Source organism: Paenibacillus tundrae (assembly GCF_030812775.1).
Lineage (GTDB): Bacteria > Bacillota > Bacilli > Paenibacillales > Paenibacillaceae > Paenibacillus > Paenibacillus tundrae_A.
Genome location: NZ_JAUSTI010000003.1, coordinates 402,493 through 460,163 on the forward strand (window position 1 = coordinate 402,493; position 57,671 = coordinate 460,163).

Genomic DNA, 57,671 nt, shown 5'->3' on the forward strand with positions numbered 1-57,671 from the left:
ATGTGATCAAGCATTTCCATGACTAACAGTGACGACAACCAAATAAGATAATGAGTTGGAAGAAGGCGGTGAAGTACTCATTAACAGTCTATTGAATCCAATTAGAGCAGTGAAACCAGCAACAACTAGGCAAAAAGTCGTTTCTATTCTGTACACAATCCTGTTGGCTGTCATTATGGGTATAGCAGCCAAGCTTGTTGATGCACCAGGAATCAATCCGATATTTGATAATATCGGTGGACGTCTTAGCATATGGGTATTCGTAGCAACGCTGTTATCGGTGTTCAGCTATTCCCCTCGCGTGGCAGCCCTTAAAGCATTTGCATTCTTCGGCTCTATGCTTACGGTGTATTATGTTTATACCGTATGGATCCTACACTTCTTTCCAGCAAGGGAAATGCTATTCTGGGGAATTTGTATGTTGATTGCTCCGCTATGTGCCTATCTGATGTGGTATGGGCGTGGTCATGGTTTATTTTCAACCATTATTGCTTCTCTTCCGATCACAGTTATATTGTCTGAGGGATATCAATTGCGTTACGCATATCTCCCTATTCACACACACTACTATTTAATTCCATTTCTAATGGGAATCTATCTGATCATGGTTGCTGTATTACTATTACTCGTTCCAAAGAGTAGTAAGAATAGAGTTTTAATCCTAACTTTGGCTATCATCCTATCCTGTATCCTTATTTATTTAAATGTGTTAGGTCGGATATTTGGTGGAATGAACGGATATTTATGAAGAGTGATGACTTTGTAGACTGCAAATATGTGTGTGTCTTATGGATGGAGAATGGACTGTACTGGACTGAAAGTTGGGTGACCGGGATATGAGAAAAATCTTCATTATTGGCATTGTAGCTAGTGGCAAAACAACTCTGGCGAAACGTTTATCGACTCAACTCGGTATCCCATGGCATGAATTAGACAGCATTGTTCATCATCACACGTTAGATGGCAGAAACAAACGCACGCCGGAGGAACAAGTTGAGGTTATTAACGATATAGACCATAGCGGAGATTGGATTTTTGAAGGAGTACACCGGGAGTCATATAACTGTTTATTGGATATGGCAGACACGATTATATTTCTCGATCCTCCCCTATGGAAGCGGAAAATTCGAATTTTGACTCGGTATATCAAACAAAGCCTAGGTCTGGAGCATTGCGATTATAAATCGGATATAGCCATGCTAAAAATGATGTATACATGGACAAGTGACTTTGAACATAATAGGCCTGCTTTTGAAGCCAAGTTGAGTCTCTACAGTCATAAAGTTACGAGAGTCACGAATAGTGAGGCATTAGATAAGATACTTCGGAGCGAAAGAGTCGTAGAAGACAGTAAAGGAGTTACACATGGATGATCTAAAAGTAAAGGCATATAAGAGTATTTTATTTCAAGCATTGCTGGACATCAGGCAGCTTTCTGGAGCCATTGTATGGGACGGGCAACCAGAACCGGAAGAGGGGGTAGAACAATTATTAACGACAAATGTAGGTCAACAGGCTCAGGAAATTTTCCATATCAGCAATGCTTATCACAACTTAGCCGATGCATTAATTGATGATTTAGCCCATTTTAATGAAGAGAATTTTTGGAATCAGATTGATCATTTAAGCAGCACCTTTGCCAGCTTCAAGCATTATAAGTTGTTGTATGAACAATATATGATGAAGCAAAAATGATAGATTAGGAGGTTCCGGTATGCGTAACTTACCCACGGTAACACTTGAGCGGCTGTTATTACGTCCGTTCCAACTGCATGATGCAGATTCCGTTCAACAGTTAGCAGGAGATCCTTACATCGCGGAAATGACACTTTATATCCCTCATCCGTATGAGAATGGTATGGCAGAGGAATGGATTCACACACATCATGATCAATATATTGAAGGAAAATCAGTTACATTAGCTATTGTACACAAAGAGGAATCATATCTAATGGGTGCAATAACTATAGCGCTCCATACTAAGTTTAATCACGGTGAACTGGCGTATTGGATTGGTGTTCCATTTATGAATAATGGTTATTGTACAGAAGCGGCCAGAGGCATGATGGCGTATGCGTTTGACGAATTAAAGTTAAAGCGTGTGTACGCTCGTCACCTAGGTAAGAATCCAGCTTCAGGTAAAGTGATGGAGAAATTGGGCATGAAGTTTGAAGGATGCTTAAGGCAACATGTTAGAAAGGGAGATGCGTATGAGGATCTCGCATATTATGGTTTACTTCAAGAGGAGTATTTGAACGAAAGGAGATGAATATGAAGCTTTATCATTTTAGCGAAGAATCGGATATTACATTATTTGAACCAAGAACGATGTATAATCAGACGAATGCGAAAGTGTGGACGATTGATGCGTATCATGCTGCACATTATTTTTTCCCAAGAGAGTGCCCCAGAGTATGTGTATGGTCTAAGGAAGATGCAGAAAAACTCATTTTAGCTCGGGAATTTGGCTTAACTTCTACCCAACGTATGATTGCGATTGAATCGGATTGGTATGATCGGGTGCGCGAAGGACACATCTATAGATATACTTTCGAGGATGAGCGTTTTGAGTTAGAAAACGAAAATGCAGGGTATTACACTTCGAAATGTACAGTTCGACCAATCGCTGTGGAACGCATGGATGATTTAATCGATGCAATTTTAAAAGAGGACATCGAGTTCAGAGTTATGCCTTCACTGATGCCTTTGAAACAAAAAGTGCTGAAGTCGAATGTACAATTTTCGATGATTCGAATGAGAAATGCGAAGGAGTGATTACGAATTATTCACTTTCCAATGATCGAAACGGATCGATTAGTTCTTAGAGAGCTGACAATGTCGGACGCTCAACCGGTGTTCCGACATTTCTCGGATGAAAGGGTCACTCAATTCATGGATATCGAGCCTTGTGTGAGCCTTACTGAAGCAGAAGAGATCATCCAATTTCATATCGCAGATTCAGGTTGTAGATATGGTCTGTTTCTTAAGCTTAACCATGAACTTGTAGGCACATGTGGGTTCCATTGTTGGGATCAGGGGCAGCCTTCCAAAGCGGAAATTGGCTTCGATTTGACTGCATCCTATTGGGGTCAAGGTCTAATGCATGAAGCGCTGACTGAAATCGTCAAAATTGGGTTTGACCACATGAAAGTTGATTACATTGAGGCTACGGTGGAGCAAGAAAATGCTCGATCCATTAAACTCCTGCAAAAGATGCATTTTCATAAACATGATGAGCTTGTTGACAATCTACTCTATTATACGTTGACCAAGAAAGAAGCAGCAGGTACTTCGTAGCACACAAATCTAATAAAAGAGGAACAGGTGAATGTTATGGGCTCGCCCAGTATCACATTACAACGTATTACGCGAGAAAATGAATTAGCTTGTATAGCCCTCAAACCGCGAGAAGATCAATTATCACTCGTTGCTACTAACGCTGATTCACTTGTACATGCGGTAAAAGAGGTTACTTCGATACCTCACGGAATCTATGCAGATGATCTTATGGTCGGGTTTGTCCTATTCGACAACGAAGTGTATTCAGATGGATACTACTGGATTTTGCGGCTGATGATTGACGAAAAATATCAGGGTCGGGGTTATGGGAGAAGTGCGATCAAGCAACTTATTAATCAATTGAAAGATAGAACGGATTGTAGACAAATTAGAGTGTCACATGTGCCTCACAATTCAGTAGCTAATCGCTTATACAAGCGGTGCGGATTTCAAGAAACGAGTGAGTTTGAAGACAATGGAGACATCATTTTGAGCTATTCATTTGAGGTGAATGGACATGGTGATTAGAACAGTCTCGCTATGTCTAATTCGTAAAGGGGATTTCATTTTAGTTCAGGAAATCGTTGATCCAGCTGTTAAGCAAACCTTCTACAGGCCCATTGGCGGAACCGTAGAGTATGGTGAGAACAGCAAAGATACAATTACCCGAGAAGTAAAGGAAGAAATAGATGCGGAGATCGAAGAGCCAAAGTTGCTGTGTGTCATTGAGAATATTTTTGCATACTTAGATGATGTAGGTCATGAAATTGATTTCATATATGAAGCTGAATTGGTCGATCGAAGTTTGTACAACACCAACGAAATTCAAGGCGTAGAAGGGGTTACTTCGTTCAAAGCGGTATGGAAATCGATCCATGAACTCTCATCACTTACGTCACATGTACAAGCGAAACTTGTCCCCGATGGGTTGTTAGATTTACTGTTATCGGGTACCTCAGAGCCAAGGAATCCAGTTGAACATTATAGAAGTCGCTCAATAAGGAATTAACCAGATCATATACAAATACGTGTTAACTGCAATTTCGACAAAGGCTAACGGTGTATCCATATGATATTTAACCAACACAAGTGAATGGGTTTCATATATAATGAAACTGTATTCCAACATACATATACTATCAATCGTGAGGTGCACCACACACATGCCAACCATCTATGATTTTACTGTGACCAAAACGAGTGGGGAACGATTCCCGCTCTATCAATATGAGGGTAAGCCTGTGTTGATCGTAAATACAGCAAGCAAATGTAAGTATACCCATCAGTTTGATGATATGCAGAAGCTGTTTGATCAGTATAAAGATCAGGGCTTACAAATTATCGGTTTTCCTTGCAATCAGTTTGCAGAACAAGAGCCGGGAAGTAGTGCAGAAGCAGAATCCTTCTGTCAGATTAATTATGGTGTGAAGTTCCCGATGTTCTCCAAAATGGACGTGAATGGTGAAGCGGCTCATCCATTGTATGACTTTCTCAAAAAGTCGGGGCCATTTGCAGGTTTTGATGAGACAGATGTGCAGGCGAAGTTGCTGAAGCTAATGGTTTCGGATAAGGCTCCAGAGTGGCTACATGGAGATGCGATTAAATGGAATTTCACTAAATTCCTGATTGATAGCGAGGGACGTGTTGTTAAACGTTTTGAGCCGATTGATTCCATAGCTGATATCCAGACTAGCATTGAGCAACTTCTGTAACTGGACAAGGGGCAGAGTGCGTTATCATTAGTTTGTAATACATGCTGTTCCATAGAGGCCATGACACGTAACGTATTCATTATATGTGTTCATGGCTTCTGTTCGCTGTAAGGAACCAAAACCTCTCCAACAGGAGGTATTATTGATGCCACGAATGATGCAATTTACGAATCCGCTTGAATATAGTTATCGCTCCACCAGTTTATTTAACGTGGGGAAGTCGGATGGATTCCATGCGCACGCTCAGTATGAGATCTATTATTTTCATGCTGGGGAGTGCACGTACATCATTGGAGATCGTGTCTATGTGCTAGCGCCGGGAGACTTAGTTCTAATGCATGGCATGACGCTCCACAGACCCCATCCCATTGCGGGTAAACGCTATGAACGAACGACGCTGCACTTCGATCCCTCGGCAGTTCGCAGCCATTTACATCCAGATCGAATAGATGAAGCGCTTCAGCCGTTTGAGGAATTAGGGAATTGCCGTATTAATCTAAAAGGAGAAGTTCGAGCAGAGTTTGAACAATTGTTATTGCAGCTTCATCAACTTTCATTGCATTCAAGCTCCTTCGTACAGGAACGGTTGAACCTTCGATTATGCGAACTCTTATATGTTATTGCTGGCATCTGTCAGGGTAATCTGGAGGAGCATCGCCCTTCTTCGGATAAAGAACGACATGTTCAACACATCATTCGATATGTAGACATGCATTATATGCATGATATTAGTCTAGATGATCTGGCGAATGAGCTTCATTTATCGAAGCCATATATGGCGGGTTTGTTCAAGGAAACGACAGGCAGTACGATATTTAAGTATCTGTATGACCGGCGGATCAACCAGGCGAAGGTGTTATTTCAGTTTCAACCCGGCATTAGTGTAACCGAAGCTGCGCGTCTGTCAGGGTTCAAGCGCTTGTCTCATTTCAGTCGCATTTTTAAACAAAGTGTTGGCTGTGGTCCGGATCTGTACCGCACTCGTCTACATCAGTGATTGTAAAGAAGATACAAGTCATTTTTCAAAATTGAATCATTACATTGGATTAAGGTCGGTCAGCATATGTTGGTCGGCCTTTTTGTGATATCGGATAGTTCATACTTAGCAACAATACGCCATTCCTTTTGTTTAGAAGACAAGCAGAAAAGGTAAAGAAAGGATAAAGAGAAGATCCGCATCTCGATTCGAAGGAGGCGTTTGGAATGGAAAACAACAAAGTGGGCGATACTACATCATCGAAACAGAAATACACGAGAGACCATCCAGAGCAGTATGCTACCGAGAAGGAAAGTTTGTTCGATAAATATGAAGAGGAACAGACGGTAGATCCGATTCCGATGGAGGATCTGAATATGGAAAAGCAGGAAGAGAAACGTAAAGATCAGACGAAGAGCAATTCGTCCACAGAGGAAAAATACCGCGCAGATTATCGGAAATCGTAAGGTTTTGATGGAAGTTATAGCTTCGAGAATATGCATTGTATTGTAATGAGGGATCACAGAGTTTGTATATTTAGTGAAAATAAAATAGTTTATTGACTAATGTTTGTTACTATATTATAGTTACTAATGTTAGCATGATGAATGAAAAATTTAGGAGGCGAACATGTAATGTCTACAACTTTCTTTGACGCGTTGAAAAACAGAAGATCTTATTATGGAATCAGTAAAGAATCCACTATCTCGGATGCTAAAATCCAAGAGATCGTAGAAGAAGCGGTGAAATACACGCCAACTTCATTCAACTCACAAACATCCCGCGCAGTGGTATTGCTGGGCGAGCAACATGATAAATTGTGGAATCACACAGAAGAAATTTTGCGTGAGGTTGTAGGTAACGAAGAAGCATTCAAATCTACAGCTGAGAAAATGGCAGGATTCCGTAGTGGTTATGGTACGGTTCTGTTCTTCGAAGACAACAACGTAATCGCACAACTTCAACAGAACTTCGCAGCTTATGCGGATAACTTCCCAATCTGGGCGAACCAATCCAACGGTATGTTGCAGCTGGTAATCTGGACAGCATTGGAACAAGAAGGATTGGGCGCTTCTCTGCAACACTACAATCCACTGATTGATGAGAAAGTTAAGCAAGAATGGAACATTCCAGAGAACTGGAGATTGATCGCTCAGATGCCATTTGGTAAACCAACAGCTACACCAGGCGAGAAAGAATTCCAACCGATTGAAGAGCGTGTAAAAGTACACAAATAAGCTACATTACTTTTAGCTGCTTTCAATCCAATTCCCAACATTTAACCACATACGGCCTCGCTTCAATTTGGTACGATGATCTATGATCGTACTCCAATGAAGCGAGGCTTTTTAATGTGATAAATGGAATAAAGAAATTGACCTATAAACGAATATTAAAGCTGGTATTGAGTGGCGTGGTTCTGCTTGGCTCGGTGACGAGTTACAACATTAACGCGGTTCAAGTTGCGGGTGCTACGCAGCAATTTCAAGACATCAGCAATAGTTATGCTCGTGTTGCTATTATGAATCTAGTAAATAAGGGAATTGCCGCGGGTACCACCGACCGTACATTTGAGCCTAAGAAAGCAGTGACCCGAGCTGAATTTGCCACTTTTGCAGTTAGAGTACTGGGACTCCAGCCAGTAAAAAACAATCTGAATCCCTATCAGGATACGAGTTCAAATGCTTGGTATTATGGCAATATCTCTGCGATGACAAACCTTAATATTATGGAAGGAAAGGGTCAAGGAATATTTCAACCTAATGCCAACATTACGAGAGAGGAAGCAGCAACACTACTCGTAAGAATGCTGAAGCAACAGGCAGGCTCTACAGGACTACTTCCTTATACTTATGCAGATTCATCCCTTATATCAACGTGGGCTAAACCTTATGTGCAGGTAGTCTATCAATTAGGTTTAATGCGAGGCAGTGATGGATACTTCCGACCACACGATCAGGTGACTAGAGAAGAGGCAGCGGTTATGCTTAATGCGATTCTGCAGAATAAAGCATGGTCTGAGCAGCTGCAAACAGCAGATCAATTGGGGATTCAACTTGGCTGGCAATATGATTCAACTACAGCAGAATTTAAGCAACAGGTGCAACAATCGGAAGTGAACACACTCGTGCCTCGATGGTTCTTCCTGAATAGCAGTATGCAGGTGACAGACCATACCGATTCAACATTGTTAACGTGGGCAAGGTCTACGGGGCGGGAGGTGTGGCCTCTTCTGGGGAATCGTTCGAATCCGACACTGACCCATCAGATGTTATCTAGTACTACAAATCGAGCTAATGTGATATCCCAGGTGGTTGCATATGTGAAAAAATATGATTTACATGGCATTAATGTAGATTTTGAAAATGTACAGCCTGCTGATCGAGAGGGGTTGACTTCATTTGTCACATCCCTGGCGGCATCTCTACATGCCATAGGTGCTGTTATATCTGTGGATGTGTCTCCTAATCTCGGAACCGATTGGACAGCGGCATTTGATTACGCTAGGTTAGGGGCAGTATCTGATTACATGGTACTGATGGGATATGAAGAGCATTGGAATGGTGACCCCATTGCTGGTTCGGTTGCATCGCTGCCATGGGTAGAAAAAGGATTAGAGACCATGCTTACTGACGTGGTACGCTCCAAAGTAATATTGGCACTTCCGCTCTACACACGAGATTGGTCATCACGGAACCCAGCTACAAGTTCATGGGATATTACGCTTGGGGAGCAAGGCATACGAGCCAAGGCTCAAGGCTCTGTGAGACAATGGAATGCTAATTTGGCACAGTATGTAATTGGTTATTCAAGTAGCGGTATTCCACGATATATCTGGGCAGAAGATAGCCGTTCTTTAACTGCGAAAGTGAGGATGAGCACAGCAAGGAATATTGCTGGTTTAGCGTACTGGTATATGGGTGGAGAAACCTCAGATGTGTGGAACGCCATCTCAAATGCTAATCGTTTTGAGTCATATGTATTTTAAATATCAAAATTCAACCCAAATGAACCGAGTTGCTCGGGGACGGTTTGGGTTGTTTGCTTTGGAACAAACTATAGGTAGGCGTTTGAGTTAATGTAGTTGGTTTAATGAATATAAGGGTTTTATGAAACTACACATAGAAGAATTGAAGTTGATAGCATTGGAGGAGAGAGAGCATGCAGAATTATGATTGCATTATTGTAGGCGGAGGAATTGCAGGGCTTCAGGCAGCTATCCAGCTGGGACGCTATAGCACACATCGTGTGCTTGTCATTGATGCGGGTGAAGGACGATCCACCCTGTGCCGGACCTATCACAATATTCTTGGTTATCCTGACGGCATTTCTGGAGAAGAGTTACGAGCCAAAGGTAGAATGCAGGCAGAACGAACCGGAGTTGAATTTCAAAAGGGTCGTGTGATCGAAGCTAAGCGGAAAGGGGAACGTATTCAGCTTACCGGTGATAATGGGATGACATTCGAAACGAGCACCGTTCTACTAGCTACTGGACTTTCTGATCGAATACCGGACATTCAGGGGTTAAACCCAACACTTGGCAAGACGGTGTATGTGTGCCCAGATTGTGATGGCTATGAAATACAAGATCGTAAGACCGTCTTATTAGGTTCTGGAGAAGCTGGTGCGAATATGGCACTAGTATTAATTAAACGAACCAACGATCTGTTATATGTGAATCATGAACATAAGCAGATCTCGGCTGAGCTTCATCGTAGAATGAAGGAAGAGGGAATTCGTTATCTGGAAGCCACTGTGCAGGAAGTGCAGCAATCAGAAGATGGTTATATTACAGGAATTCTAACAGATGATGGTCAAATGTATGAATCTGAGCGCGGTTTTATCGCTTTTGGAGGCAACCGGGTACACTATGAATTAGCAGAGCAATTGGGTGCGGAGATTGCTGACAATAGACATGTGAAAGCTGACCCACGTACAATGATAGCAGCTCCGAATGTTTGGATTGCAGGGGATCTCGGTGTGCACGCCGAACAAGCGACAGTAGCGATGGGAGAAGGAGCCATTGCGGCGATCTGGATTCACAAGGAATTGCAGCGAATTGCTAAGGAATCAAAGGTAAGCCAGTTCTAATCGGTAAAAATGATCTGTAATTGATGTCACAAAATTCTGCAGTCGATATTGGAAATAATGAAGAAGAAAAAGTCCTTTTACCCTGGATAGGGTAGAAGGACTTTTTCGATTCTGTAGCCAGTTTTATGAATCTTTTTTATCAATTTGTTCATTTTTGGAATTCTTTTTGGGGTGAGCTATATTGTCTACAATGTCCCCTACAGCATTCTCAATCATGTCCGTTGGCCCCGGATTATCTTGGTCGGGGTGTAAGATGGTGTTTACACCAGGTTTGAGATTTTTATTCGTTTTATCTTTTTTTGACTCACTCATCATTTGTTCCTCCTTCTGATATGAAGTACAAGGTATACCTAACATCTGCAATTGTTGTAATCTATATGTAAACGATTAACCAATTCGTTTCATTTGAAACGTGGTAAACGGAGGGATTGAGTGTAAGTGGTCAAAAAAGGTGTGATACTCCTAATACTGGCGATGTTATGTATTTGGTCTTATTGGAGAACGAGTGGAAGTGATCAAGACCCTTATCTAATCACTGATTATAGTCGTCTGCATCCTGTAAAGGTGGAGCGCATTGTACCAGGACAAGAGGAAGAGCAGCTAATTAAGCTACTACAGGACGCCCAAAAGCATAATCTGACCGTATCGATTGCCGGGCAACGACATAGCCAAGGAGGCCATACTTACTACGAGGATGGAATTGTAATTGATATGACATCGTATAATCGGGTACTTGAGATTCTGCCTAATGCGAAGAAAATAACAGTACAAGCGGGAGCAACCTGGGCAGATGTACAACGGGCGATTAATTCCTATGGATTATCTGTGAAAAGTATGCAGTCCCAAAATATATTTACGGTGGGTGGCTCGATTAGTGTAAATGCCCATGGACGTGAACTCCGTAACGGAACATTAATGGAGAGTGTCGAATCCTTTCGGCTGCTAACCGCAGACGGTCAGATTCGTGAAGTCAGTCGTACGCAGAATGCCGAACTGTTTTCTTTGGCATTAGGTGGATATGGGTTGTTTGGTGTAATACTAGACGTCACGTTAACGTTAACCGATGATGAATTATATCATTTGACAACGGATCAGCTTCTCGTCGAAGATTATCCGGCGTATTTCCGTAAAGACATCTTAGGGGATTCGAGTATGCGGATGCATCTGGCACGCATTTCGTTGATACCGGGTGAAGGCTATTTTCAGAATATGTATGCCATCAATTACGCTTTAGATTCTGAAGGTGACTTGAATCATTACAATCAACTTGCCAAGCGAGAGCAGGGTGTATTACCGGCCAAGATCCTGTTTAATCTAAACCGAGAATTTCCGTGGGCAAAGGACGGATTCTGGCAATTACAGCAACGTTATCTCGAGTCTCAGGATGGTCAGCGGATCAGCCGCAATAATGCAATGGCGTCTCCCTCCGCATTTATGGAGTACCATCAGCCTGGAAGCAACGACCTGCTTCAAGAATATTTTATCCCGATTGATGAATTTCCAGCCTTTGTGCAAGAGATGGGGAAGATTGTATCCGAACAAGAGCTGGATTTGCTCAATATAACGGTACGTTACGTGAAACAGGATGAAGAGGCTATGCTCTCGTATGCGACACAGGATATGTTTGGGCTGGTCTGTCTTTTTCACGCTTCTTTATCAAAGGAAGAGCAGACGACGTTCAAAACTGGCCTTCAGCGAATCATTGATGTAGCTATTGCGCATGGCGGTACATATTATTTGCCTTACGAGGCTTATGCCACGTCAGAGCAATTCGAACAAGCATATCAGCATAAGCAGGCTTTTTTTGCGGCCAAAGAACGATATGATCCTGAGCACCGGTTTATGAATTATTTTATGGAGCAGTATGGGGGGGAACGTAAATGAATATTCAATGGCTTGTCCGCTCACAGAGCATCGTCACCCTGGCATCAGGTATGATCTACCCGTATTATTTGCTTTTTCTCAAAAATCTAGGCAATAGCTTCTCGAAATACGGTCTAGCCTTTGCCGTCTTTACGATCAGCTCCGCAGCAGCTTCCCAATGGCTCGCACCTCGTTTAGATCAACATGCGAAGCAATGGCTTATCGTTAGTTCACTAGGCATGGCGGTTGCCATGATCGCCTTTCCATGGGTCTTGTCGTATATATGGGTATTGATATTACAGATGGTCATGGGCTTGTGTAATGCAATGCAACGTATGAGTGAGCGTACACTACTAGCGGATCATACCTTGCCGGGTCAGCGTGGACAGGCGATGGGGAACTATCATTTTTGGACATCGGCGGCTTCAGGCTTTGCTGTCATATTGGGAGGAGTGCTGATTGATTGGCTCACGATAGATGTCTTATTTTATCTGAGCGCAGCGTTATACGTAGGTGGGGCATGGGCTGTCGGGAGATCTACATCTTCAGTGGAAATGAAGTGATGGTAAAAAGTAGCATGTAGCACTGGCTGATTAATCTTTGAGCAGAGGTTTATATTATAAGTAGATATATTAATTACGCTCAAGGAGGAATTCCGAATGACTGAAAACAACCATGTTATTCATAAAGATGGGCAGGTCGCTACAGAACAAGTAGAAGGTGCAATCAACAAAATTCCTTCTGAACAGAGGGATAACATTTTAGAAAACTTTGATGCCTTTAAGGAATATCTCGGAAAACGTATTGCCGTTGGAGAGTCCATCGGATTGGGTGAAGAACAAATGGCCAAAATCGCTGAGAAAGTAGCCGATTATCTGGCTGCGAAGGAAGAGCCGCGCAACCGGGAAGAGAAATTGCTGCAGGAGCTGTGGAATGTGGGTAAGGAAGAGGAGCGTCATATGCTTGCCCATATGCTCGTCCGCTTAGCGCAGCGTACACAATAGTCGTTAACAATAGAGGCCTTGGATGAGAACATCCAAGGTCTTTCATTTATTCTGACTTCATTACCGTTCTCAGTATTGTCCGTTCATTATCGTAATTAAGGAGAGAGTGGTAACGTTCATTGTAACTATTTTTCACCTGGCTGATACTTTTGCAATATCGACTTCACGTATGATATAGAAAGTTAGAATCAACTGATTAACTCATGTAGCGTTTGAGAGGGAAGGCTTACGGTTAAGGAATAGTAACGTTCATATAAGGAGAGATGCTGCCTATGAAGAACGCGGCGAAACAATGGAAACTACGAATGCTGGGTATTGCGGTTGCGGTGCTGGGCATGATTGTGATTGCTACATATGTATTAACACCTGCTAATGCAGAGGAGAATGCAACTGCTAATCCAGCTGCTGCCAAGCAAGTTCAGGCTAACAACTCTGAGATGTTTACAGCCTATGTAGACGATCTACAGCAGGAGAACGGCAAGCTTTATCTTGTTGTCGATAAAATTGGCTGGTATCAAGGTGAAGAAGCAGATAAAGTGTTTGAACAACGCAATCCGAACTCGGGTCTAGACGGTGCTCCTGATGGGTATTATATCGTCAATGATAATGAGGAGCAGGAGAAGTTTGAAGTGAGTGCAGATGCCGAGGTGTTGATGCAACTGTATGATCGGGATGGAACGATTCAGGGTGCAGATATTCAATGGAATGAGCCAATTGAACTGAGTACATTCGAAACAGTGTACGACAAAAAAGATATTTTGGATCTTGCTGTATTTCCATATCACCTGACGGTGCAAGACGGCAAAGTGGTCAAAATTGTTCAACAGTATATTCCTTAAAGGTAAAGGACAAGATTGAAGCATTCCTTCCGTTCGACAAGAGCGGTTAGGAATGCTTTTTTGTTGAAACCATTCCATAGTACTTTCAGCTATTTCCAAATCGTTACAAAATCAATGATAAAAGCGTTATGAAAAGGGCTCAGATATGACAAATAATCGAAGAAGATTGTAATTCATTGTAGGTACAGGTATCATTAGAAGAATGGTTTTTTTACATATCTTCAGGGGGATGGTCATGCTTAAAGACATGATTGCGTTAACAAAACCTGGATTGCTGCGGTTGAATGTTTTTGCGGTAGCCGTAGGCTTCTGGGTTGCTTCAAAGTGGGATATTTCTTGGTTATCCTTGTTCATGGTCGTGATTGGATCAACATTGGTCATTGCCTCAGCTTGTGTTATTAATAACTATTGGGATCGGGAACTGGATCAGAAGATGGAACGGACGAAGAAGCGGATTGAGTATATTAATCATCTCAAGCCTTCGTTTGTTCTCTGGTACGGAATTGTACTTGGTGTCGCAGGGTTCATCGTATTGTATGTTATGGTTAATCCGTTGTCGGCATGGCTCGGCTTGGGGGGATGGTTTGCTTACATTGCGATCTACACCATCTGGCTCAAACGTAGCTCGACCTGGAGTACATCCCTTGGGGGAATCGCAGGTGCAATGCCACCAGTTATTGGTTACTGCGCTGTGACGAATCAAATTGATGTCGGTGCATGGTTGCTGTTCGCTTTGTTGTTTCTCTGGCAGCCGCCTCATTTCTGGTCACTTGGCATTCGCCGGGTAGAGGAATATCGTGCGGCAGGTTTTCCATTGCTGCCTGTTGTCAAAGGTGTGAAGCGCACGAAGCTACAGATGATTCCTTATGTATTACTGCTGCTACCCTCGGTGTTCCTACTGTATTACTACAATTATGTAGGTTTGGTATTTCTGATCGTAGCTCTAGGCGGCGGACTTCTCTGGTTAGTTCATACGTTGACTGGAATCAATACGAAGGATACGGAGAAATGGGCCAAAATTAATTTTTTGATCTCGGTCAATTACCTGATGGTGGTATTTATCGTGATGGTGGCTAATACAACTTGGTCGTAGCGAGTAGTCTCTGTAAATAACCTCTAAAAGCATGCTGTGGAGAATATATGGACAACCTTTGTTGTCTGTAAATCCTCCTTGGGGTGCTTTTTTAGTGTATAATGATAAGATGTACATAAAAGGATGTTTATGGGAGAACGGAGCATAGAGATGAATGAATTACAGCAGTCTATTGCGTTAAGACAAGAGGGAAAAGCCGAAGAGGCGATTGTATTATTGAAAAAAATAACGAATCAGGAGCCCACTCATGCTCAGGCATGGTATCAGCTCGCATGGGCACATGACAATCTAGGCTTGGAGCGAGACGCTGTTCCATACTACGAAAAGGCGATACAGCTTGGACTAGACAAGGAAGACCAAGCTGGAGCTATTCTTGGTTTGGGGAGCACGTATCGAACATTAGGGGAGTACACACAAGCTGAGAAGTGGTTGGCTCAAGGGATCCAGTTATTCCCTGAACGTCGTGAATTTGAAGTGTTTTATGCCATGGTTTTATATAATCTCGGTAAACATACCGAAGCAATGCAACGTCTGCTGATCCAATTGGCAGATACGTCTAACGATTCAAATATTGTTGATTATCAGAAAGCCATTCGTTATTACGCAGATCAACTTGATCGCGTGTGGGAGTAAGAAAGAGAACGGAGGAGTACGATGAGATCAGAACAAGAAACAGAGCCAATGAACGAGAGATTAGAACGGATGGAAGAGAAGTTGGATCGCTTGGAAATTGCACAACAGAAACATAAGAAATCACCAGTCGCGAAATTCCTAATCGGTGTTGGTATTACGTTCGGAATTATTTTGGTTCTAATGATGACGATTGGTGTCCTTCAGTTTGTAAGCGAAGGTTCATAATTGAATTAGGGAGGTATCCGCATGCCTTTTCTTAAAAAAGTCGTACTTCGCTGGCAAGATTGCCCACCGGAACAACAAAACGTGTTCCCCTATCACATTCCCGCATTACGTAATCTAGATGAACTGGAATTCAGACATAATGTAACCTTCCTGGTAGGGGAGAATGGTTCAGGCAAATCGACACTGCTCGAATCAATCGGCGTAAGCTGTGGTTTTAGCATTGTGGGTGGCAAGGATCTGGTTATTACGAATGAAAAAGACGATGCCTCGTTATCCACCATTCTGAACCTGCAATGGATGCCGAGAGTGAAGCAGGGATTTTATTTTCGTGCTGAAACCTTTGACACATTTGCCAAGTATATTGATGAACTCGCAGATGATCCTGACGTTGGCAAGAGCGCATACGCGCCGTACGGAGGGAAGTCTTTGAATGTGCGATCACATGGTCAGGGATTTCTTGAATTTCTAACCAATCGTCTGAGTACAAAAGGCCTGTATTTATTGGATGAGCCCGAATCTGCTCTATCGCCTCAGAACCAGCTTGTCTTGTTACGGATGATCCATGAGATGGAGAGTAGTGGGTCGCAATTTATCATCGCGACGCACTCCCCCATATTAATGTCTTATCCAGGTGCTTGCATATACGAGTTCAGCGAAGAAGGGATTATGGAAGTGGCATATGAAGATACGGAGCACTTTCAACTGACCCGTGACTTTCTTAATTACCGAGAACGGTATTTTAAGCAGTTGTTCGAGGACTAGGGCATGTCCTAGTTGGACGGCGGCAACCATTCTTGCACCGTTTCAATAAACCGACGTGATGCGGGTGCGAGATTACCGAGTGAGGTACAGGCGATACCAATCGTGCGATAAGGCTCACCTGTGATGGGGACAAGAGCGAACTCATCGGTGTGACCCTGTACCACCATTTCAGGCAGCAGGCTGATTCCAAGCCCATTCCGAACCATTGCCATGATGGCTTGATCCTCGGCTACTTCGTAAATCACGTTCAGTTTCACGGCATGCATACGAATTAAACGCTCAATTTCGTTGTCACCGCCCCACTTCGGCAAAATGAAAGGTTGTTCCTGTAATACATCGAAATTAACAGATGTGTTGTGAGCCAGGGGGTGATCTAGAGGCAGGATGCACATCATCCTGTCTTTTTGTAATGGAATCGTTTCATAGGGTGTAGTTTCACCAAGGGACAAAAATCCAAGATCAATCGCCCCACCGGCAAGCCAACCCTCGATTTCTGCATAATCACCCTCCCATAGCTTGATCTCGATTCCGGGATGACGCAGCCGAAATTGCGTAAGAATTCCAGGCAGCCATTGCGTTGAAACACTGGCGAATGTTCCAATGCGAACGGTACCCACCTCAGCCCCCCGGATCAAGGAAATTTCTTGATTCATTAATTCTGTCCAGCGCAGAATCTCGCGTGTATATCCCAGAACTCGTTCACCCTCAACTGTAATGCGAACCCCTGAACGTCCTCGGCTTAGTAGAGGGAATCCACACTCTTTCTCCAGACTGGCGATCGCATGACTAACAGCCGATTGCGTGATATTAAGTGCTTCTGCCGCTTTGGTAAGGCTACCATACTCCGCGATGGTATTGAAAATTTCGTATTTGATTAACGACATGAGCGCATGATTCCTCTCGATTCAAATTACATGAATTTATTTCATGTATATCATTATAATTATTCATTTTAATAATGCAAAGAGATCGTTTATACTTGCCAAGGCGAATTCATTTGCGCTGACATATAAGCAGATAAGATTATACAGAATGAAGGTAGACGTAGAATGAGTAGAGTAAGCAGTAAACCTATGATTGGAGCGAGAAGAGCTGACATTCAGATGTTGCTCGCAACCGTTATCTGGGGATCATCGTATTTATTTATGAAATCTGGACTGGAATCGATGCAGGAATTAAACTTAGTCGCTTTCCGGTTTGCAATTGCATTTATTGCTGCCGCCGTTATTTTTCACCGTAGGTTATTTCGAATGGATATCGGTACACTTGTAGCAGGGACGGTTATGGGGACAGCATTATTTGCAGCATTTGTATTCATTACATATGGCGTACAACGAACAACGACATCACAGGCTGGTTTTTTGATTAGTTTAGCTGTTATTTTTGTACCGATTCTAACAACCATTATTCATAGACGTATGCCAGATAGACGTCTCATGATGAGTATCATTGTTGCCGTTACTGGGCTGGGATTGTTGACTCTTCAGCACGAGCTCAGCTTACATACCGGAGATATCCTATGTATTGTTGCAGCATTGATCTACGCGATCTACATTATGATCGCTGGTAAATTCACACCGAAGCATGACCCTTTAACGCTGGGAACGGTGCAACTAGGGGTTGCTGCTATATGGGGTATTGCGGCAACCTTTTTGTTCGAGAGTCCTCGTCTGCCGGATTCACCTGAGTCTTGGGCGGCGATTCTAGGATTGGGTGTGTTGTGCAGCGGTATTGGTTATATATTGCAGACATTAGCGCAGCGTCATGCTTCGCCGACTCGGACAAGTCTAATATTCTCTTTAGAGCCGCTATTTGCCGCTGCGTTTGCTTTTAGTTTTCAAGGAGAAACCTTAACGCTACAAGGATACACAGGAGCAGCACTCATGTTGGTTGGTGTATTAATTACCGAGATCAAAGCCGTTGAACTGATGTTCTGGCGTCGCAAGCAACCTAGTATACCTACAGAATTTGGAGAACGGGGAGCACCTGGCGTGTAGTCGATCGCATCGTTAGTGATATATAAGAGGTGGGGAATCTTTTCATTCAAATGAAGAGATCTCCACTTTTTTGTTTTGCATTTTAAAACTAATAATGGATTGTCAAATATGCTTTTCGAAAAAAAATATTGCCCTAACAACCAAACAAAATAATAACTTGTTTTGTTGAATCCTCGTTTTTGTGCTACACTGGATGAAAATAAGGGAAAACGGGTGAGTCGTATGGCTAAAAAGGTAACGATGCAGCAAATTGCCGATGCTGCCGGGGTATCGAAGTTTGCTGTCTCTCGTGCTCTAACAGGTAAGCCAGGGGTAAGTGAGTACACACGGGAGATGATTATTAAGACAGCAGCTCAGTTAGGTTACTTCAAGGCTGAACCGAAACGTTATCCGATCGAACAGGCAGTAGAGACGGATCATATTGCAGATAACACAGGAACCATTTTGGTGCTGTTCCCTAATATTCGATCACAGAATCGCTCTTCCCTCTACTGGGGACCAGTTTTCGACGGTATTTCAACTCGTTTGAATGAGATGGGGTTAGACATATTAACCCTAACGGAACCTTCATCAGATCGGATGTTCTCTGTGCTGAATCCAGAAGCGATCAGGGGAATTATCACGGTGGGTGCGATTTCTACTTCTGTATTACTAGAGATCTATCGGTTGCGAATTCCGCTTGTGATGGTGGATCATGAGGAACCAGCGGTTCATGCCGACACTGTGTTCACGGACAATGTCAAATGTATGAGAGAACTCGTGCTTATGCTGATTGGCAAAGGGTACAGGCACTTTCAGTTTGTCGGTGAGCTGCCTGATGCAGCGAGTTTCAGAGAGCGCTGGTTAGGCTATCGTTCCGTGCTGGAAGAGATGCAGATTCATTCCAATCAGCAGCCTGGACTACTTGGGCCAAACAATGAACATATTCGAAAGGCGATTGATGAAATGGAGATGGAAGATCTTCCCGAGGTTTTTGTCTGTGCCAATGATTTTACGGCTGTGGTCGTGCTACGTGCCCTTAAAAATAAAGGGATTGATGTCCCAGAACGCTGCTCTGTTACTGGCTTTGACAATACAAGGGCTGAGGAGCCGATAATGGCTACCATCCATATTGATAAGGAGCATCTTGGTAAGAGAGCGGTTGATCATTTATTGTGGCGAATTGAAAACCCCAATCAGCCTTTTGAGCGCAAGTTAATTTATTCAGAGTTAGTTGTACGTGATATGCATCAGACGAAACTACTGTAGATTAAGCGTATAGGATTCACTGCAAAAATGAACAGAAGTTCCACAAAGACATAGGCAAGATGCAGCCTGATGTCTTTTTTTGTTTGCCAAGTATCCCTAATGTAGGCCAATCACAAAACCACTGTTGACTATTCTGAGGGTGACATGTTATTTTTGTTTTGTAAGTTATTCGTTTTATAATAACAAAACCTAACAAAATGTTTCGCTTATGTTTGCAAAAAAACTTTATTCATAACGGAGGCTATGATGAGTACGATACAATCACAGGTTATTCAGAACTGGACGTTTAAGGCATGCGAGGATCAAGAATGGTTACCCGCACAGGTGCCGGGCTGTGTACATACGGATTTGCTGAAGCTGGGGAAGATTCCAGATCCGTTCTATGGAACGAATGAGAAAGAGGTTCAATGGATTGATAAGAAAGATTGGGAGTATCAAACGAAATTTGATGTTCAAGAGAAGTTATTTGCACAGGAGCATCTGGAGCTTGTATTCGATGGACTAGATACGTATGCCGATGTGTATGTGAATGATCAACATGTGTTGTCTGCTGACAATATGTTTCGTGTGTGGAACGTTGATGTGAAAGCGGTTGTCAAAGCGCAAGATAATGTACTTAGAATTCGTTTCCGTTCTCCGATTCAGGAAGACCTGCCTAAGCTGGAGAAGCTTGGATACGCACTGCCTGCAGCAAATGATCAATCGGATGTAGGCGAACTCGGAGACAAAAAGGTGAGTATTTTTGCCCGGAAGGCTCCATATCATTATGGATGGGATTGGGGTCCACGGTTTGTAACAAGTGGCATCTGGCGTGAGGCTCGGTTAGAAGGCTGGTCTGAGGTGCGAATTAATGATGTATTTATTCAGCAACAGGAAGTGAGCGCTTCGATCGCTTCATTAACCGCTGTAGTAGAGATCGATGCAGATCATGCGGGTGATGCCGTCATTCGGATCAATACAGATGGTCAGGTCTGGGAACAGGCTGTAACGTTAAAGGCAGGCCTACAGACCGTAGAAGTTCCTGTTACGATTGATCAACCGAAATTATGGTGGAGCCGCGGACTTGGTGAAGCACATTTGTATACTTTTGTGACAGAAGTGCTTGCTGGAGAGCGTGTATTGGCGGAATCAACGGTTAAGACGGGGATTCGTTCGATTCGTTTGGTTCGTGATAAAGATGAGGTTGGGGCGTCCTTTTATTTTGAGTTAAACGGCGTGGCGTTTTTTGCCAAAGGGGCTAACCATATTCCGAACGATAGCTTCATTACCGAAATTACGGCTGAACGATATCGCCATGAGATTGTCTCCGCTGCGGAGTCCAATATGAACATGTTAAGAGTATGGGGCGGGGGTATCTACGAAGAGGATATATTCTACGATTTGTGTGATGAATACGGCCTTTTGGTATGGCAGGACTTCATGTTCGCGTGCAGTATGTACCCTGGAGATGAAGCGTTCCTAAATAGTGTGAGACACGAAGCGATTGATAATGTTAAACGTCTGCGTAACCACCCTAGTATTGCATTATGGTGTGGTAACAATGAGATAGATTCAGCGTGGGCTCACTTCAATGAGAATGGTGGCTGGGGCTGGAAGAAAGACTTCAATACAGAGCAACGCGAGAGCATCTGGGCAGATTACAAAGCCGTTTTCCATGATCTATTGCCAGAAGTAGTGGAAGCCTATGCACCTGGTATTGATTATTGGCCATCCTCACCGCTTGTATCTCTGACAGATGACGAGAAACAACATGCGCATCCGTCAACAACCGAAGGAGACATCCACTATTGGGGCGTATGGCATAGTGTTGAACCATTTGAGAACTATAATGTTCACGTTGGCCGCTTCATGAGTGAATATGGATTCCAATCCTTCCCTGAATATAAATCAGTTCGTACCTATGCTGAGGAAGAGGATCTGGCTCTTGAATCCGAAGTGATGCTGGCTCACCAGAAGAATGGTGCAGGCAATCGTCTGATTAAACAGTACATGGATATGTACATGCACGAACCGAAGGATTTCCCATCGTTCCTGTATATGAGTCAAGTTCTTCAGGCAGAAGCGATGAAGACAGCTATTGAAGCGCATCGTCGCCGCAAACCGTACTGCATGGGTACGCTCTACTGGCAAATGAATGATTGTTGGCCTGTAGCTTCATGGGCAGGTATGGATTATCTCGGTCGTTGGAAAGCATTGCAGTACTACGCGAAACGCAGCTTCAGTGATGTACTGATTTCAGTCGATGGTACCAAGGAAGATACAACGGATATCTATCTAATCTCTGATCAACTGGAGGCTGTGAAAGGAACATTGCAACTACGGCTTATCGGATTTGATGGAACTGTACATCGTGAAGAAGAGCATGAGGTAACGCTTGCGCCGAATTCCGGCCAACAAGTGCTATCCCTCAATCATGCAGAATGGTTACAAGAGCTTAGTCCAGCGACAACGTTACTTCGACTTGATCTGAAGCAAGAAGGACAGGCGGATATTGTGCAAGAGCACTATTTTGCTCCATCGAAGGATATCGGCTTGAAGCCGGCTCAGATTCAGGTAAAAGAAGTTAAGGAGAACGATACGGTGCATCTCGTACTTGAAAGTGATGTTCTTGCTAAACAAGTATGGATTTCGTCAGAAGCAGAAGGCGTTTTCTCGGATAATTTCTTCGATCTCATTCCAGGTATCCCTGTTAAGGTGAAGTTTACATCAAGAGCCGGACTACAAGATTCAAGTGCAGTATCGTCTGCGGGTACCATTCAAGTTCGTTCGATGGCAGATTTTATTACGTTATAATTTAAATGTAAATAAATGCTTCAGTATTCAATGTTAAAAACGTGCTGCTTCGTTTTCACCGAAGCAGCACGTTTTCTTATATGTAAGACTCAGAGTGTATGCATAGGCATCAGTTGTGAAAGAACATTGGCAAGTTTTAGCTCTTAATAAACCTGCGGCTATTTGCTCTGTTCTTCACTTTGAATTTGGTTCAGTTGGTCGATGTTTAACGTGAGGTCATTTTCGGGATTGGCACTTACAATCACTGGAGATGTCGTTTGTTGCTCTGTAGAGTGGCTGGATTTGTTCGCCGGTTTGATCACATACAGACTTTGAATGGAGTTGAGGAGACTGGCGGGTGTGTCTTCATAGGTTTCAAGGAAGAGCACATAATCCTTCGTAGGAATCAGTGAGACGTGGTCATCATTGATAATTTCTGTGTTATTCAGCTGTCCTCCCAGTTGTTTAACTTCAAGTGTATCCCCTGCTACGAATATACCTTTGTAGGATTCGGCAACTTGAATCGTATGAATGGTGTAGATTTTGTCAAAAGCAGGCTCTTCATTTCCCGCATCTAACACAACCTCTTGGGTATTCTCCTGATCAGCCTCGGGAGCTTGTACCCTATCATTCAATGCTTCTACACGAGTTTGAATCACATTACCTTTGATGATGGTATCCGCTCGATCAGAGAGGTCGTTGATGCTGGAATAGCTCGGAAAGTCTTCAGAAGCAATTACAGTGATCGGAGCCTGAGGCGTTGATGCCGTTTGGGTCGTGACAGAAGAGCAACCTAGTGTGGACAGAATGAAGATTGAAGAGGCAAATAGCGTTAAAATTTGGATTTTTCTCATGGATATAGTTCCTCCTTGGAATAGGTTTAGTAGAGAGGTATTAAATCGAGGCGTTAGTATCTGGATCTAACATTGTTGATATCAAAGGTCTGCGGCTTGGTCATAGAATTGCGATTACGGGTGTAGGACATGATGGAAGGGCTAGACGTAGTGGGGTTATCTCCAAGCCAAACGGAGTGGCCTAGTTCGTGCACGAACACGCTCTGAATGAAGTTAGATAAGTTGGTTGCGTCTGCTGATATGGTAGAAGCGTTGAGTTCAATGCGGAAGCTTACGACTTGACTTCCTGATACAGAAGCATAATTGACACCATAAGCAGTGTTATTGAAGTTTCCAGCGGTGATGGTATTAGGGGAATTGGTCGATTTGGTGAACTGTACTTTGGCACCTGCGTTGTTCCAGTTGACAATTGAGGCGTCCATCGGGGCTTGCCATGTGGAATTGTAATTATAAGGTCGAATAGGAATGGTGGAGCTGGGATAACCGTAATTCAAGAAGGTTGCGGCGTAGATTGTACTGCCAAACATCGCGAGGGCTGAGAATAACATGATGCTCATAAGAATTTTCCTTTTCATACTTAAAACCTCCAATAAATGTATTATTTTACTCTATTAGAGTAACAGGGAATTGATCTATTGAAATGAGTCCGAAGTCACTGTTTTAAAGGATTAATCTCTCTTTTTTTCATTAATATTAAGCTGATTTCGTCTAAATATCTGGATTGCTGTCGAATCATTACAGGCTCACAAACATGTTAGGGAATACCGAATCTGTGATTATTAACAATCGATGTAAGCTAGAAGTTCAAGAAGAAGCATGGAATAAGACAAGTATTTTGTGCAGTTATACATGCATAATTTCCCTCCGAATACAAACAATACAAACAACTTAGAGAGGGAAAGGAAGTGCCTTGAGCATGTGCAACCGATTTTCATTGGCAGCAGATTTAGATGAGGTTAGAGATCATTTCAAGATACAGCGAGTGATGTATTATTACAAAAACCGTTATAATATCAGTCCTACCCAGCACACGCCAATCATTCTTCATCAGGATGGGGAGCGTGTATTGGATGAGTTTCGTTGGGGGTTCATTCCATTTTGGGGACGTGATGCGGTGAATGCGAACCTAATGACTGTGCATGATAATCCTTCGTATTACAAACTGGTGGAAACGAAACGGTGCGTTATTCCATGTAACGGTCTCTTTTACTGGCGCCAAGAAGGTAAAAAAAGCTTTGCTGTTCGTGTCGTTATGCCGGATCGCGGATTGTTCGGAATTGCCGGATTGTATGAGATTTGGAAAGACACACGGAAACAGCCGCTTCGTACCTGCACGATGCTAATGACAGGCGCCAACATGGTTACCCGAGAGTTTGGCAGCAAGATGCCGGCAATTTTGTCGGAAACAGAAATTGATACATGGCTAGATCCGGCTAACACTCGTGTAACGCAGCTTCTACCACTATTGAAGTCATACAATAGTTCAGATATGCATCTGTACCCGGTGACACCGATGGTTGCGAATGATGAGCATGATTGTTATGAATGCGTAGAAGAGGTAGAACAGAAGCTCGCGTATGTGCGCAGCTACTAAACCACCTCAACCAATATAGAGCCCATTAAAGGCGGAAAGTCTCTAGGGTGTGCCTGATAACTCCGAAGGACGCAGGATTAGCCGAATTTTCGTTCCAAGCAAGGAAGTTTTCCGAAGACGTGTGGGGCGCGTCAAGGGAAAATGACGAAGCAGGGAGCCAAAATGTGGTGAAAGATGCACTTCAGCGAGTTTTGAGACACGTCCTATGCTTTCCGCCTTTTTTCGGGTTTGAGAGACTGAATTTCCGTTTAATGGAGAGGGTGCTCGTTCTGCTGAGAAAAGAAAAGTTGAAATGCAATCGAATAGTAACTATAATAATTACAGTAAAAAGAAATACGTATTCATATATCTATTAAAAGAGATATTTATATTCAGGAGGGAAACCCAAAATGAATCCAAAATTCAACAAAATGTTTGAACAAGTCTCTCTACCCAATGGCATTGCTCTCAAAAACCGGATTGTATTGGCGCCAATGACACATATGTCTTCCAACGCCGATGGCACCGTATCCGATGCAGAGCTTGAATATTATGCTCGTCGTACCGGTGGTGCCGGCATGTCTGTAACAGCTGTAACCTATGTCACACCGAACGGCATCGGCTTCCCTGCACAATTTGCAGCTTATGATGACAGCTTCATTCCTGGGCTGAAACGTCTGGCAGATACAATTAAACAACAAGGCTCCAAAGCCGTATTGCAAATCTTCCACGCAGGTCGATTGACTCCTGAACAAGCTGTTCCAGCAGGTCAAGTGGTAGCTCCAAGTGCAGTTGCCAGTGAGCGTCCAGGCTCTCCATTACCAAGAGAACTATCCGATGAAGAGATTACGTCAATTATTAAGGATTTTGGTGAAGCTACACGTCGCGCGATTGAAGCTGGATTCGACGGTGTTGAGATTCATGGTGCGAACGGATATCTGATTCAACAATTCTTCTCGCCACATTCCAATCGACGTGAAGACCGCTGGGGCGGTAATATTGAAAAACGTCTGACGTTCCCACTTGCTGTGGTTGATGAGGTTCAAGAGGTTGTGGCAAAACATACCAAACTACCATTCATCGTTGGTTATCGTTTCTCACCAGAAGAACCGGAAACACCGGGTCTGACAATGGAAGAGACGTATGCACTGATCGATGCATTGAAAGAGAAAAACTTAGATTATTTGCACGTATCTCTGAACGAGTTCTGGTCTAAACCAAGACGTGGTGAAGCAGATACACGCTCTAGAATGGAGTTTATCCTTGATCGTGTAGGTGGTAAATTACCAGTTATCGGTGTAGGTTCAATCCATACAGCAGATCAAGCAGCTGAAGCGCTCGAGAGTGGTGTACCTTTGCTTGCCATTGGACGTGAGCTGATTATTGAGCCAGATTGGGTAGAGAAGATTGAAAGTGGTCGTGAGGAAGATATTGAGACCATTCTGACCAAATCGGATCAGGAGCGTCTAGTCATTCCAGATGGCTTGTGGAATGCTATTATCCATACACCGGGATGGTTCCCAATGGCCGATGACCAATCATGAAAGATTCCGTTAGAATCGATCATAGCTGATTCTGATTCAGTAATGCAGGACACATGAAGATTAAGGGGGAGCAGAGGCTCCCTCTTTTTTGACATGGTTCCGAAATTCTCCTTCGAAGAGCACTGTGGTATGATGGATGAACAAAAAAGTCTTGGATAATCAGGCGGTTTGGAGTGAAGGAATATGCTCGTTGCGGAACGGTATGAGAAAATAGTGGAATGGGTGGACGCACAAGGGAGCATGCGCGTTACAGAGCTAAGTGAGCGCTGCGGTGTAACCGAAGAGACGATACGACGAGATCTGGACAAGCTGGAGCAGGCGGGTAGACTCAGGCGGTCACACGGTGGAGCGGTCACGATTAAATATAAAGATGAGGGGCAGCCGGAGATTCCATATCCGGAGCGGGCTGTAACCCATGCCGAGGAGAAGCGTAGAATTGCAGATGAAGCAGTCAAACTGGTCGAGTCTGGCGATCGAATTGCCCTCGATGCGAGTACGACAGCTTGGTATATGGCGGCAGGATTACCGAATATCCCACTTACAGTTCTAACGAATTCGATTAAAGTGGCTGCAGAACTTAGCAATAAGGAACAGATTCGCGTGATTGCGACAGGAGGTCAATTAGCCTCAAAGTCCCTTTCTTTTGTAGGGCCGCTGGCTGAACGTTCTTTGGACGCGTATCATGTGGACAAGGTGTTTTTATCATGTAAAGGTGTTCATCTAACCATGGGCATTAGCGAGTCGAATGAATTGCAGGCTCTGGTGAAGCAAAAGATGATAAGTATTGCGGATGAGGTTATTTTGCTAGCAGATTCAAGCAAGTTCAATATACAGGCATTTACTCGGGTAGCACAGATTGAGAGTGTGTCGAGAGTAATCACAGATTATGGTTTGGATCAAGATCAGGTTCGAATGTTAGAAGAACAAATGATTGAATTAATACGAGTCTAATCGTTGACAATAACTATCGTAGTATGAAAGGAATGAATGTGTAATGAAGCATCCTTTTCACTTAAAGGCTGTATGGAATGGTGGACGCAATAGTGAGGGGCATATTGATGCTGGCGGACTGAAATCCGTTATCTCGATCCCACAGGAGATGGGTGGCCCTGGAACAGGCACGAACCCAGATGAAATGTTGCTCGGAGCAGCCGCTACCTGTTACGTCATTACGCTGGCAGCGATGTTAGAGCGTTCTGATATTACACCTCATGAATTGACGCTGGAATCAGAGGCAACGGTGGACGTAACGAATAACATTTTTACGTATGAGCGTATTGTGCATCGACCTAGAATTGTACTGCAAGCAGATGCCACCGAGTCTGATGAAATGAAGGCAGAGCGATTGGCTCACAAGGCAGAGGAATCTTGTATGATTTCAAGAGCTGTAGCAGGGAATGTAATCATTGAAACAGAGCCCGTAATTGTTAAAGCAAGTGTTGGCCCGATGTGACCAGCAGAAGTATAGACGGGTAAAGCCGTCATTTTGGGTAAGATGAAGGGAAGTTCAGTATGAGCAATCAGAAAAATAAAAACACCCGATTTGCACGTTTGCATCGTGCCATGAAGCTGAATTTCCTTAAATTATTACGTGCTCCAGGTGGCGCTCACAAAGTGTCGACGGGGTTCGCCATAGGCTTTGGACTGGAACTGATCGTTATTTCTACCGCTTCGCTAATCTATCTCGTGTTTTATCCGATTGTTCGGCTATCAGGTGGGTCTTTGCCAGCCGCAATTGTAGGAAATGTTGTTGGTAAGCTTACATTCTTACCGATCATTCTGATGCCGCTTGCGAAGCAGATAGGTTCTTGGATCTTACCGGCACATCGTATGGGGAATGGGATTGTGCATGAGAGTGCATGGATGGAATTGTTCCGTGGGAATTGGTCAGCTCTGAGTGAGCTGTTGTTAGGTGGACTTGATATTTTGGCAGGCATGTCGATCTTTGGGGCAACGCTGGGGTTAATTTCTTATTTTGTGGTCAAATTCTTCTATGTCAGGGCGCTAAAGCGTCGGTATGAACGCCGATTGGAGAAACGCCATCAAGCGGCGTCATCTCCATCGACTGCTATGTTAATTAGGAAACCATCACAATCATAATAGGCAGTATGCCCATAGAAGCGACGGTTGTCCACAAAATGCAGCGTGACACAAACTGAGGCGAGGCATTGAATTGTTCGGCAAGTATCACTGCATTTACAGCGGTTGGCATGGATGACAGAATCAGCAGAACACTGAATAACGTTCCCTCAACTTGAAGCGCACGAAGGATCAAGTAGGACAGTATAGGAGCTGCGGCTAGACGTACGATAAGTCCTGTCCAAAAGGCACGGCGAACGTTCGGAAGCCACGGTTCTGTTGATGCACGAGGACGCAGCATTTGGGCTCCTAGGATGGCGAGCACAACGGGAGCGTATCCTGTTGCAATCATGGAGATGCCTCCATCTAAGGCTTCGGGCAATCGAAGATCGGATGAACGAAGGAGAATGGCGATAGCTGCTGCATAGATTGATGGCATACGAAAGACGGACAACATGGCCTTTTGAACTGTGAATTCAGATCGTGCTGCAAAATAGATACCTACCGTATTTACAATAATCATCTGTCCAATCACATAAACCGAAGCCTTATCTAGACCAAGCTGACCAAAGGCTAATAGTACAAGCGGGAGCCCATAATTCACACAATTAGTAAACGTGGAGACAAGGGTGAGTCCCGCTTTTTCGCTTGCCCCAAGCTTAAAGACACGGCTTAGCAATTCGGCAAGGAGCCAGAGGGCGATAAGATTAATAATCGAAAACCAGAGGGTGCTTGTGACGTCTGTCCATGTAATTTCGGCGTGAAGCAATGTATCAAAGATAAGGGCTGGGCTTAAAATATAGAGGGAAAAGGTCGATAGTGGCCTGGTGTCCCAATTCTTGAATCGTTTGAGTAGAAGACCTGCAATAACAGGAAGTGAGATGGGGAGAAATACGTGATATAGCGTCAACATAAATGAATGCAACAACGTCGTTCAGTCCTTTCTAGATGTCAAACCTCTCTCATCATATCAGAAATTCATCTTAGGATGAATGGATGACTATAGTCATGGAATGTGGGTACAGTACTATGGCTTGTCTCCAGTGTATGGAGAGAGGGTGGATTGCTATTTTGATATGACAGATTTATTATAGAAGAGGTGCAACAAGATTACATACACATAGAGGAGGAAACTATAATGAGTGAATCTAAACGCTTGATCGTACTGACTGGCTCTTATGCCGAAGCTGAGAATGAGGGCATTTATGCATATGAATTGAATGAGGATACAGGAAGTCTGGCGAAGCTAGACGGCATCTCTGGGGTGAAAAACCCAACGTTTGTTAACGTTGATGCAGAAGGCAACAAGCTGTATGCGATTGGTGAAGCAACTTCTGCTGAAGGCAATAAAATGTCAGAAGCGGTAGCACTGAGCATCGATCCTGCGACAGGCAAGTTGTCCTTGCTGAACCGCAAAAACTCCATTTCCGCTCCTCCTTGTCATATCCAGCGCGACCCATCCGGACGTTACTTGATTCTATCGAGTTACCACGGTGGATTAGTTGGTCTGCAAGCTGTTACGGATAACGGTGAAATCGGTGAGCTATTGGATGAGAAGAAACATGAAGGTCAAGGCGCACATCCTGAACGTCAAGACAAACCCCATGTACACTCTGCATTCTTCAGCCCTGATGGCAAATATATGATGGTACAAGATCTCGGTGCAGATAAAATTGCAATCTATTCCATTGATGCAGACAAGAACGAGTTGGTACTACACAGTGAAACGAAAACTCACGCGGGTGCAGGCCCACGTCATTTGGCGTTTCATCCAAACGGTCAATTCGCTTATGTAATCAATGAGGTGGATTCTTCAATTACATCTTTCCGTTATGATGCGACTGCGGGCACGTTGACAGAAGTATCTACGGTATCTACACTGCCAGATGGTTATGACGGTAAGGAGAATACAACAGCTGAAATTACAGTTTCTAACGATGGACGTTTCGTCTATGGTTCTAACCGTGGTCATGACAGCATCGTTGTGTTTGCTGTGGATGCTGAAGCAGGACATCTGAAACTGGTGGAGCACGTATCAGCAGAGGGTGAACACCCACGTCATTTCGCGTTGACGCCAAACGGTAAATTGCTGATTGCAGCTAACCGTGACACAAACAACATCGTAACGTTCACTGTAGATCAAGAGAGCGGACGTTTGAAATACACAGGACACAGCACAGGCGTATCCAAGCCGGTATGTGTGAAGCCTGTATATCTGTAAGCTTTTCATCCTGATTTAGGCAACGTATGATCTATCGTTCAAATGTATTGCCTTATTAAAGGATTGTCTAAGAGATCACTTCTTTTCTATAGAGAGGAGTGATCTCTTTTTGTTTCTTGTTTCTATCTGTATGTTTTTGAACCAAGATGTGAATAAAAAAATCAATTATAGTTCTTCTAACAACTGTAATTTGTCGATAGTATCGTCGAAGTAACTACCTCACTTCAAAGTGCGTACTTCCAGAATGGATAGTCAGGGTCTACAATAAACGAGTAGCCACAACCAAACTTTGCATGCATTGAAGCATAATGAACGGTGCAAGTTAAACATTTAGAGTCACTTTACAGCAAGTACCCATACTCATATTTGAACAACAAAGGAGAAATAAATTATGAAATTACAACTCGCATTGGATCTCGTTAATATCCCTGATGGTATCGCACTTGTTAAAGAAGTTGAACAATATATTGACATCGTTGAGATTGGTACACCAATCGTGATTAACGAAGGATTGCACGCGGTTAAAGCAATGAAAGAAGCTTTCCCTAACTTGCAAGTTCTAGCTGACCTGAAAATTATGGACGCAGGTGGTTACGAAATCATGAAAGCAGCTGAAGCGGGTGCAGATCTGGTAACTGTTCTTGGTGCAACCAATGACATGACGATCAAAGGCGCTGTTGAAGAAGCTAAAAAACAGAACAAACAAGTTCTAGTGGATATGATCAACGTACCTGATCTTGAAAAACGCGCACGTGAAATTGATGCACTTGGCGTTGACTACATCTGTGTACACACAGGTTATGACCAACAAGCAGCAGGACAAAGCCCATTTGAAGATCTGCAAACGATCAAACGTGCTGTAAAAAATGCAAAAACAGCTGTAGCGGGTGGAATCAAGCTCGACACACTTCCAGAAGTAATCAAAGCACAACCGGATCTCGTAATCGTTGGTGGCGGAATTACAGGTCAGGATGACAAAGCAGCAGTTGCATCTGAAATGCAACGTCTTGTACGCCAAGGCTAAGCATATGAGCACAAACCAATACGCAGCAGATATCCTGAAGGAGCTGGAGCGTACGTTAAGCCAGATCGACGATGCGCAAATGCAGGCGATGGCTGAGCATATTCTGGAAGCGGAACAGATCTTTGTTGCAGGTGCAGGTAGATCTGGGCTGATGGGTAAAGCTTTTGCCATGAGATTGATGCAGATGGGTCTGAGGGTCTATGTTGTAGGTGAGACCGTTACACCAGGCATTAGTCCAAAAGATTTTTTGTTGCTATGCTCTGGCTCAGGGGAGACAGGCAGTCTGACAGCAATGGCTCAAAAAGCGAACAAAGCTGGAGCACCTGTCGGCCTGATTACCATTAAACCAGAGTCTACGATCGGGCAAATAGCGGATACTGTCGTACGCATCCCAGCTTCAGCCAAAGAGGATACCGCCACTGCTGGAGCGGATGTTACCATCCAACCAATGGGCTCCTTGTTTGAGCAAGGATTGTTACTGGGCATGGATGCACTCGTTCTTACCTTGATGGAAATGAAGCGTATGACCGGATCAGACATGTTTGGACGGCACGCTAACCTAGAATAGTAGATTTGTGATCGTATGATCAATGAAGAGTTATAAACAGATCAATGGAAGACCGGAAACCTTTGATAATAAAGGCTCCGGTCTTTTTCCATGAAGTGAACCAGTAGTCTGATTTTTCGTCTGACTTTGCATCTTGCCCCTGCTGTAGTAGAATTAATAACAAGCTTCATTTTATATAGAATGTTCAAAAGGTTTTTGAACACTTATTTTACAGTATGTACTTATTATGATGTATGAAACGACGAGCTTACTTGTGTGCATTGTGCATATGATAGGTGTTGTTCGCGATATACGATTTGGAGATAGGGGGCTCGGTGAATGGCATCCGAAGTCAAGGAACGGATTAACCTGAAAGAGATCAATTGTGAGAAGGAACTAACGCTAGCTGTGATTGGCGGAAAATGGAAATTGATCATTCTGTGGCACTTAGGTTTGGAAGGTACCAAACGATTCAGTGAGTTGAAACGACTGATCCCTCATATTACGCAGAAAATGCTGACGAACCAGCTGCGCGAACTAGAGGAAGATCAATTAATTGAGCGTAAAGTGTATGCTGAAGTACCTCCGCGTGTAGAATACACCCTGACAGACCACGGACAGAGTCTAATGCCAGTGCTACATGCGATGTATAACTGGGGTAAGAATTATGGTGAGAATGTGATCTGGAAGGAATAATTGTCTCCGTAAGTAATATCATCTGGGATTGCTCAATACTTACGCCCGAATATATTTATGTTAGAAATAGTATAGAAATTACTTCAATCGCAGGGTTCGTATGGGACACACTCATAACCTGCGATTTTTTGACGTTCTGCATATAGTCTGAGAATTGATGTTACCTACATAGATTGAACGAAACATTTACACGAGAACGGAGAGGACAGAAATAACATGGAGAAGCTGAGCATTCGGCTGAAAGCTTTCTGCAAGAAAGCTACTTCGAAAGCATAAGCTCTCCTCGGATTTTCCCTTTGGAAAAGGGAATCAAAAAAATCTGGGGATAACAGCGACCGGAAGGTTATTCTGTCATCGGAGTGGTAAGTGTAAATATCCTTTTGTTCAATTTATATTGAACAAATTATATTGAACAAAATTTGAATCAAAAGTCTCATTTTAGGAGATGTCAGGTATACTTGCTCTCAATATGATAGGATGAGAGATATTGTAAATGTTAGGAGGATGACGAATAAACGATGGAAAAAATACGTACACGCGCTGAAGTCGCGGAGGAAACCACCTGGAATTTGCAAGATTTATTTACAACCGATACAGAATGGGAAGCAGAGCTTAGTGCTCTCCCTGAAGCGGCTGCACATGTCGAAACATTCAAAGGTCGCTTAGGTGAAGGTCCAGAACAGTTATTGGCTTGTCTCGACGCCTTAGAAGCACTTCAGGAACGGATCGTGAAGACCGCTTCCTATGCTCGACTGAAGCAGTCAGAAGACAGTACGAATCCTGTGAATATTGAGAATTCTGCAAAAGCAGGGGACATCCTCTCTCATTTGTCATCGTCGTTGTCCTTTGTTCATTCTGAGATTACAGATCTTCCTGAAGGTACAGTGGAACGATATACGGAGGAGCTTCCAGGTCTCCAGCCTTATGCCCGCAGTTTGAATCGATTAATTAAAGACAAGAAACATCGCTTATCTCCCGAGACCGAGAAGGTACTGGCTTCACTTGGAGAGGTATTGGATTCACCGTACCGGATCTATCTGCGAGGTAAACTAGCGGATATGAAGTTCGAAGATGCACTCGATGAGGAAGACAACAATCGTCCACTTTCTTGGTCTTTTTATGAGAATAATTATGAGATGTCATCGGATACGAAGCTACGTCGCTCAGCCTATACGGCATTCAGTGCCAAGCTGAACGATTACAAAAATACGTTTGCTGAGGGTTATGCCACAGAAGTGAAGAAACAGGTCGTGATGTCCCGGTTAAGGGGTTATGATGATGTGGCGGACATGCTCCTTAATTCACAACAAGTATCCAAAGAAATGTACAACAATGTGCTGGATATTATCCAGAAGGAACTCGCTCCACATATGAGAAGACTTGCTGCCCTTAAGAAAAGAGAGCTCGGTTTGGACAAGCTCATGTTCTGTGATCTGAAGGCTCCTCTTGATCCAGAATTCAGTCCAGCGATAACCTATGAAGAAGCATGTAAGTTAATTCAAGAAGCACTTGCCGTTCTTGGGCCAGAGTATGGCGAGATTGTAGAGCGGGCATTTAATGATCGCTGGGTAGATTATGCGGATAACGCAGGCAAATCCACGGGAGCGTTCTGTTCCTCGATCTACGGCGCACACTCTTATATTCTCATCTCTTGGGCGAATAATATGCGCGGAGCCTTCACACTTGCTCATGAAGTGGGACATGCTGGACATTTCATGCTTGCTGGGCGCTACCAGCGTCTAACGAACACAAGACCTTCTTTATATTTCATAGAAGCACCTTCAACAATGAATGAGATGTTGCTCGCAGACCATCTATTGCAACGTTCCGACAATCCGAGAATGCGCCGCTGGGTTATTTTGCAGCTCCTTAATACCTATTATCATAACTTTGTTACCCATCTATTAGAAGGGGAATTACAGCGTCGTGTCTATGCTCTAGCGACTAAGGATCAACCGATTACAGCCCAAACCTTGAGCCAGCTCAAAGGTGATATTCTCGCCGAGTTCTGGGGGCCGGAACTGGTCATTGACGAAGGTGCGAAGCTGACATGGATGAGACAACCTCATTATTACATGGGATTATACCCATACACCTACGCGGCAGGACTAACGGCATCCACTGCCGCTGCTGTACGTATACGTGAAGAAGGACAACCTGCAGTGGATCGCTGGCTCGAAGCACTTAAGTCGGGTGGAAGCCTTGATCCGCAGGAATTAATGAAGCTTGCTGGTGTGGATATGTCCGGGCCAGAACCCATTCGCTCGGCTGTAGCTTATGTTGGCAGTCTGGTCGATGAACTCGAACGTCTGTATTCCTAACTAGGGTCATATAGTATATGGACGGACAAGGTAAGTAGGTTAATTACATGCACCGTCTCCTTGAAATTGGAGGCGGTGCATCTCATTTCTAGCGAAAGGAACGATGATGAATGATTTTACAACGTAAATGTTCATCTCTGGTGTATTAACTATGGATGGGTTCGGTGTTTTTGGCGACATGAATGGTGTACCAGGATTTGAGGGCAGTCAAGGTGGTTTCTTTTCAGGATTTGGTTCATTCGAAATGCTGAGCGCGTGGATACCAATAATGTTTGGTGTGGTGTTTGTAGGAATTGCGGGAATCATTGCTTATGTGATCATTTCAAACGTACGCACCTGGTCAGCCAACAATGCTGCTGCATTGCTCACATTACATTCTACAATCGTGGCGAAGCGGACACAGGTAAGAGGAGGAGCAAATAGCAGAGCTTCAACCTATTATTACGTGACCTTTGAACTGGATAACGCGGAACGTATTGAACTGATGGTTGGAGGCACTGATTATGGAGCCTTGGTCGAAGGAGATCAGGGAATGCTTACCTATCAGGGAACTAGATTTAAGCATTTTGAACGAGATCTACAGCAGCAGTCTGGGATCAGTACTGGACGTTTCTATACGTAAATAAGAGAATTGTGGCTCCTTCTAGGCGAAAGGAGTCTTTTTGTATTCAGCAAAAAGAAAGAAACACAGGGTATTCAAACGCTTACAACAATGATATACTCGTAAAATAAAGCTAAACAGTATAAAACAAAAATAAACAAACAACAAAGCACATGCCAAAGTACAGAAAAATGAAGTCAGCGATTGATAGAGAAACGACAGATAAAGAAATGCCTCATTATACAATGATATAGAAAGGTGGGTATATAGCCGTGAGTGTACTGGCGTATGATCTTGGCGCAAGCAGTGGTAGGGCGCTTCTTGGGCATCTGAATGATCGAGGCATGGAGACGCTCGAAATCCATCGATTCAAGAATGAACCGGTGAAGGTCGGAGAGCGGATGCATTGGGATATCCTGCGGTTACATCATGAGTTATTGGCAGGACTAAATCTAGTGAAGCAATCGGGAGAGCAGCCGGAGAGCTTGGCTATCGATTCTTGGGCTGTGGATTATGGGTTGCTAGGTAGTAATGGCGAACTGTTAGGTAATCCGTATCATTACCGTGATGCACAGTTTAACGGCATGATGGAGCAGGTACGTGAAGAGTTAACCTCGGAGGCAATATTCGAGCGTACAGGAATTCAATTTCTCAGTTTTAATACGATATATCAGTTAGCTACACTTCGTCGCCATCAATCGCCGTTGCTTAATGAAGCAGAACGCTTTCTGATGATTCCGGATCTGCTTCGTTACTTTTTGACAGGGGAAGCTGTGAATGAATTTACGAACGCTACGACAACTCAGCTATATAACCCAACGAAGGCTCAATGGGATCAAGAGCTATTAGCGCATATTGGCATATCCGATAAGTTATTCGGTGAGGTCGTGATGCCGGGAACACGTATAGGTCAGGTTCGAAACAGCATTTGTGGTGATCTGGGGATCTCCGCCATTCCGGTGATTGCGGTAGCAGAGCATGATACAGGCTCAGCTGTTGTAGCGGTACCTGCTACGGAGCGTTCATTTGCTTACCTTAGTTGTGGAACGTGGTCATTAATGGGCACGGAGATTGATCAACCGGCCATCAGCGCAGAGAGCTTGGCATTGAACTTCACGAATGAAGGCGGGGCAGGAGGTACGTTCCGACTACTCAAGAACATTATGGGGCTTTGGATATTACAGGAGTGCATGCGTGAGTGGGAGCGTCAAGGACAAGCGATCAGTTATGCTGATTTGTTAGCGAAGGCAGAACGCTCGACGCCATTTGCGAGTCTTTTTGACCCGGATGATGATCTGTTCCTTGCTGCTGGCGATATGACGACGCGTATACAACAATATTGCCGGGATACGGGGCAGACATTGCCTCAAGACCAAGGTGCGATTGCTCGTTCGATTTTGGAGAGTCTTGCACTGAAGTATCGAAGAGTAATGGGATGGACGGAACAGCTCTCCAAACAATCTTTTAACGGATTGCATATGGTGGGTGGCGGTATTCAGAATCATCTGTTATGTCAGTGGACAGCGAATTCAATTGGTAAACCGGTATGGGCTGGCCCCGCAGAGGGGAGTGCAATCGGAAACATGGCGGTGCAGTGGATGGCAAGTGGAGCTTTTAAAGATATTTGGGAAGCTCGTAGAGCCATCCGCGATTCATTCCCGATTACAACGTATGAACCACAAGACAGAACAACTTGGGAAGAAGCGTACGGCAGATTCTTACGCATTACAGATTCATACCTGGCTCAATCTGAGAGCGAGGTGTAACATGCTAGCAGCAGAGCGGTATGACCGGATTGTAGAGTTGGTCAATGCAACCGGCAGTATGCGAGTATCCGAACTGAGTGAACGTTGCCGTGTGACGGAAGAAACCATTCGTCGTGATCTGGATCGATTAGAGCAAGCCGGACGGTTAAAGCGATCTCATGGCGGGGCGGTTAGCATTAAGGAGGATCAACCTGAGATTCCGTATCGGGTGAGAGAAACGACGCAAGCGGAAGAAAAGAAACGGATTGCCTTGGCAGCGGTATCCATGATTCGCCCCGGTGATCGCATTCTGCTGGATGCAAGTACAACAGCAGGATACATGGCCGCCAATATGCCAGACATTCCGCTTACGGTGTTAACTAACTCGATCCAAGTAGCCACAGAGCTGAGTAGTAAGGATCGAATCGAAGTAATCTCTACGGGAGGACAGTTGGCTGGACGTTCGTTGTCTTTTGTAGGGCCACTGGCGGAGCGCTCTTTGGAGACGTACCACGTCGATAAATTGTTCTTGTCCTGCAAAGGCGTTCATCTGGAGAGCGGAGGTATTAGCGAGTCCAATGAGCTTCAGGCTAGATTGAAGCAGAAGATGGTTGCTATATCGGATCAAGTTATTCTGCTTGCAGACACAAGCAAGTTCGGAGTTCGTGCTTTTGCTCGTGTAACTGAGCTTGGTACTGTTCACGCGATCATTACGGATCAGCCGTTAGCCAACGATCTTATAGATCGGTTGAGTGGACATAACATAGAATTAACGATTGTTTAAGAGATGGAGGGCGTAATCATGAAAGTCTCCTTGTTTATTACCTGTCTAAGTGATGCCATCTATCCTCGTGTTGGAGAAGCGATGGTTAGATTACTTGCCGCTCATGGCGTTCGATTGCATTTCCCACCTGTACAAACGTGTTGTGGTCAGCCTTCTTATAATAGTGGCTATTGGGATGAGACACGGGTTGCAGCCAAAACGATTTTGGAAGCGTTTGATGACAGTGATTTTGTTGTGTGTCCTTCAGGCTCATGTACGTATATGATTCATCATTATCCTGAACTATTTGCCGATGAACCAGAATGGCTGGAGAAGGCCAAAAGACTGGAAGCGAAGGCGTATGAATTCACACAATTCCTTGTCCAAGTGTTAGGGATTACCGATGTCGGAGCACATTTCCCACATAAGGTAACCTATCATCCATCCTGTCACGGTAGCCGTCTGCTCGGGGTAAAAGATGAACCGATGGCTCTGTTATCTGCGGTAAAAGGATTGCAGTTTGTTCCGCTCCCGTTCAGTGAAGATTGCTGCGGGTTCGGGGGGACGTTTGCGATCAAAATGTCCGACATCTCTGGCGCGATGGTCACAGAGAAAGTGGATCATATCAAAGAAACAGATGCAGAGGTATTAGTTGGACTTGATATGGCATGTCTAATGAATATCGCAGGTAATCTGCGATACCGCAATGAACCGGTGCGAGTGATGCACTTGGCCGAATTGCTGTATGAGGGGGTGCAGACCGGATGAGCCAGCCAGGTGTAATGGATGTTACGGTAAAAGAACGTGCGGAGCTTGCGTTGAACGATGATTTTTTACGCAAAGCCGTAAGATTCACGACGGAACGTTTACGGAATGGGAAGAAGTCAGCTTCCGAGGAGCATGGAAACTGGGATGAATGGCGCGAGCGCGGACGTCAGATTCGTCTGCATACGATCGCTCATTTGGATTATTATCTGAATGAATTCGTAAACAATGCACGCGCAAACGGAGTTCATATTCATTTTGCAGAATCCTCCGCACAGGCGGCTGCGATTGCCCTTGATATTGCTGCTCATAACGATGCTGCTTCTGTTGTAAAGTCTAAGTCCATGGTTTCTGAAGAAGTTCATTTGAATCATGCCTTGGAATCGGCAGGAATCGAGGCGATTGAGACGGATCTAGGTGAGTACATCATCCAATTGGCTGGTGAAGCCCCATCTCATATCGTTATTCCTGCCATTCATAAGAACCGATACCAGATTGCTGATCTCTTATCCAAAGAAGCAGGCGAAATTCTAGAGCCGGACACGACCGTGCTTGCTGGCTTTGTTCGCAAAAAGCTACGTGAGAAGTTCCTTGAAGCTGAGATTGGCATGACAGGCTGTAATTTTGCCATCGCAGAGACAGGATCTATGGTGCTATTCGAAAATGAAGGTAATGCTCGCATGGTATCCACGGTACCCAAAACACAAATAACACTGATGGGCATGGAACGGATTATTCCTTCGTGGACAGACCTGGAGGTGATGGCTACGCTATTGCCACGTTCGGCAACAGGTCAGAAGCTTACGATGTATATGTCTGGTATAACCGGTCCTCGTCGGAGTGAAGATGGGGATGGCCCAGATGAAATGCACATTATTATTGTAGACAACGGTCGTTCCCTCCAACTCGGTGATCCAGAATTCCAGGAATTGTTGAACTGTATTCGCTGCGGTGCTTGTCTTAATGCATGTCCGGTCTACCGTCATATCGGCGGTCATGCCTATGGGGGAACATATAGTGGGCCCATCGGTGCTGTGCTGACACCTGCATTGAATGGCAACATTGATGAATGGAATGATATTGCAAGTGCTTCGAGTTTGTGCGGAGCATGTTATGAGGCGTGCCCAGTCAAAATTCCGCTCCATGATATGCTTGTGTATTTGCGTAGACGCAAAGTGGAAGAAGGTCATGGCAACAAGCTTGAAAGTGCAGGCATGAAAGGGTTCGCCGCGGTTGTATCCAATTCCAAACGATTCAGCGCGGCCATACGTCTCGGACAGTTAGGTCAGAAGGCTGTTGTGCGTAACAACGGTATCTCACTGAAGCTTGGCCCGCTAAAAGGATGGAATAGTTACCGGGTTGCACCGAGTCTAGCGAAACGTTCCTTCCGGCAACAATGGAACAAGCTGGATCAGGAATTAAATTTGGAGCCGAAGAAGATGGATGCATCCGTCCAGAATCGCATGGAGCAGATCCTGCGTGAACGTACGGAAGGAGGTGGCAAGCATGAGTAGTGAACACCAGCAGTGGTTGAATCAATTAGAGAAGAAGTCTCGTGAGCAGCAAGAGCATTTCATGAATGACATTGCTTCCAAATTGAGAAGACCCAGACAGAGACATGCGCCAACGCAGCCATTTCGTGGTGCGCCTTCATTCTGGGATGAGCTGGAGTGGGATGAGGAGAAGCGTATCCAGGCGTTTACTGAAAACTTTGTGAGTGTAGGAGCACATATCGCACGCGTTCAGAATTTAGAGGAAGCCTCACAGTTTATTTCTACAAAGGCGAATGAGCTTGGTGCCAAATATCTCATTAGACAAAATGAGCAAGCGATGACCGATTTGGGGCTCGAACAAGCTCTTCCCGATGTGCAAATATCTGTCTGGAACACGAAACCGGATGAGAACTGGCGAGCACGTGCAGCGGAAGCGGATATCGGCGTTGTTATGGCAGATTATGCGACGGCTTATACAGGCTCTGTGACTGTGCTGTCTTCACCTGAAAAAGGAAGATCGGTTAGTCTGCTTCCTACGGTTCTAATCATTATTATTCCGGTGGAACGTTTGTATACAAGACTAGGAGAAACGCTGAATCGATTCGATGCGGTTGGACGAGAAAATCTTCCCGCGGGTATTCATTTTATTTCTGGCCCGAGCCGTTCCTCGGATATTGAAAATGATCTGACCATCGGTGTACATGGACCGGGTATTGTCTATGGACTTATTATGGGCTAACTACCTTTATCACAGTATATCTAGCTTTATAATGTTATTCGGAACTGCCCGGAAGCGGCTAATCGTCTGCTGAGGGCAGTTTTTGTTGTTCTATAGTCCTATGACTTTGAGACTGTTGAAGATTAGGACTGGAAATGTTAGGGTAAAAGAGAGAAGGAAAGGGCATTTATCCAAGCGTTTTATAAATACCCTGAGTGGCGACTCATTTTTTTTACTCAAAAATGACCGTTATACCGATTTGGTCAGTTGGTCTAAACGTTGTTTTTCGGTAATTTGGATTAAATGTGAATATTTGCAGAGAATGAAGTTATGCGGCTATACCTAATGTATGAATCGTGAGTTAGGTTTGTCTGAGGAAGTCATTATTTCTTGTAGTACTCATTACTTGGAAAGAGGAGTGAGCATGATGCCATCATTTTCAGTACCACAACCCAAAACCTTTGGCCCACTGGGGAATCTGCCGCAATTAAATTTTGATGAGCCGGTACAATCTTTAGTCAAAATAGCCGAGGAGTACGGCCCCATCTTCCGAATGGATTATCCCGGACGAAGCGAGCTATATATTTCAGGCCATAAGCTCGTAGCCGAGGTAACCGATGAATCCAAATTTGATAAAAGAGTGTGGGCACCGCTTGCCAAGGTGCGTGCTTTTGCAGGAGATGGCTTATTCACAAGCTGGACGGAGGAGCCGAATTGGAAAAAGGCTCATAATGTGTTGCTTCCAAGCTTCAGCCAGCGTGCAATGCAAGGGTATCACAACAAAATGATTGATTTAGCGGTACAGTTAGTTCAGAAATGGTCACGTCTGAATCCGGATGAGACGGTGAATGTTCCTGATGATATGACACGCTTGACGCTGGACACGATTGGATTGTGCGGCTTCAATTATCGGTTTAATAGCTTTTACCGGGAAGAGCCTCATCCGTTCATTACAAGTATGGTACGTGCGCTGGATGAATCCATGAGTTCACTCCAGCGTCTACGTCTGCAAGACAAATTAATGATTACGAAGAAAAAGCAGTTCGAGCAGGACATTCGCTCCATGTTCTCACTGGTGGATCATATCATTGCCGAGCGCAAAGAACAGCCACAAGAAGGGGCAGACGATCTGTTGTCTCATATGCTCAGTGGCAAAGATCCCGAGACTGGGGAGACACTGGACGACGAAAATATTCGATACCAGATCATTACGTTCCTGATTGCTGGTCATGAGACAACCAGTGGTTTGTTATCCTTTGCAATCTACTATCTGATGAAGAATCCGGATAAACTGGCCAAGGCTCAAGCGGAAGCCGATCAAATATTGAAAGATCCAGTTCCAACGTACAATCAGGTTCGTAATCTGAAGTATGTACGTATGGTATTGAACGAAGCGCTGCGACTGTGGCCAACGGCTCCAGCGTTCTCCTTGTATGCGAAGGAGGATACCGTTCTAGATGGGCAATATCCGCTACAAAAAGGGGATAGTGTCAGTGTACTAATCCCGAAGCTTCATCGGGATGTGGAAGCGTGGGGAGAAGACGTCGAGGAGTTCCGACCAGAACGTTTCGAAGATCCAAGCAAGGTACCACATGATGCCTACAAACCATTTGGTAATGGTCAACGTGCGTGCATCGGCCAGCAGTTTGCGCTGCAAGAAGCAACGTTAGTGCTGGGCATGGTCTTGAAACATTTTGAATTGATCGATCATGCTGACTATCAATTGAAAGTAAAAGAGACGCTGACACTTAAGCCAGATAACTTTACGATTCGTGTTCGTGCACGCGGAGGACAACCAGTAATGGCTGTACCAGGCGTGGCTATGGAGGAAACACCGACCCAAGCGAAGAAAAAGGAGCCCGATGCTGTTAATGCCCATCACACTCCTATGCTTGTGTTATATGGTTCTAATCTGGGAACGGCCGAAGGCATTGCGCGCGAGGTTGCAGATCATGCTAGATATCAGGGCTTCCGAAGTGAGGTTGCTGCGCTGGATGATCGAGTAGGCAAGCTGCCTAAGGAAGGCGTCGTTGTCATCATTAGTGCATCCTATAACGGACAGCCGCCAAGCAATGCCAAAGCCTTCATTGATTGGATTGAGCATGCTGATGTAGGTGAATTCCAAGGTGTGAAGTTCACTGTGCTTGGTTGCGGAGACCATAACTGGGCGAGCACATATCAACGGATCCCTCGTTTAATCGACGAACAACTATCTTCGAAAGGTGCAGAGCGTGTATCCCCACTTGGCGAAAGTGATGCGAGTGGTGATTTTGAGAAACAGGTTGGTGATTGGACTGAGCAGTTGTGGCCTGATCTTGCCCGCACGATGGATCTGAAGCTGAACACAAGCTCAAATAGCGAACGCAGCTCGTTATCTGTGCAGTTCGTCAGCGGTCTCGCTGTTACGCCTCTCGCCGAAACGTATGATGCTCATGTTGCTCAGGTGTTAGAGAATCGGGAGCTCCATGATGCTGGAAGCGAGCGGAGTACACGCCATTTGGAGATTAAGCTGCCAGAAGGAATCACTTATCAAGAAGGCGATCATCTCGGTATTCTGCCACAAAATCCGCCAGACCTCGTAGAACGTGTACTTCAGCGATACGGATTCACTGGCACAGAGCATCTGGTTCTGGATGCATCAGGTCGGAGCGCAGCACATCTTCCATTGCATCAGCCAGTCAACCTGTATGATCTATTGTGCCACAGTGTTGAGCTTCAGGAAGCAGCAACACGAGCACAATTACGAGAGTTAGCCGCATATACGGTATGTCCTCCTCATAAGAAGGAGCTTGAGGCACTATTGGACGAGTCCGTATACATGACAGAAGTACGGAATAAACGGATTTCAATGCTGGATTATTTGTTGAAATATGAAGCTTGTGAATTACCGTTTGAACGATTCTTGGAACTGTTACCGTCCTTGAAAGCCAGATATTATTCCATATCCAGTTCACCGCATGTGCAGCCTGAACAAGCAAGTATTACGGTTAGTGTGGTACGTGCGCCAGCTTGGAGTGGACAAGGAGAATACAAAGGCATTGCTTCGAACTATCTTGCAAACCTTCAGCCAGGTGAAGAGGTAGTGATGTTTGTTAGGACACCTGAGTCAGGATTTAGATTGCCAGAGCATGCGGAGGTTCCTGTGATCATGGTTGGGCCGGGTACAGGAGTTGCACCATTCCGCGGTTTCCTTCAAGCGCGTCATGTTCTGAAGCAGCAAGGGCAACAAGTGGGTGAGGGTCATCTGTACTTTGGATGTCGAAATCCAGCGCATGATTATTTGTACAAGAATGAACTCGAAAAGGCGGAACAAGAACAACTGGTTAAGCTGCATACAGCTTTTTCCCGCGTGGATGGGCAAGAGAAATGTTACGTGCAACATTTAATGCGGGATGATGCCCATCAGTTAATTCCACTGTTGGAACAAGGTGGACACTTGTACATTTGTGGTGATGGTAGTAAAATGGCTCCGGATGTAGAAGAAACACTGAAGAAGGCATATGCTGAGGTGGGTGGTCATACAGCAGCAGAAGCTGATGCATGGCTCGATCGCTTACTACAAGAGGGGCGCTACGCGAAGGACGTGTGGACAGGGATTTAAATGTCATAACCATATCGCTCACTTTAAAATAGGCTCAAATTTTAGTTGTAAAGTTTGTAATAGTCTATGTACAGGCGGTGGGTCAGAGAAAGCTCTGTTCCTCACCGCTTTCTTTATGGCCTATGAACGCCAAGCAATACATGATGAGTTGAGCCAGATTTCAAAGTTATACTTCAACTCTGCTTTGATATTTTGATCTGATAATCATCCAGTAGTATTTATTTTTTTCTGTGTGTTGTTGATCGATAAATGGACTCCACTTGGCTTAGGGGAAACAGAATGCGGGAAGGGAATTTTCCTTTGCCTTGTAGTTCTAGGTAATCTCGGCCTATACCTACTAATCGGATATTATTAAATTCATTTCCAGACGGAAAGACCGTACGAATTCCTACACGAACCCCTCGACAAGTTGGAGGAATATCAAATACACGAATGGAATAAAGACTAAGTGGAATGAATAACTGCCGATTGACTTTAATAAAATGTCGTGTGTACACACGCGCGATGCGACCTGGCTCTAGACCAGACAGGGGAGCATTAAGCTCCGCGAGCTTCCCTTGAAGTTCAGACAAACGTTGCTGAAGGCTTTTACCCGTATGAAGCGGTTTCCTGTTCATAAGTAGTCCTCCGTTCTCCATTTATACCTAATATATGAATGGATAGGGGCAAGGGGTGAGTATCGGTTAGCCCATGTTCATTAACAACCTAATTGGATTACAGACATAAGGAGTGATTTGAAATGATCGTGGAAATGTACAAAGATCTCATTCGAGATGAACGTGGAAATTATTATATTGCTGTGCAGATTGAACAGAATGTACTTACACTTGTGAATGCCTTTGTGGAGGCATCCTTCACATCCGAACTGATCTACAATGAAGAATTCCGTACAAAGTATAAGGAACTTGACGGTAGTTTTGTTGGGAAAATTGCAATGGACCTTCTTCGACATGATGTCGTGATGGGTATGAAGGAGATCGACCGTAAATTGCTGAATCTAGCGGAGGTTGAAGAGCAATATACAGTAAACTTTATCGATACCATTGAATTTTATCGTCATCCGGCATGGGAACGTAAAGCTTAGATTGCACGTTTCCAATTTCAAAAGAAGATAAAGCGAACTACATGTACGTCAATTAAAATCGGAGAATGTAGTTTGAGTTCGTACGAACCAGCATCAATAATAATCTCTGTTTGCTCACTGAGGTATCGTAGTTCCTTTATGGGTATATGTACTCTCATAGATGGATAGAGTTATTGATCATAACATATGAAGCTTATCAGAGGTAATGGATAAAAGAAGAAGAGCCTAAACGTGCCTGCAGTCAGGTTCGTTTAGGCTTTTGTTGTTATTTATACGGAACTGTGTCGCAGTTCATTCTCTGGCCGCAAACGTATGTTCAATTCCTCGTCTCTTGGGCATATGAGTTTACCGTCAACGACATCTAACCTGGCTGCTTGAATCGAAGAACGACGAGCCGGTTCACTAGCATGGTCGACACCTTCAACACGATCGGGATGAGTAAAATAGAAAATATAAGCTTCATTATCCTGTACAACCACATCAGCATGCAGACCAATTACACCATCATCGACTCGAACTCCAGGTTGATCCAGGATTTGATTGTTCCACTCCCACTGCTCTAGATCATCCGAGCGATAAACGGCTTGTCCCCGCCACTCGTCCACAATCATCCAATACGAATCGCGGAATCGAAATACATTAGGGCCTTCATGAGCTGAACCTGTTATTACAGGGCCAACGACATCCCAGTGATAGAGATCAGAGCTGTCAGCTGCATAGGTATGAGCACCGTTGGCTTCGTCTTTGTACCACATGCGAAAGCGTCCATCAGGAAGCGGGTAGATGCAAGCGTCTATGACACGATCCGAGCTAAGCTTCAATGTGCCATGGAATGTCCAGGTCAATAGATCAGGACTAGTGTAATGCAAAAGGTGACGAGAATGACCTGGCCAATCATGAGGCACGCCTTGGATGTAGCTGACATACATGTGATAAATTCCATCATGCCAAAAAATTTCTGGTGCCCAGAACGTATTATGTCCCCACTCATGCTCTAGCCCGGTTAAAGTACCTCGATATGTCCAGGACTGTCCTCCATCCAATGAAGAAGCTACGCCTAGATCTGTGCCGTGAACCCATGCGAACTTGGGGCCTCCTGCCGTAGCTCTGCGATTGGTGTAGATCATCCACCACGCTTGTTCCACATGATTCCATACAACAACCGGGTCGGCAGCTCCATCATAGATTGGATCTCGAAATAAAGGTGCACTCATTATTACGCCTCCTATCGAATAAAAGCAGAATAATTTTAATCAACTAAGCCATATCTTCAATCTATCCTAGTAGAAAATGAATGGAATTACAATATAGATACTCCAATTATCAAGAATTAATATATGTATTAATTTAAAGTTGTGATGAAATTACATATTATGTAGTAGTCCTTCTGACTTTCTTTTAATAAAACATCGTGTACGATGGGAAGGAAAAATATGCTAATATTTATTTTAGTTAGGAATGAGTAGATGTTTATCTATCATTAGAATGTCATAGGAGAGATGAAAATGATTCAGACGAGATTGAATGAATTAGGTATTATATTGCCACAAGCAAGTGCACCCGCAGCTAAGTATGCAAACGCAGTCATTGTGAATGGCATCATGTATGTATCTGGAAAAGGGCCAAACACGCAAGAACGTGGCAAGCTTGGCGAAGCTTTTACAACGGAACAAGGGTATGATTTTGCTCGGAATGCGGGCATTGAAGTTCTGGCTGTTGTACAGGATGTACTCGGCTCACTTGATCGTGTTAAGCGCGTCGTCAAAGTGCAAGGTTTCATTAACGCAACACCTGCTTATCAGGAACATCACAAAGTGCTGAATGGCTTCTCGGATCTCATGATGGATGTATTTGAAGATGGCGGAGTTCATGCTCGTTCTGTGTTCGGCGCCGTGTCTGTCAGAGATAACCTGCCATTAATTATTGATTCTATTTTCGAGGTAGAGTCTTAGGTTTTAATGTAAACGGTTCATAACACGGTTTGTTGGGAGAGACGCTCATGAGACTACTAGGTCAAGGTAACACCGCTGATGTCTATGAATATTCGCCTACTCAGATTATGAAGCTGTACAAAATGGGATATCCACTGGATGCGGTACAAAGAGAGTTTCGCATTACCGAGTTAGTTCGCGAGAAAGGTTTAAATGTACCTCACGTTGTGTCGTTTGTGGAGAGCGAGGGACGCAACGGTATCATATTTGAGCGAGTTGATGGTAGTACAATGTTGTTACTGATGATCCAGCAGGCGCATTTAATGGAGGAACTTTCGGCACGTTTGGCACGATGTCATTATGATCTACATGCTCTATCTGATCATGAGGGAACGCTCCCAATACAGAAAGAGATACTGATCGGTTCCATTCACCGTGCTCCACTACTGTCAGATCAAGATAAAGAACGAATTATGATGTATATAACGAGCCTTCCTGAGCGCCAGCAGATTTGTCATGGGGACTTTCACCATGATAATGTCATGTATAGTGAAGCCAAAGATCAACTATGGTTGATCGACTGGATGACAGGTATGTCAGGCGATCCAGCGGGTGATGTCGCTCGGAGTTGGGTAATATTAATGAGCGGTTCATTACCTGAAGATGTCGATCCCACGATGAAGTTAGGTTTTGAGGCATCTCGCAATACATTGGTAGATCGGTATATCCAACATTATTTACAAATCTCCGGCTTACGTTGGGAGCATATAGACGCGTGGATCTTACCTGTTGCAGCTGCTCGACTGGATGAACACTTATCGGAACGAGAGGCTGAGCGAGTGCTTACTTTTATACACGATCGTCTGATGCTGTTAAACTGATTCATTGACATTACATAACGAGGTGAAAGTTGTATGCTGCAATCCTTAGAAGCCATTCAATTATTCAAATCAGAACACATCATAGAGGCAGAGCAGCAACCCTGGCTGAAACTGCTTGTGGAAGCCGAGCAAGTGAACATTAATCTTGAACGTATTCATTCGATAGCGGAGCTTGAAGAAACGAATCTCGTTTTGGATTATGTGGAACGCACGCTTCAGGTGCTGGATCGACTTGAAGTGTCGTTTTGGGTGCGTGAAATTGTGGAGGAAGTGCTGGCTTGGTCAGAAATTGCCAAAGCGGGATCGATGAACCAACGCCGTGCGTGGCAGCGAGCAGGTATCAATCTATTCGTGCATAACATCGGTTCTGCACAATTGTACGATCTGTACCACAGCAAGGGTCACTTTGGGATCAGCGAGGAAAGAATAAATCATACTCGTGATAACAAAAATCTACCGCATGAGGTTTCAACCAAATCGACTGCCCATAACTCCAATTATCACACCACACGATATGAGATTATTCGAACGCTAATTGCAACTCACGGACTCGTGGGTCAGTATATCCGTGGGGAAATTCCTTTTGCAGGGAACACACCGCTACATGCGTTTATTACAAAAGGATGGCTGTCCGAGAATGAGCTTCATACCATACTCATGACATTAAACGAATGCATTATTGCTGGCGTGAATTCTGAATTGTGGCAACAAGTGGGTAGCGAAGTGCAAGAAATTATAAGCTGGATCGTGACGGAGCCAGATCATCCGGATTGGGTAATGAAGGAGCGGTTGTCTCGTTTGAGAAGTGCTTCAATCCGCAGAGGTGAGGATGTATATTCTGCTTATCAAGCAATACAAGATGAGTGGGATATAGAACAGGCACTATCGCCATTAGAACACCGAACCTTGTGGTATGTAGAGTCCGCGTTGCAGGACTTTTCATTGCAGGAGATGATTAAGGTTCTGTTGCTGTCCATACATCGAGTCCCGACCCAATCACTAGTGCACAATGGCACGGCGCCTACCAACGAACGTCCCGCTTCGCTAGTTCAACACATTAGCTTCGAACCCTTGATGAACAGCATGTATTACGACTACAAAGGTGTTAAGAAACTGAATGTGTACAAGAAAAGAATGATTGAAAAGTATCTGGAACAGTGGTCATGGGCGCAGATTGAATCAGATCAAGAGATCGTATATCCTCATTTAACTCATCGGGTAGAGTATAACCCTGAATTACCGGATACCGTATTTGTGAATTTTGAATTTTCGCCGGCTGCCGAGAAGTTAATTGCCTTCTGTATTGAAGCAGAGAAATCCCCCTTGTATGACAAGGCTGTGCTGTTGTTATTTGATCTGTTTGGATTACGGCGTGATGCTTATGATCGATTTCATAATGAAGAGACGTATCTTGCAGATATGAATAGCTCGGGAGACTACAAAAAAGTTCTGCTCGATTATATGGTAGGCAAACGGGTGTTAGATATCGGCCCAGGTGGTGGGGTATTACTGGACTTGATTGAACAGGAGAAGCCTGAGCTGGAGCCGATTGGAATTGATATCTCGACGAATGTAATCGAAGCGTTAGAGCGTAAGAAGCAACTGGAAGGTCATCGCTGGCAGGTTATGAAAGGGGATGCACTTCAGTTGCATCAATACGTACAGCCTGGAAGTGTGGATACCGTTATTTTCTCATCGATTCTGCATGAATTGTATTCCTATATTGAACAGGATGGTCGAAAATTCAATCAGGATACGGTGATTGCTGCTCTCCAAAGCTCGTTTAACGTGTTATCTCCGGGTGGGCGCATCCTCATCCGTGACGGAATCATGTCCGAACCTGTAGATCAGATGCGGCGCATTCGGTTTCTTGAACCTGACGGGAAACGTTGGTTGGAACGATATACGCAGGACTTCCAAGGACGGAAGATAACGTATGAAGCATTGTCTGAGGATGAGGTGCTGCTTCCAATCAATGATGCGATGGAGTTTCTGTACACATACACGTGGGGTGAGGAAGCCTATGTGCACGAGATTCAGGAGCAATTTGGCGTATTTACACCATCTGCCTATGAGCAATGTATTCGTGAAGCGTTGGGCGATGAAGCGCAGATCATTACATTGCAGCATTTCCTGCAACAGGGATACACTGAAGCACTTAGCGGACGAATTGAATTCATGGATGAACAAGGGCGGGAGACTTCACTGCCAGATAGCACCTGCCTAATCGTGATCGAGAAGAGAAGGGATTGACACATGCATGACCAACGAGGTCTTGACGACGTTGTATTTTGTAAGACACGCAGAATCCGAGTATGTGGAAGGGCTGGAGCGTGAACGTGGATTGACAGAACAAGGGAAGCATGATGCCGAGACGGTCTCATGCTTACTTCTTGATGAGGGTATTAATCTATTTTATTCAAGTCCATATAAGCGCGCGCTGGATACCGTTCAAGGGCTGGCAGATCAAGTCGGAGCTAAGATCGTAACCATTGAAGACTTGCGTGAGCGTGCACTATCTAGTTCCAATGTGCGGCATACCAACTTTCAATCAGCTAAGCGTAAGCTGTACGAAGATCGCTCATTCGCCTTTCCGGGTGGTGAATCCACCATTCAAGCTCAGCAGCGTGCAGTTCAAGTGATAACAGACATCTTAGAACGGCATACGGGGCAAAAGATTGTGATTGGCACACATGGTGATGTAATGACGCTGATCTTCAATTATTATGACACTTCCTATGATTATGAGTTCTGGGGAAGTACCTCGATGCCAGACATCTATAAGCTGGAATTCAATGATGAACAAAAACTTGAGCAAGTAAGCCGGTTATGGAAGCACTAATGATTAAAAAGTAGGGAGGTGACAGTAATGAAAACAACATTTCTGAATGATACATACACAATCGAGGATCTACACGTTTCACCTTTACAGGGGCAAACCTATTGCATATTCGATCTCGAAGGAACCGGCATTCTACCCGATCGAGAAAGTGTGACGCAATTTGGAGCGATGTTATACAACAATCGTGATCAACTATATGAGACGTTCTCGACTTTATCACGAGCTGAAAAACCGATTCCGCAAGCTGTAGCGCAATTAACGGGTATTACCAATGAGGATATGATTACGGCGCCCTCTTTTATAGAAGCCTTTCAGGCCTTCACTGATTTCATCGGAGATCGTGTACTTGTGACCCAAGCGGGATATGAGTATGATTTGCCAATACTTAGACGTCATTGTGAGCAGTATGGATTGCCGATGTTTAACAATGCTGTGCTGGATACCAAAGTAATGTTTACATACATCCATTCTGAGATAACGGAAGTGATCTCCACGGATTTCTTGATTCAATACTATAACTTGGATACAGAAGGTATTCAGAGACATGATGCACTCGCAGATTGTACCATTATTGCTCTTATATTTGAACGGATTCTTGATGAGTACCGAGCGCTTGAACTGAATCATTTTACAGCCGATACTGCACGCTCAATGAAACGGTTCGTGATACCAGAGATGTATCTGAATGATAACTAGGGGACGAACTGAAGTGATGAATCAACTGACGATGAGAAGTGCGGGATGGATCTTTTTGTTGTCCTATGTCATGGGTATTTTGTTCACGGCGTGGATTAGTTCGCAAGGCAGTCCACACCACGATAATCTAATGTTATTTCTCGCATATGTAGCAGTTGGTCAGATCGTACTTAACGTGTTGCCAGCAGTAATCTGGTGTCGAACCCGAAAAATATCCTTTCGAACAGCATTTAAGCTACATAAAGTGTCGCTCAGAAATATCATTCTTTCATTGTTGATATTTGCTCTGAGTCAGGTGATCTTGCTGTTCTTCCATCAGATTACCGAAGTGGTTGTTCAATGGTTCGGGGTTTCTTATGCAACATCGTATTATCCGATTGCAGACTCCTTGTTCTCCTTAGGCATTCTCCTGTTAAGCATCGGAATTATTCCACCGATCTGTGAGGAGCTACTGTTTCGAGGAGTTCTACTGAGCGGATATGCTACACGGGGGCTTTGGTTTGCTGCGATCATCAGTTCTTTTCTGTTTGCTTTGTTCCACGATAACCCCTATCGATTCATTGAACTATTTGGAGCCGCTCTCGTTTCAACAATCATTGTGATTCGTTCAGGCTCTATTATTCCGGGAATTATCGTTCATCTGATCACGAACTCCACGTATGTGATTAGCTCATACATTCAGGGAGGAGATATGCTTGAAGGCATATCTGCTGCTGGAAGTCCCGACCTAGTTATCCTGCTGTTGACAGGTTTTGCCTCATTAATTACTTTCATGATCTGCAGATGGTTATATGCTCGGTTTGATCATCCTGAGACGGAAGTAAGAGCGAAGAGGGTTGGTGCTTCTGCCGGAATCCGTTCGTTGGCTTGGATTATACCGATCCTGTTATCTATAGTTGTGTTTGTTATCAAGTTTTGGATAGGACAATCTACTTGATAAAAGTGATTTGATTAAATTGAATAAAGGCTATCAGAACCTATCTGATAGCCTAAATAACCGTATGTCTGTTGACTAAACTTTTCAGACTCAAATATCTTTATTCCTTAAGTCCTCCAAGTTAGTCCTCATTACAAGCGTAACGCAACAGCATGTCCACCAATTGCTCTGTCATCTTTTCATTAGGTGGAGAGAGATCATCTGAACGCCGTGTGACCATCTTCTGAAGTGCACCCATCATCACGGTGAATATAAACTGGGCGAGTTGAAGTGGAGAAGTGGTGTTCTTAATGCTTTTGTCTGCAATTCCTGCATTTAGCACATCTAACAGGAAGTGATTTTCTTTCCCAATCTGATTGAATTGATCATACGTTTTTCTTAATTCAGGAGTGAAATCATAGACCTCGTAATTGATGTCGAACAGTTGAATGAATCGAATATGATCCGGATGGTTCCGTGCAAAGCTGATCCAAGCATGAAGCATGGATTTGAGCTGTTCACGACCATTGAACCCTTTATTACTCGAAAGACTAACATGATCCGTTAAATTCACAACCAGTTGCATTTGAATGGTGAGAAGCAGCTCATCCATCGACTGAAAGTGTTTATAGAACGTTACCCTACTGAGCTCTGCTCGGGTACAAACATCCTTGATCTTCACTTGAAGCAGTCCATGTTTCAAGAAGAGCTCTTTACCTGCAGCGATCAGGTCATCCCGATGTTTATTTCTAATCTGCTGATGCCAGTTCTCATTCACTAGTAGTTTGTAATCCTTTCTTGGACCGACGTGCATTGAGCGTTAGCGATAGCGCAGCAAGAAGCATAATTGCACCAAAAATATACGGGAAGTTCAAGTTTTTGTCAAACAATAGTCCTGCAACAAGTGGCCCAAATACAGTACCTAAACTGGAATACGTCGTATTTAAACCCGAAGCATATCCTTGCCGATCCCCAGCGTTTTTGGAAATGAGTGTACTGACTGACGGTCGTAAAAATGCATTAAAAGCAAAAAATAACGCAGAGGCGAACAACAGATACACTAAGTTAACCTTAATTAACATAAGGAGTAGTGCAATCGGCGCCATGATTAGAGAGAGTCGAATAAGCTTAATTTCGCCGATTCTTCGCACTGACCAATCAAGCAGCCAGATCTGAACGACGATCCCGATGATGGCTCCCATGGTAATAATAATGGAGATAGTTGCGGCATCGAAGCCATATTTTTGCTCCGCAAATAGAGAGAATACGGTCTCATAACTCATCAGTCCAAAGGTCATGACAAGTAGAAGAATTAAATATTTGAAATAAGGCACTTGGAATGAGCTCCAGATGTGTTTGCCCAGATGATTACTTTTCTCCTTCGTCTGAGGAAGGGTTCTTTTCTCCGGAGGTAATGTCTCTGGCAGAAGTAGTGTAAGTAACCCCGCGATAAGACCTAGGCCAGCCGCGAAGAAATAAGGCATACGGATGCCCATCTCTGCGATGAAGCCGCCAAGACCAGGTCCGAGAACCATTCCCAGATTCATGGCTGCTCCGAAATAGCCCATTCCTTTGGCACGTGTCTCTGGCGTAGTAATATCTGCGACATATGCCAGATTGGCTGGAACCATGAAGCCAAGGCTAATTCCGCCGATGAAACGAGCGATGTATAGAAGCGGAAACGATGTCGATAGGGCGAATATAATGTCCGAAACAACGGAGAGAAACATGCCAGCAACGATTAACTTTTTGCGACCAAAACGATCAGCCCATTGTCCGCCAAGCGGTGAAAACAAAAATTGAGCCGCCCCAAAGGCAGCTACCAGAAATCCAGCGACTGTACCTCCCGCATGAAATAACTTCAAGTACTCAGGCAATATGGGAATAAGCATACCCTGCCCTAATAATGCGATAAATAGATTTAACATTAGAATCAAAAGCGGGAAATGAACAGATTTTGGCAATGTAACCATGAACGTATACTTCTCCTTTGTTTACACGATGTTAACCTTTACGATATGTAAACCATAATAATGCAGTATAATGGATTTTGTAAATCATTTTTTGGGGGAAAGGATGATCCTTATTGATCGACCATAATAACCTTGAAGAGTACCGAGATCCGATGAATTATGACCTTGAATTCGGCGGTGAGACGAACAAACACGATTTTTATCTGGAGATGGCAAAATCTAATCCTGGGAAAGTGCTAGATCTCGCTTGTGGTACGGGCATGACAACGATTCATCTGGCTCGTGCGGGGATTGATATCACTGGCGTAGATATAGCTACCTCAATGCTGGCATATGCGCGTGTAAAGGCTGAAGGTCTGCCGGTGGAGTTTATTGAGGCGGACGCTCGCACTTTCGAATCCGATCATCGTTATGCAATGATCTATTTGACAGGGAACGCGTTTCAGGCTTTTTTGAGTGATGAGGATCAGAAGGCATTACTACATACCGTTCACGAACTTTTGGAGCCGGGTGGTCTGTTTGTTTTTGAAACACGTAATCCTGAGGGCTGTGATCTAAGTGATGAAGGAGAAGAGGTCTGGGGAACTTTCGTCGATATAGAAGGGGTTACGGTCAAGGTATCGGGAACCCAAACGTATGATGCAGCCACCCAGGTTATGCACTGGTTCACGATTCGAGATTGGGGCTACAAACAAACGAATTCACGAATCGCTTGTCGTTTTACGGACAATGCAACACTTCATAATCTGCTGACGAGTCAAAACTTTACTATTGAACATCAATATGCAGACTGGGATAAAACGCCTTTTACCCCACTAGCCGCATCTATTGTTAGTGTTTGCCGCAAAAATTAGTACGGATGGAGTGGCCTCTAGAGAGGTCTATCCTATTATCCTATTATCCTGTTAACAGAACCGACTTACATTCCTTTGATAAGGAAATTAGTCGGTTTTTACTTTTTATAGTATTTTCGTTTATTTGACTTAGTCAAATAAAATGGATATGATGAATATAATTGACTCAGTCAACTAAATTCATTCCATTATGCAGGAGGACAACATGAATTCCCCAACATCGATCATTCCAATCATTCGCCGATTTAACCGATACTATACTAAGGTGCTGGGTTTACTGGATAAGAATCTGCTTGATAGCGAGTTTTCTCTCTCGGAGGTTCGGGTTCTTTATGAAATAGGTCAATCTAAAGAATGCAAGGCCAGCATGCTCATTGAGCAGCTAGGACTGGATCCGGGATATTTAAGTCGAATGTTAAAACGGTTTGAAAAACTAGGATTAACCTACCGTGTGCAATCCAAGGAGGATGGAAGAGCGTCCTTTCTGTATTTGACAGACCTCGGTGAAGAAACGTTGGCTCACATGAACGAATTGTCCGATGAACAAATAAGCAACATGATTATTGAATTGCCTGAACAAAGTCGGTTAAGTATAGCCAAAAGCATGACCACGATCCAGAACAAGTTATCTGGTAATTCGGAAGAACGTACAATAGAGGTACGGACTGAATTAAGACCAGGAGACGTCGGAGCATTGATTCATCTTCATGGTTGGGTATACGCCAAGGAGTGCGGCTATAATCATATATTTGAAGGGTATGTCTGTAAGACGTTCTATGATGTGCTCCAGACTTACAATCCGGACAAGGATCGGTTTTGGTTGGCAGAAACCGACAACGAAATTGTTGGTAGTATTGCGGTTATTGGGCATCCAGGAAATAGAGCCCAGATTCGGTGGTTTATCCTGCATCCAGATTGCAGAGGGATGGGTATTGGAAAGAAACTCATTCATGAGGCCATTGCTTATTGCAAGGAGAAAGGATACTCTAATGTATTTTTGGAAACAACGGAGGATCAGAAAACAGCTATAACGATGTATACCAAGCAAGGTTTTGTTAAAACGAAAGAACAAGAGAACGAAGCATGGGGAGTTCTTCACATCGAACAAACTTATGAACTGAAGCTTTGAGGGAAAATAGTCGCTGAATAAGCGGCTTTTCTTGTTTACATGACTTTCATAAAATCAGCTACTTTTTAGTTACCGTATGCAACGATTTATGACCATACATGGATTTCCTGGGAAAACGTACATAAACACAGAAAATACTCAACCAACTGTCCTTGATTGCAAGAGTGCGACATATCTTAGAGTGAAGGACGATTCGCAAGGGTCAAGTGCCTTTAAGCACAGCCATATCATGGCAGATGGGAGAGCTGTAATGACGAAACGGGTAGTTCTGTTGGAAGATGGTACGGCAGAGATGAAGGGACTTATAGGCAGTCAAGGAGCCGGT

The 57,671-nt window shown here is 44.1% G+C and carries 62 protein-coding genes (2 of these 62 only partly in view); 53 read left to right on the forward strand and 9 right to left on the reverse strand.

The window, feature by feature from the left end:
* The 15 genes from J2T19_RS07725 to J2T19_RS07795 form a co-directional block, all read left to right on the forward strand.
* Positions 1-26, forward strand: partial view of a hypothetical protein gene (locus J2T19_RS07725; protein ID WP_307214381.1) — the 3' portion only. Its footprint begins 1,117 nt before the window's first position; 26 of the gene's 1,143 nt are visible here — the last part of the coding sequence; its start codon lies beyond the left edge, outside the window; the stop codon is at positions 24-26.
* Positions 27-91: 65 nt separating this feature from the next.
* The gene (locus J2T19_RS07730; RefSeq protein ID WP_307214383.1) at positions 92-748 is read left to right on the forward strand and encodes a hypothetical protein; all 657 of its coding nucleotides are present in this window, start codon (positions 92-94) and stop codon (positions 746-748) included.
* 88 nt (positions 749-836) lie between these two features.
* Complete coding sequence (locus J2T19_RS07735; RefSeq protein WP_307214386.1) at positions 837-1,373, forward strand: P-loop NTPase family protein; 537 nt, start codon at positions 837-839, stop codon at positions 1,371-1,373.
* Positions 1,366-1,695, forward strand: coding sequence for a hypothetical protein (locus J2T19_RS07740; protein WP_307214388.1), 330 nt, complete (start codon positions 1,366-1,368; stop codon positions 1,693-1,695). The genes J2T19_RS07735 and J2T19_RS07740 overlap by 8 nt, the downstream gene beginning before the upstream one ends.
* Before the next feature lie 19 nt (positions 1,696-1,714).
* A complete protein-coding gene (locus J2T19_RS07745; protein ID WP_307214390.1) occupies positions 1,715-2,269 on the forward strand; it encodes a GNAT family N-acetyltransferase in 555 nt (184 codons plus the stop codon).
* A gap of 2 nt (positions 2,270-2,271) precedes the next feature.
* Positions 2,272-2,775, forward strand: a complete 504-nt coding sequence (locus J2T19_RS07750) for a DUF6886 family protein (protein WP_307214392.1) — start codon at positions 2,272-2,274, stop codon at positions 2,773-2,775.
* Positions 2,776-2,796: 21 nt separating this feature from the next.
* Positions 2,797-3,297: a GNAT family N-acetyltransferase gene (locus J2T19_RS07755; protein ID WP_307214394.1), complete on the forward strand. Its 501-nt coding sequence runs from the start codon at positions 2,797-2,799 to the stop codon at positions 3,295-3,297.
* 36 nt (positions 3,298-3,333) lie between these two features.
* Positions 3,334-3,807: a GNAT family N-acetyltransferase gene (locus J2T19_RS07760; RefSeq protein WP_307214396.1), complete on the forward strand. Its 474-nt coding sequence runs from the start codon at positions 3,334-3,336 to the stop codon at positions 3,805-3,807.
* A complete protein-coding gene (locus J2T19_RS07765; RefSeq protein ID WP_307214398.1) occupies positions 3,797-4,288 on the forward strand; it encodes an NUDIX hydrolase in 492 nt (163 codons plus the stop codon). The genes J2T19_RS07760 and J2T19_RS07765 overlap by 11 nt, the downstream gene beginning before the upstream one ends.
* A gap of 154 nt (positions 4,289-4,442) precedes the next feature.
* Positions 4,443-4,991 carry a glutathione peroxidase gene (locus J2T19_RS07770; protein ID WP_239289332.1) on the forward strand — a complete coding sequence of 183 codons (549 nt, stop codon included), beginning with the start codon at positions 4,443-4,445 and terminating at the stop codon, positions 4,989-4,991.
* A gap of 145 nt (positions 4,992-5,136) precedes the next feature.
* Positions 5,137-5,988, forward strand: a complete 852-nt coding sequence (locus tag J2T19_RS07775; RefSeq protein ID WP_307214401.1) for an AraC family transcriptional regulator — start codon at positions 5,137-5,139, stop codon at positions 5,986-5,988.
* A gap of 206 nt (positions 5,989-6,194) precedes the next feature.
* Complete coding sequence (locus J2T19_RS07780; protein WP_145048276.1) at positions 6,195-6,434, forward strand: YczO family protein; 240 nt, start codon at positions 6,195-6,197, stop codon at positions 6,432-6,434.
* A gap of 168 nt (positions 6,435-6,602) precedes the next feature.
* On the forward strand, positions 6,603-7,205 hold the full coding sequence (locus tag J2T19_RS07785) for a nitroreductase family protein (RefSeq protein ID WP_128101566.1): 603 nt from the start codon (positions 6,603-6,605) through the stop codon (positions 7,203-7,205).
* Between the two features lie 137 nt (positions 7,206-7,342).
* Positions 7,343-8,956 (forward strand): S-layer homology domain-containing protein, encoded by a 1,614-nt coding sequence (locus J2T19_RS07790; protein ID WP_307214404.1) that lies wholly within the window; start codon positions 7,343-7,345, stop codon positions 8,954-8,956.
* Positions 8,957-9,129: 173 nt separating this feature from the next.
* A complete protein-coding gene (locus J2T19_RS07795) occupies positions 9,130-10,059 on the forward strand; it encodes an NAD(P)/FAD-dependent oxidoreductase (protein ID WP_307214406.1) in 930 nt (309 codons plus the stop codon).
* A 123-nt stretch (positions 10,060-10,182) separates the two neighbouring features.
* Here J2T19_RS07795 and J2T19_RS07800 read toward each other — a convergent pair whose 3' ends face one another.
* Positions 10,183-10,371: a hypothetical protein gene (locus J2T19_RS07800; protein WP_307214408.1), complete on the reverse strand. Its 189-nt coding sequence runs from the start codon at positions 10,369-10,371 to the stop codon at positions 10,183-10,185.
* A gap of 141 nt (positions 10,372-10,512) precedes the next feature.
* Between J2T19_RS07800 and J2T19_RS07805 the strand changes: the two genes are divergently transcribed.
* From J2T19_RS07805 to J2T19_RS07840, 8 genes are all read left to right on the forward strand, one after another.
* On the forward strand, positions 10,513-11,943 hold the full coding sequence (locus J2T19_RS07805; protein ID WP_307214410.1) for an FAD-binding oxidoreductase: 1,431 nt from the start codon (positions 10,513-10,515) through the stop codon (positions 11,941-11,943).
* The gene (locus J2T19_RS07810) at positions 11,940-12,485 is read left to right on the forward strand and encodes an MFS transporter (RefSeq protein ID WP_307214412.1); all 546 of its coding nucleotides are present in this window, start codon (positions 11,940-11,942) and stop codon (positions 12,483-12,485) included. The genes J2T19_RS07805 and J2T19_RS07810 overlap by 4 nt, the downstream gene beginning before the upstream one ends.
* 96 nt (positions 12,486-12,581) lie before the next feature.
* On the forward strand, positions 12,582-12,926 hold the full coding sequence (locus tag J2T19_RS07815; protein ID WP_307214414.1) for a DUF3243 domain-containing protein: 345 nt from the start codon (positions 12,582-12,584) through the stop codon (positions 12,924-12,926).
* 272 nt (positions 12,927-13,198) lie between these two features.
* Complete coding sequence (locus J2T19_RS07820; protein ID WP_307214416.1) at positions 13,199-13,765, forward strand: hypothetical protein; 567 nt, start codon at positions 13,199-13,201, stop codon at positions 13,763-13,765.
* Positions 13,766-14,000: 235 nt separating this feature from the next.
* Positions 14,001-14,858 carry a heme o synthase gene (cyoE, locus tag J2T19_RS07825; RefSeq protein ID WP_307214418.1) on the forward strand — a complete coding sequence of 286 codons (858 nt, stop codon included), beginning with the start codon at positions 14,001-14,003 and terminating at the stop codon, positions 14,856-14,858.
* A 150-nt stretch (positions 14,859-15,008) separates the two neighbouring features.
* Entirely contained in the window at positions 15,009-15,491 is a 483-nt protein-coding gene (locus J2T19_RS07830) for a tetratricopeptide repeat protein (protein WP_307214419.1), read from the forward strand.
* 21 nt (positions 15,492-15,512) lie between these two features.
* Complete coding sequence (locus tag J2T19_RS07835) at positions 15,513-15,716, forward strand: hypothetical protein (protein WP_307214421.1); 204 nt, start codon at positions 15,513-15,515, stop codon at positions 15,714-15,716.
* Between the two features lie 21 nt (positions 15,717-15,737).
* Positions 15,738-16,478 carry an AAA family ATPase gene (locus tag J2T19_RS07840; protein ID WP_307214423.1) on the forward strand — a complete coding sequence of 247 codons (741 nt, stop codon included), beginning with the start codon at positions 15,738-15,740 and terminating at the stop codon, positions 16,476-16,478.
* Between the two features lie 8 nt (positions 16,479-16,486).
* Here the strand turns inward: J2T19_RS07840 and J2T19_RS07845 are convergent, their stop codons facing one another.
* Positions 16,487-17,362: a LysR family transcriptional regulator gene (locus J2T19_RS07845; RefSeq protein ID WP_307214425.1), complete on the reverse strand. Its 876-nt coding sequence runs from the start codon at positions 17,360-17,362 to the stop codon at positions 16,487-16,489.
* A gap of 165 nt (positions 17,363-17,527) precedes the next feature.
* Between J2T19_RS07845 and J2T19_RS07850 the strand changes: the two genes are divergently transcribed.
* The 3 genes from J2T19_RS07850 (at position 17,528) to J2T19_RS07860 (ending at position 22,516) form a co-directional block, all read left to right on the forward strand.
* Positions 17,528-18,475, forward strand: a complete 948-nt coding sequence (locus tag J2T19_RS07850; protein WP_307214427.1) for a DMT family transporter — start codon at positions 17,528-17,530, stop codon at positions 18,473-18,475.
* 222 nt (positions 18,476-18,697) lie between these two features.
* On the forward strand, positions 18,698-19,723 hold the full coding sequence (locus J2T19_RS07855) for a LacI family DNA-binding transcriptional regulator (protein ID WP_307214429.1): 1,026 nt from the start codon (positions 18,698-18,700) through the stop codon (positions 19,721-19,723).
* Between the two features lie 246 nt (positions 19,724-19,969).
* A complete protein-coding gene (locus J2T19_RS07860; RefSeq protein WP_307214431.1) occupies positions 19,970-22,516 on the forward strand; it encodes a beta-mannosidase in 2,547 nt (848 codons plus the stop codon).
* A gap of 158 nt (positions 22,517-22,674) precedes the next feature.
* Here the strand turns inward: J2T19_RS07860 and J2T19_RS07865 are convergent, their stop codons facing one another.
* Both J2T19_RS07865 and J2T19_RS07870 read right to left on the reverse strand, forming a co-directional pair.
* Positions 22,675-23,349, reverse strand: a complete 675-nt coding sequence (locus J2T19_RS07865) for a hypothetical protein (protein ID WP_307214433.1) — start codon at positions 23,347-23,349, stop codon at positions 22,675-22,677.
* 53 nt (positions 23,350-23,402) lie between these two features.
* Complete coding sequence (locus tag J2T19_RS07870; protein ID WP_307214435.1) at positions 23,403-23,924, reverse strand: zinc metalloprotease; 522 nt, start codon at positions 23,922-23,924, stop codon at positions 23,403-23,405.
* Between the two features lie 341 nt (positions 23,925-24,265).
* Here J2T19_RS07870 and J2T19_RS07875 point away from each other — a divergent pair, with 341 nt between their 5' ends.
* From J2T19_RS07875 to J2T19_RS07895, 5 genes are all read left to right on the forward strand, one after another.
* On the forward strand, positions 24,266-24,943 hold the full coding sequence (locus J2T19_RS07875; RefSeq protein ID WP_145048304.1) for an SOS response-associated peptidase: 678 nt from the start codon (positions 24,266-24,268) through the stop codon (positions 24,941-24,943).
* Between the two features lie 389 nt (positions 24,944-25,332).
* On the forward strand, positions 25,333-26,466 hold the full coding sequence (locus J2T19_RS07880) for an NADH-dependent flavin oxidoreductase (protein ID WP_307214438.1): 1,134 nt from the start codon (positions 25,333-25,335) through the stop codon (positions 26,464-26,466).
* A gap of 183 nt (positions 26,467-26,649) precedes the next feature.
* Positions 26,650-27,417, forward strand: coding sequence for a DeoR/GlpR family DNA-binding transcription regulator (locus tag J2T19_RS07885; protein ID WP_307214440.1), 768 nt, complete (start codon positions 26,650-26,652; stop codon positions 27,415-27,417).
* 43 nt (positions 27,418-27,460) lie between these two features.
* Positions 27,461-27,919, forward strand: a complete 459-nt coding sequence (locus J2T19_RS07890) for an OsmC family protein (protein ID WP_307214441.1) — start codon at positions 27,461-27,463, stop codon at positions 27,917-27,919.
* Positions 27,920-27,978: 59 nt separating this feature from the next.
* On the forward strand, positions 27,979-28,566 hold the full coding sequence (locus J2T19_RS07895) for a DUF2062 domain-containing protein (protein WP_307214443.1): 588 nt from the start codon (positions 27,979-27,981) through the stop codon (positions 28,564-28,566).
* Here J2T19_RS07895 and J2T19_RS07900 read toward each other — a convergent pair.
* Positions 28,544-29,473: an AEC family transporter gene (locus J2T19_RS07900; protein WP_307214445.1), complete on the reverse strand. Its 930-nt coding sequence runs from the start codon at positions 29,471-29,473 to the stop codon at positions 28,544-28,546. The two genes, J2T19_RS07895 and J2T19_RS07900, sit on opposite strands and share 23 nt — an antisense overlap.
* Positions 29,474-29,683: 210 nt before the next feature.
* Here J2T19_RS07900 and J2T19_RS07905 point away from each other — a divergent pair, with 210 nt between their 5' ends.
* From J2T19_RS07905 to J2T19_RS07960, 12 genes are all read left to right on the forward strand, one after another.
* The gene (locus J2T19_RS07905) at positions 29,684-30,766 is read left to right on the forward strand and encodes a lactonase family protein (RefSeq protein WP_307214447.1); all 1,083 of its coding nucleotides are present in this window, start codon (positions 29,684-29,686) and stop codon (positions 30,764-30,766) included.
* Between the two features lie 391 nt (positions 30,767-31,157).
* Complete coding sequence (gene hxlA, locus J2T19_RS07910; RefSeq protein WP_056701023.1) at positions 31,158-31,790, forward strand: 3-hexulose-6-phosphate synthase; 633 nt, start codon at positions 31,158-31,160, stop codon at positions 31,788-31,790.
* A 4-nt stretch (positions 31,791-31,794) separates the two neighbouring features.
* The gene (gene hxlB / locus J2T19_RS07915; protein WP_307214450.1) at positions 31,795-32,358 is read left to right on the forward strand and encodes a 6-phospho-3-hexuloisomerase; all 564 of its coding nucleotides are present in this window, start codon (positions 31,795-31,797) and stop codon (positions 32,356-32,358) included.
* A gap of 318 nt (positions 32,359-32,676) precedes the next feature.
* Positions 32,677-33,033 carry a winged helix-turn-helix transcriptional regulator gene (locus J2T19_RS07920; protein WP_307214452.1) on the forward strand — a complete coding sequence of 119 codons (357 nt, stop codon included), beginning with the start codon at positions 32,677-32,679 and terminating at the stop codon, positions 33,031-33,033.
* 518 nt (positions 33,034-33,551) lie between these two features.
* Complete coding sequence (gene pepF, locus J2T19_RS07925) at positions 33,552-35,354, forward strand: oligoendopeptidase F (protein WP_307214453.1); 1,803 nt, start codon at positions 33,552-33,554, stop codon at positions 35,352-35,354.
* A gap of 151 nt (positions 35,355-35,505) precedes the next feature.
* Positions 35,506-35,976, forward strand: a complete 471-nt coding sequence (locus tag J2T19_RS07930; protein ID WP_307214455.1) for a DUF2500 domain-containing protein — start codon at positions 35,506-35,508, stop codon at positions 35,974-35,976.
* A 251-nt stretch (positions 35,977-36,227) separates the two neighbouring features.
* Entirely contained in the window at positions 36,228-37,721 is a 1,494-nt protein-coding gene (locus J2T19_RS07935; protein ID WP_307214457.1) for a rhamnulokinase, read from the forward strand.
* Position 37,722: 1 nt separating this feature from the next.
* Entirely contained in the window at positions 37,723-38,484 is a 762-nt protein-coding gene (locus J2T19_RS07940) for a DeoR/GlpR family DNA-binding transcription regulator (RefSeq protein WP_307214459.1), read from the forward strand.
* An 18-nt stretch (positions 38,485-38,502) separates the two neighbouring features.
* Positions 38,503-39,231, forward strand: coding sequence for a (Fe-S)-binding protein (locus J2T19_RS07945; RefSeq protein WP_307214461.1), 729 nt, complete (start codon positions 38,503-38,505; stop codon positions 39,229-39,231).
* Complete coding sequence (locus J2T19_RS07950) at positions 39,228-40,742, forward strand: LutB/LldF family L-lactate oxidation iron-sulfur protein (protein ID WP_307214463.1); 1,515 nt, start codon at positions 39,228-39,230, stop codon at positions 40,740-40,742. Before J2T19_RS07945 ends, J2T19_RS07950 begins: the two co-directional genes overlap by 4 nt.
* Positions 40,735-41,460 carry a LutC/YkgG family protein gene (locus J2T19_RS07955; RefSeq protein ID WP_307214465.1) on the forward strand — a complete coding sequence of 242 codons (726 nt, stop codon included), beginning with the start codon at positions 40,735-40,737 and terminating at the stop codon, positions 41,458-41,460. The genes J2T19_RS07950 and J2T19_RS07955 overlap by 8 nt, the downstream gene beginning before the upstream one ends.
* 403 nt (positions 41,461-41,863) lie before the next feature.
* Positions 41,864-45,040, forward strand: coding sequence for a bifunctional cytochrome P450/NADPH--P450 reductase (locus tag J2T19_RS07960; RefSeq protein WP_307214467.1), 3,177 nt, complete (start codon positions 41,864-41,866; stop codon positions 45,038-45,040).
* Between the two features lie 218 nt (positions 45,041-45,258).
* On the opposite strand, the gene J2T19_RS07965 is transcribed toward J2T19_RS07960, so the two are convergent.
* Positions 45,259-45,657, reverse strand: a complete 399-nt coding sequence (locus J2T19_RS07965; RefSeq protein WP_307214469.1) for a hypothetical protein — start codon at positions 45,655-45,657, stop codon at positions 45,259-45,261.
* 122 nt (positions 45,658-45,779) lie between these two features.
* Here J2T19_RS07965 and J2T19_RS07970 point away from each other — a divergent pair, with 122 nt between their 5' ends.
* On the forward strand, positions 45,780-46,124 hold the full coding sequence (locus J2T19_RS07970) for a hypothetical protein (RefSeq protein WP_307214471.1): 345 nt from the start codon (positions 45,780-45,782) through the stop codon (positions 46,122-46,124).
* A gap of 269 nt (positions 46,125-46,393) precedes the next feature.
* Here the strand turns inward: J2T19_RS07970 and J2T19_RS07975 are convergent, their stop codons facing one another.
* Positions 46,394-47,338 (reverse strand): glycoside hydrolase family protein, encoded by a 945-nt coding sequence (locus J2T19_RS07975; RefSeq protein WP_307214473.1) that lies wholly within the window; start codon positions 47,336-47,338, stop codon positions 46,394-46,396.
* Positions 47,339-47,629: 291 nt separating this feature from the next.
* Between J2T19_RS07975 and J2T19_RS07980 the strand changes: the two genes are divergently transcribed.
* From J2T19_RS07980 to J2T19_RS08005, 6 genes are read left to right on the forward strand one after another with little or no spacing between them, the layout of a single operon-like run.
* Positions 47,630-48,076 carry a RidA family protein gene (locus tag J2T19_RS07980; protein ID WP_307214474.1) on the forward strand — a complete coding sequence of 149 codons (447 nt, stop codon included), beginning with the start codon at positions 47,630-47,632 and terminating at the stop codon, positions 48,074-48,076.
* 47 nt (positions 48,077-48,123) lie between these two features.
* Positions 48,124-48,936 carry a phosphotransferase family protein gene (locus J2T19_RS07985; RefSeq protein ID WP_307214475.1) on the forward strand — a complete coding sequence of 271 codons (813 nt, stop codon included), beginning with the start codon at positions 48,124-48,126 and terminating at the stop codon, positions 48,934-48,936.
* Positions 48,937-48,969: 33 nt separating this feature from the next.
* Entirely contained in the window at positions 48,970-51,189 is a 2,220-nt protein-coding gene (locus J2T19_RS07990; RefSeq protein WP_307214477.1) for a class I SAM-dependent methyltransferase, read from the forward strand.
* A gap of 7 nt (positions 51,190-51,196) precedes the next feature.
* A complete protein-coding gene (locus J2T19_RS07995; protein WP_307214479.1) occupies positions 51,197-51,778 on the forward strand; it encodes a histidine phosphatase family protein in 582 nt (193 codons plus the stop codon).
* 27 nt (positions 51,779-51,805) lie between these two features.
* Positions 51,806-52,474 (forward strand): 3'-5' exonuclease, encoded by a 669-nt coding sequence (locus J2T19_RS08000; RefSeq protein WP_307214480.1) that lies wholly within the window; start codon positions 51,806-51,808, stop codon positions 52,472-52,474.
* A gap of 16 nt (positions 52,475-52,490) precedes the next feature.
* Positions 52,491-53,411, forward strand: coding sequence for a type II CAAX endopeptidase family protein (locus J2T19_RS08005; protein ID WP_307214596.1), 921 nt, complete (start codon positions 52,491-52,493; stop codon positions 53,409-53,411).
* Between the two features lie 121 nt (positions 53,412-53,532).
* Here the strand turns inward: J2T19_RS08005 and J2T19_RS08010 are convergent, their stop codons facing one another.
* The gene (locus tag J2T19_RS08010; RefSeq protein ID WP_307214482.1) at positions 53,533-54,168 is read right to left on the reverse strand and encodes a TetR/AcrR family transcriptional regulator; all 636 of its coding nucleotides are present in this window, start codon (positions 54,166-54,168) and stop codon (positions 53,533-53,535) included.
* Entirely contained in the window at positions 54,161-55,363 is a 1,203-nt protein-coding gene (locus J2T19_RS08015; protein WP_307214484.1) for an MFS transporter, read from the reverse strand. Before J2T19_RS08015 ends, J2T19_RS08010 begins: the two co-directional genes overlap by 8 nt.
* 113 nt (positions 55,364-55,476) lie before the next feature.
* Here J2T19_RS08015 and J2T19_RS08020 point away from each other — a divergent pair, with 113 nt between their 5' ends.
* The 3 genes from J2T19_RS08020 to J2T19_RS08030 form a co-directional block, all read left to right on the forward strand.
* Positions 55,477-56,217, forward strand: a complete 741-nt coding sequence (locus J2T19_RS08020) for a class I SAM-dependent methyltransferase (RefSeq protein WP_307214486.1) — start codon at positions 55,477-55,479, stop codon at positions 56,215-56,217.
* Positions 56,218-56,422: 205 nt separating this feature from the next.
* Positions 56,423-57,346 carry a bifunctional helix-turn-helix transcriptional regulator/GNAT family N-acetyltransferase gene (locus J2T19_RS08025; RefSeq protein WP_307214488.1) on the forward strand — a complete coding sequence of 308 codons (924 nt, stop codon included), beginning with the start codon at positions 56,423-56,425 and terminating at the stop codon, positions 57,344-57,346.
* Between the two features lie 250 nt (positions 57,347-57,596).
* Positions 57,597-57,671, forward strand: partial view of a putative PEP-binding protein gene (locus J2T19_RS08030; protein WP_307214490.1) — the 5' end (the start) only. It continues 1,614 nt past the right edge of the window; the window shows 75 of its 1,689 coding nt (coding positions 1-75); the start codon lies at positions 57,597-57,599; its stop codon lies beyond the right edge, outside the window.

Coding starts and splice junctions, on each gene's coding strand:
- J2T19_RS07750 (WP_307214392.1), top strand. CDS start 2,272: ATGAAGCTTTATCATTTTAGCGAAGAATCGGATATTACATTATTTGAA.
- J2T19_RS07980 (WP_307214474.1), top strand. CDS start 47,630: ATGATTCAGACGAGATTGAATGAATTAGGTATTATATTGCCACAAGCA.
- J2T19_RS07885 (WP_307214440.1), top strand. CDS start 26,650: ATGCTCGTTGCGGAACGGTATGAGAAAATAGTGGAATGGGTGGACGCA.
- J2T19_RS07875 (WP_145048304.1), top strand. CDS start 24,266: ATGTGCAACCGATTTTCATTGGCAGCAGATTTAGATGAGGTTAGAGAT.
- J2T19_RS07905 (WP_307214447.1), top strand. CDS start 29,684: ATGAGTGAATCTAAACGCTTGATCGTACTGACTGGCTCTTATGCCGAA.
- J2T19_RS08025 (WP_307214488.1), top strand. CDS start 56,423: ATGAATTCCCCAACATCGATCATTCCAATCATTCGCCGATTTAACCGA.
- J2T19_RS07940 (WP_307214459.1), top strand. CDS start 37,723: ATGCTAGCAGCAGAGCGGTATGACCGGATTGTAGAGTTGGTCAATGCA.
- J2T19_RS07845 (WP_307214425.1), bottom strand. CDS start 17,362: ATGTCGTTAATCAAATACGAAATTTTCAATACCATCGCGGAGTATGGT.
- J2T19_RS07865 (WP_307214433.1), bottom strand. CDS start 23,349: ATGAGAAAAATCCAAATTTTAACGCTATTTGCCTCTTCAATCTTCATT.
- J2T19_RS07795 (WP_307214406.1), top strand. CDS start 9,130: ATGCAGAATTATGATTGCATTATTGTAGGCGGAGGAATTGCAGGGCTT.
- J2T19_RS07870 (WP_307214435.1), bottom strand. CDS start 23,924: ATGAAAAGGAAAATTCTTATGAGCATCATGTTATTCTCAGCCCTCGCG.
- J2T19_RS07990 (WP_307214477.1), top strand. CDS start 48,970: ATGCTGCAATCCTTAGAAGCCATTCAATTATTCAAATCAGAACACATC.
- J2T19_RS07835 (WP_307214421.1), top strand. CDS start 15,513: ATGAGATCAGAACAAGAAACAGAGCCAATGAACGAGAGATTAGAACGG.
- J2T19_RS07810 (WP_307214412.1), top strand. CDS start 11,940: ATGAATATTCAATGGCTTGTCCGCTCACAGAGCATCGTCACCCTGGCA.
- hxlA (WP_056701023.1), top strand. CDS start 31,158: ATGAAATTACAACTCGCATTGGATCTCGTTAATATCCCTGATGGTATC.
- J2T19_RS07995 (WP_307214479.1), top strand. CDS start 51,197: ATGACCAACGAGGTCTTGACGACGTTGTATTTTGTAAGACACGCAGAA.
- J2T19_RS07740 (WP_307214388.1), top strand. CDS start 1,366: ATGGATGATCTAAAAGTAAAGGCATATAAGAGTATTTTATTTCAAGCA.
- J2T19_RS07850 (WP_307214427.1), top strand. CDS start 17,528: ATGAGTAGAGTAAGCAGTAAACCTATGATTGGAGCGAGAAGAGCTGAC.
- J2T19_RS07880 (WP_307214438.1), top strand. CDS start 25,333: ATGAATCCAAAATTCAACAAAATGTTTGAACAAGTCTCTCTACCCAAT.
- J2T19_RS07855 (WP_307214429.1), top strand. CDS start 18,698: ATGGCTAAAAAGGTAACGATGCAGCAAATTGCCGATGCTGCCGGGGTA.
- J2T19_RS07890 (WP_307214441.1), top strand. CDS start 27,461: ATGAAGCATCCTTTTCACTTAAAGGCTGTATGGAATGGTGGACGCAAT.
- J2T19_RS07735 (WP_307214386.1), top strand. CDS start 837: ATGAGAAAAATCTTCATTATTGGCATTGTAGCTAGTGGCAAAACAACT.
- J2T19_RS07950 (WP_307214463.1), top strand. CDS start 39,228: ATGAGCCAGCCAGGTGTAATGGATGTTACGGTAAAAGAACGTGCGGAG.
- J2T19_RS07765 (WP_307214398.1), top strand. CDS start 3,797: ATGGTGATTAGAACAGTCTCGCTATGTCTAATTCGTAAAGGGGATTTC.
- J2T19_RS07860 (WP_307214431.1), top strand. CDS start 19,970: ATGAGTACGATACAATCACAGGTTATTCAGAACTGGACGTTTAAGGCA.
- cyoE (WP_307214418.1), top strand. CDS start 14,001: ATGCTTAAAGACATGATTGCGTTAACAAAACCTGGATTGCTGCGGTTG.
- pepF (WP_307214453.1), top strand. CDS start 33,552: ATGGAAAAAATACGTACACGCGCTGAAGTCGCGGAGGAAACCACCTGG.
- J2T19_RS07830 (WP_307214419.1), top strand. CDS start 15,009: ATGAATGAATTACAGCAGTCTATTGCGTTAAGACAAGAGGGAAAAGCC.
- J2T19_RS07775 (WP_307214401.1), top strand. CDS start 5,137: ATGCCACGAATGATGCAATTTACGAATCCGCTTGAATATAGTTATCGC.
- hxlB (WP_307214450.1), top strand. CDS start 31,795: ATGAGCACAAACCAATACGCAGCAGATATCCTGAAGGAGCTGGAGCGT.
- J2T19_RS07930 (WP_307214455.1), top strand. CDS start 35,506: ATGGATGGGTTCGGTGTTTTTGGCGACATGAATGGTGTACCAGGATTT.
- J2T19_RS07960 (WP_307214467.1), top strand. CDS start 41,864: ATGATGCCATCATTTTCAGTACCACAACCCAAAACCTTTGGCCCACTG.
- J2T19_RS07945 (WP_307214461.1), top strand. CDS start 38,503: ATGAAAGTCTCCTTGTTTATTACCTGTCTAAGTGATGCCATCTATCCT.
- J2T19_RS08015 (WP_307214484.1), bottom strand. CDS start 55,363: ATGGTTACATTGCCAAAATCTGTTCATTTCCCGCTTTTGATTCTAATG.
- J2T19_RS07840 (WP_307214423.1), top strand. CDS start 15,738: ATGCCTTTTCTTAAAAAAGTCGTACTTCGCTGGCAAGATTGCCCACCG.
- J2T19_RS07920 (WP_307214452.1), top strand. CDS start 32,677: ATGGCATCCGAAGTCAAGGAACGGATTAACCTGAAAGAGATCAATTGT.
- J2T19_RS07745 (WP_307214390.1), top strand. CDS start 1,715: ATGCGTAACTTACCCACGGTAACACTTGAGCGGCTGTTATTACGTCCG.
- J2T19_RS07820 (WP_307214416.1), top strand. CDS start 13,199: ATGAAGAACGCGGCGAAACAATGGAAACTACGAATGCTGGGTATTGCG.
- J2T19_RS07770 (WP_239289332.1), top strand. CDS start 4,443: ATGCCAACCATCTATGATTTTACTGTGACCAAAACGAGTGGGGAACGA.
- J2T19_RS07965 (WP_307214469.1), bottom strand. CDS start 45,657: ATGAACAGGAAACCGCTTCATACGGGTAAAAGCCTTCAGCAACGTTTG.
- J2T19_RS07755 (WP_307214394.1), top strand. CDS start 2,797: ATGATCGAAACGGATCGATTAGTTCTTAGAGAGCTGACAATGTCGGAC.
- J2T19_RS08000 (WP_307214480.1), top strand. CDS start 51,806: ATGAAAACAACATTTCTGAATGATACATACACAATCGAGGATCTACAC.
- J2T19_RS07785 (WP_128101566.1), top strand. CDS start 6,603: ATGTCTACAACTTTCTTTGACGCGTTGAAAAACAGAAGATCTTATTAT.
- J2T19_RS07970 (WP_307214471.1), top strand. CDS start 45,780: ATGATCGTGGAAATGTACAAAGATCTCATTCGAGATGAACGTGGAAAT.
- J2T19_RS07955 (WP_307214465.1), top strand. CDS start 40,735: ATGAGTAGTGAACACCAGCAGTGGTTGAATCAATTAGAGAAGAAGTCT.
- J2T19_RS08005 (WP_307214596.1), top strand. CDS start 52,491: ATGAATCAACTGACGATGAGAAGTGCGGGATGGATCTTTTTGTTGTCC.
- J2T19_RS07800 (WP_307214408.1), bottom strand. CDS start 10,371: ATGAGTGAGTCAAAAAAAGATAAAACGAATAAAAATCTCAAACCTGGT.
- J2T19_RS07895 (WP_307214443.1), top strand. CDS start 27,979: ATGAGCAATCAGAAAAATAAAAACACCCGATTTGCACGTTTGCATCGT.
- J2T19_RS07975 (WP_307214473.1), bottom strand. CDS start 47,338: ATGAGTGCACCTTTATTTCGAGATCCAATCTATGATGGAGCTGCCGAC.
- J2T19_RS07815 (WP_307214414.1), top strand. CDS start 12,582: ATGACTGAAAACAACCATGTTATTCATAAAGATGGGCAGGTCGCTACA.
- J2T19_RS07780 (WP_145048276.1), top strand. CDS start 6,195: ATGGAAAACAACAAAGTGGGCGATACTACATCATCGAAACAGAAATAC.
- J2T19_RS07760 (WP_307214396.1), top strand. CDS start 3,334: ATGGGCTCGCCCAGTATCACATTACAACGTATTACGCGAGAAAATGAA.
- J2T19_RS07985 (WP_307214475.1), top strand. CDS start 48,124: ATGAGACTACTAGGTCAAGGTAACACCGCTGATGTCTATGAATATTCG.